The organism is Mycobacterium neglectum (assembly GCF_002591975.1).
GTDB classification, from domain to species: Bacteria; Actinomycetota; Actinomycetes; order Mycobacteriales; family Mycobacteriaceae; genus Mycobacterium; species Mycobacterium neglectum.
The window spans coordinates 1-55736 of sequence record NZ_NVQE01000029.1; the positions used below are offsets into that span (position 1 = coordinate 1).

The 55736-nt window shown below is 65.9% G+C and carries 56 protein-coding genes, 1 tRNA gene and 2 pseudogenes (1 of these 59 running past the window's edge); 30 read left to right on the forward strand and 29 right to left on the reverse strand.

Features of this window, described 5'->3' with window-relative positions:
- Window positions 1-519: 519 nt before the first annotated feature.
- Together ligD and CSQ99_RS20680 are read right to left on the reverse strand one after the other, a co-directional pair.
- Window positions 520-1566: a non-homologous end-joining DNA ligase gene (gene ligD / locus CSQ99_RS20675; protein ID WP_099040887.1), complete on the reverse strand. Its 1047-nt coding sequence runs from the start codon at window positions 1564-1566 to the stop codon at window positions 520-522.
- Window position 1567: 1 nt separating this feature from the next.
- Complete coding sequence (locus CSQ99_RS20680) at window positions 1568-2623, reverse strand: ATP-dependent DNA ligase (RefSeq protein ID WP_483869966.1); 1056 nt, start codon at window positions 2621-2623, stop codon at window positions 1568-1570.
- Here CSQ99_RS20680 and CSQ99_RS20685 point away from each other — a divergent pair.
- From CSQ99_RS20685 to CSQ99_RS20720, 8 genes are all read left to right on the forward strand, one after another.
- Window positions 2568-3734, forward strand: a complete 1167-nt coding sequence (locus CSQ99_RS20685; protein ID WP_014210462.1) for a tyrosine-type recombinase/integrase — start codon at window positions 2568-2570, stop codon at window positions 3732-3734. The genes CSQ99_RS20680 and CSQ99_RS20685 overlap by 56 nt on opposite strands.
- Window positions 3731-6244, forward strand: a complete 2514-nt coding sequence (locus CSQ99_RS20690) for a tyrosine-type recombinase/integrase (RefSeq protein ID WP_245909012.1) — start codon at window positions 3731-3733, stop codon at window positions 6242-6244. The genes CSQ99_RS20685 and CSQ99_RS20690 overlap by 4 nt, the downstream gene beginning before the upstream one ends.
- Window positions 6245-6248: 4 nt before the next feature.
- The gene (locus CSQ99_RS20695; RefSeq protein ID WP_014210460.1) at window positions 6249-7322 is read left to right on the forward strand and encodes an ATP-dependent DNA ligase; all 1074 of its coding nucleotides are present in this window, start codon (window positions 6249-6251) and stop codon (window positions 7320-7322) included.
- A 111-nt stretch (window positions 7323-7433) separates the two neighbouring features.
- Window positions 7434-7817, forward strand: coding sequence for an ArsR/SmtB family transcription factor (locus CSQ99_RS20700; protein WP_014210459.1), 384 nt, complete (start codon window positions 7434-7436; stop codon window positions 7815-7817).
- Window positions 7814-9772 carry a heavy metal translocating P-type ATPase gene (locus CSQ99_RS20705; protein WP_014210458.1) on the forward strand — a complete coding sequence of 653 codons (1959 nt, stop codon included), beginning with the start codon at window positions 7814-7816 and terminating at the stop codon, window positions 9770-9772. Before CSQ99_RS20700 ends, CSQ99_RS20705 begins: the two co-directional genes overlap by 4 nt.
- 425 nt (window positions 9773-10197) lie before the next feature.
- Window positions 10198-10479, forward strand: coding sequence for an SHOCT domain-containing protein (locus CSQ99_RS20710; RefSeq protein ID WP_014210457.1), 282 nt, complete (start codon window positions 10198-10200; stop codon window positions 10477-10479).
- 63 nt (window positions 10480-10542) lie between these two features.
- Window positions 10543-10926 (forward strand): hypothetical protein, encoded by a 384-nt coding sequence (locus tag CSQ99_RS20715; RefSeq protein ID WP_014210456.1) that lies wholly within the window; start codon window positions 10543-10545, stop codon window positions 10924-10926.
- A gap of 173 nt (window positions 10927-11099) precedes the next feature.
- Window positions 11100-11696, forward strand: a complete 597-nt coding sequence (locus tag CSQ99_RS20720) for a hypothetical protein (RefSeq protein ID WP_014210455.1) — start codon at window positions 11100-11102, stop codon at window positions 11694-11696.
- A gap of 66 nt (window positions 11697-11762) precedes the next feature.
- On the opposite strand, the pseudogene CSQ99_RS31475 reads toward CSQ99_RS20720, so the two are convergent.
- Window positions 11763-11879: pseudogene (locus CSQ99_RS31475) on the reverse strand (ATP-dependent DNA ligase); the annotation flags it as partial.
- Between the two features lie 99 nt (window positions 11880-11978).
- Here CSQ99_RS31475 and CSQ99_RS20730 point away from each other — a divergent pair.
- Window positions 11979-12920 (forward strand): DUF5996 family protein, encoded by a 942-nt coding sequence (locus CSQ99_RS20730; RefSeq protein ID WP_099040890.1) that lies wholly within the window; start codon window positions 11979-11981, stop codon window positions 12918-12920.
- Window positions 12921-12942: 22 nt separating this feature from the next.
- Here the strand turns inward: CSQ99_RS20730 and CSQ99_RS20735 are convergent, their stop codons facing one another.
- Window positions 12943-13701 (reverse strand): DUF899 domain-containing protein, encoded by a 759-nt coding sequence (locus CSQ99_RS20735; protein ID WP_245909013.1) that lies wholly within the window; start codon window positions 13699-13701, stop codon window positions 12943-12945.
- Window positions 13702-13753: 52 nt separating this feature from the next.
- Between CSQ99_RS20735 and CSQ99_RS20740 the strand changes: the two genes are divergently transcribed.
- Genes CSQ99_RS20740 through CSQ99_RS20755 form a run of 4 tightly spaced genes read left to right on the forward strand, consistent with a single transcriptional unit; the run spans window position 13754 to window position 18492 of the window.
- The gene (locus CSQ99_RS20740) at window positions 13754-14827 is read left to right on the forward strand and encodes a threonine aldolase family protein (protein WP_099040891.1); all 1074 of its coding nucleotides are present in this window, start codon (window positions 13754-13756) and stop codon (window positions 14825-14827) included.
- Window positions 14827-16989, forward strand: a complete 2163-nt coding sequence (locus CSQ99_RS20745; protein WP_099040892.1) for a glycoside hydrolase family 3 protein — start codon at window positions 14827-14829, stop codon at window positions 16987-16989. The genes CSQ99_RS20740 and CSQ99_RS20745 overlap by 1 nt, the downstream gene beginning before the upstream one ends.
- Window positions 16986-18059, forward strand: a complete 1074-nt coding sequence (locus CSQ99_RS20750; protein WP_099040947.1) for an ATP-dependent DNA ligase — start codon at window positions 16986-16988, stop codon at window positions 18057-18059. Before CSQ99_RS20745 ends, CSQ99_RS20750 begins: the two co-directional genes overlap by 4 nt.
- A gap of 7 nt (window positions 18060-18066) precedes the next feature.
- Window positions 18067-18492 (forward strand): hypothetical protein, encoded by a 426-nt coding sequence (locus tag CSQ99_RS20755; RefSeq protein ID WP_342746721.1) that lies wholly within the window; start codon window positions 18067-18069, stop codon window positions 18490-18492.
- On the opposite strand, the gene CSQ99_RS20760 is transcribed toward CSQ99_RS20755, so the two are convergent.
- Genes CSQ99_RS20760 through CSQ99_RS20775 form a run of 4 tightly spaced genes read right to left on the reverse strand, consistent with a single transcriptional unit; the run spans window position 18489 to window position 22173 of the window.
- Window positions 18489-19220: a DUF899 family protein gene (locus CSQ99_RS20760; protein WP_099040893.1), complete on the reverse strand. Its 732-nt coding sequence runs from the start codon at window positions 19218-19220 to the stop codon at window positions 18489-18491. The two genes, CSQ99_RS20755 and CSQ99_RS20760, sit on opposite strands and share 4 nt — an antisense overlap.
- A gap of 51 nt (window positions 19221-19271) precedes the next feature.
- Window positions 19272-19778 (reverse strand): DUF3830 family protein, encoded by a 507-nt coding sequence (locus tag CSQ99_RS20765; RefSeq protein ID WP_099040894.1) that lies wholly within the window; start codon window positions 19776-19778, stop codon window positions 19272-19274.
- A complete protein-coding gene (locus CSQ99_RS20770) occupies window positions 19775-21178 on the reverse strand; it encodes an amidase (protein WP_099040895.1) in 1404 nt (467 codons plus the stop codon). The genes CSQ99_RS20765 and CSQ99_RS20770 overlap by 4 nt, the downstream gene beginning before the upstream one ends.
- Window positions 21175-22173 (reverse strand): D-2-hydroxyacid dehydrogenase, encoded by a 999-nt coding sequence (locus tag CSQ99_RS20775; RefSeq protein WP_099040896.1) that lies wholly within the window; start codon window positions 22171-22173, stop codon window positions 21175-21177. The genes CSQ99_RS20770 and CSQ99_RS20775 overlap by 4 nt, the downstream gene beginning before the upstream one ends.
- 158 nt (window positions 22174-22331) lie before the next feature.
- On the opposite strand from CSQ99_RS20775, the gene CSQ99_RS20780 reads away from it, so the two are divergent.
- The 3 genes from CSQ99_RS20780 (at window position 22332) to CSQ99_RS20790 (ending at window position 24508) form a co-directional block, all read left to right on the forward strand.
- Window positions 22332-23069 carry a maleate cis-trans isomerase family protein gene (locus CSQ99_RS20780; protein WP_218014604.1) on the forward strand — a complete coding sequence of 246 codons (738 nt, stop codon included), beginning with the start codon at window positions 22332-22334 and terminating at the stop codon, window positions 23067-23069.
- 63 nt (window positions 23070-23132) lie between these two features.
- Entirely contained in the window at window positions 23133-23852 is a 720-nt protein-coding gene (locus CSQ99_RS20785) for a maleate cis-trans isomerase family protein (protein ID WP_176561126.1), read from the forward strand.
- Window positions 23849-24508: a GntR family transcriptional regulator gene (locus CSQ99_RS20790; RefSeq protein WP_099040897.1), complete on the forward strand. Its 660-nt coding sequence runs from the start codon at window positions 23849-23851 to the stop codon at window positions 24506-24508. The genes CSQ99_RS20785 and CSQ99_RS20790 overlap by 4 nt, the downstream gene beginning before the upstream one ends.
- A gap of 9 nt (window positions 24509-24517) precedes the next feature.
- Here the strand turns inward: CSQ99_RS20790 and CSQ99_RS20795 are convergent, their stop codons facing one another.
- Both CSQ99_RS20795 and CSQ99_RS20800 read right to left on the reverse strand, forming a co-directional pair.
- Window positions 24518-25978: an NAD-dependent succinate-semialdehyde dehydrogenase gene (locus CSQ99_RS20795; protein WP_099040951.1), complete on the reverse strand. Its 1461-nt coding sequence runs from the start codon at window positions 25976-25978 to the stop codon at window positions 24518-24520.
- Window positions 25979-26009: 31 nt separating this feature from the next.
- Window positions 26010-27410: an MFS transporter gene (locus tag CSQ99_RS20800; protein WP_099040898.1), complete on the reverse strand. Its 1401-nt coding sequence runs from the start codon at window positions 27408-27410 to the stop codon at window positions 26010-26012.
- Window positions 27411-27677: 267 nt separating this feature from the next.
- Between CSQ99_RS20800 and gluQRS the strand changes: the two genes are divergently transcribed.
- Window positions 27678-28547, forward strand: coding sequence for a tRNA glutamyl-Q(34) synthetase GluQRS (gene gluQRS, locus CSQ99_RS20805; RefSeq protein ID WP_099040899.1), 870 nt, complete (start codon window positions 27678-27680; stop codon window positions 28545-28547).
- A 21-nt stretch (window positions 28548-28568) separates the two neighbouring features.
- On the opposite strand, the gene CSQ99_RS20810 is transcribed toward gluQRS, so the two are convergent.
- Window positions 28569-29891 (reverse strand): acetyl-CoA hydrolase/transferase family protein, encoded by a 1323-nt coding sequence (locus CSQ99_RS20810; protein ID WP_099040900.1) that lies wholly within the window; start codon window positions 29889-29891, stop codon window positions 28569-28571.
- A 95-nt stretch (window positions 29892-29986) separates the two neighbouring features.
- Between CSQ99_RS20810 and CSQ99_RS20815 the strand changes: the two genes are divergently transcribed.
- The 3 genes from CSQ99_RS20815 to CSQ99_RS20825 all read left to right on the forward strand — a co-directional run bounded on the left by CSQ99_RS20815 (window position 29987) and on the right by CSQ99_RS20825 (window position 33667).
- Window positions 29987-31441: an ABC transporter permease subunit gene (locus tag CSQ99_RS20815; RefSeq protein ID WP_099040901.1), complete on the forward strand. Its 1455-nt coding sequence runs from the start codon at window positions 29987-29989 to the stop codon at window positions 31439-31441.
- Window positions 31438-32193 (forward strand): amino acid ABC transporter ATP-binding protein, encoded by a 756-nt coding sequence (locus CSQ99_RS20820; protein WP_099040902.1) that lies wholly within the window; start codon window positions 31438-31440, stop codon window positions 32191-32193. Before CSQ99_RS20815 ends, CSQ99_RS20820 begins: the two co-directional genes overlap by 4 nt.
- Window positions 32194-32296: 103 nt before the next feature.
- A complete protein-coding gene (locus CSQ99_RS20825; RefSeq protein WP_099040903.1) occupies window positions 32297-33667 on the forward strand; it encodes a flavin monoamine oxidase family protein in 1371 nt (456 codons plus the stop codon).
- 59 nt (window positions 33668-33726) lie between these two features.
- Here the strand turns inward: CSQ99_RS20825 and tgt are convergent, their stop codons facing one another.
- Complete coding sequence (gene tgt, locus CSQ99_RS20830; protein WP_099040904.1) at window positions 33727-34986, reverse strand: tRNA guanosine(34) transglycosylase Tgt; 1260 nt, start codon at window positions 34984-34986, stop codon at window positions 33727-33729.
- Between the two features lie 44 nt (window positions 34987-35030).
- Between tgt and CSQ99_RS20835 the strand changes: the two genes are divergently transcribed.
- The gene (locus CSQ99_RS20835) at window positions 35031-35438 is read left to right on the forward strand and encodes a lipoprotein LpqH (protein WP_099040905.1); all 408 of its coding nucleotides are present in this window, start codon (window positions 35031-35033) and stop codon (window positions 35436-35438) included.
- A 109-nt stretch (window positions 35439-35547) separates the two neighbouring features.
- Window positions 35548-36036, forward strand: coding sequence for a lipoprotein LpqH (locus CSQ99_RS20840; protein ID WP_099040906.1), 489 nt, complete (start codon window positions 35548-35550; stop codon window positions 36034-36036).
- Between the two features lie 64 nt (window positions 36037-36100).
- Here the strand turns inward: CSQ99_RS20840 and CSQ99_RS20845 are convergent, their stop codons facing one another.
- Window positions 36101-36454 carry a DUF732 domain-containing protein gene (locus CSQ99_RS20845; RefSeq protein WP_176561127.1) on the reverse strand — a complete coding sequence of 118 codons (354 nt, stop codon included), beginning with the start codon at window positions 36452-36454 and terminating at the stop codon, window positions 36101-36103.
- A gap of 49 nt (window positions 36455-36503) precedes the next feature.
- On the opposite strand from CSQ99_RS20845, the gene CSQ99_RS20850 reads away from it, so the two are divergent.
- Both CSQ99_RS20850 and CSQ99_RS20855 read left to right on the forward strand, forming a co-directional pair.
- Window positions 36504-36875 (forward strand): hypothetical protein, encoded by a 372-nt coding sequence (locus tag CSQ99_RS20850; protein WP_099040907.1) that lies wholly within the window; start codon window positions 36504-36506, stop codon window positions 36873-36875.
- A gap of 67 nt (window positions 36876-36942) precedes the next feature.
- Window positions 36943-37353, forward strand: a complete 411-nt coding sequence (locus CSQ99_RS20855) for an ATP-binding protein (protein WP_099040908.1) — start codon at window positions 36943-36945, stop codon at window positions 37351-37353.
- Here the strand turns inward: CSQ99_RS20855 and CSQ99_RS20860 are convergent.
- The 6 genes and pseudogenes from CSQ99_RS20860 to CSQ99_RS20885 form a co-directional block, all read right to left on the reverse strand.
- Window positions 37350-37790, reverse strand: a complete 441-nt coding sequence (locus CSQ99_RS20860; protein ID WP_099040909.1) for a response regulator — start codon at window positions 37788-37790, stop codon at window positions 37350-37352. The two genes, CSQ99_RS20855 and CSQ99_RS20860, sit on opposite strands and share 4 nt — an antisense overlap.
- Window positions 37787-39373: a sensor histidine kinase gene (locus tag CSQ99_RS20865; protein ID WP_176561128.1), complete on the reverse strand. Its 1587-nt coding sequence runs from the start codon at window positions 39371-39373 to the stop codon at window positions 37787-37789. Before CSQ99_RS20865 ends, CSQ99_RS20860 begins: the two co-directional genes overlap by 4 nt.
- A complete protein-coding gene (locus CSQ99_RS20870; RefSeq protein ID WP_099040910.1) occupies window positions 39370-40551 on the reverse strand; it encodes a PP2C family protein-serine/threonine phosphatase in 1182 nt (393 codons plus the stop codon). The genes CSQ99_RS20865 and CSQ99_RS20870 overlap by 4 nt, the downstream gene beginning before the upstream one ends.
- Window positions 40552-40658: 107 nt before the next feature.
- Complete coding sequence (locus tag CSQ99_RS20875) at window positions 40659-41735, reverse strand: NAD(P)H-dependent amine dehydrogenase family protein (protein ID WP_099040911.1); 1077 nt, start codon at window positions 41733-41735, stop codon at window positions 40659-40661.
- A 17-nt stretch (window positions 41736-41752) separates the two neighbouring features.
- Window positions 41753-44026 (reverse strand): annotated as a pseudogene (locus tag CSQ99_RS31780) (SpoIIE family protein phosphatase).
- 50 nt (window positions 44027-44076) lie between these two features.
- The gene (locus CSQ99_RS20885) at window positions 44077-44634 is read right to left on the reverse strand and encodes a TetR/AcrR family transcriptional regulator (protein WP_176561129.1); all 558 of its coding nucleotides are present in this window, start codon (window positions 44632-44634) and stop codon (window positions 44077-44079) included.
- A gap of 178 nt (window positions 44635-44812) precedes the next feature.
- On the opposite strand from CSQ99_RS20885, the gene CSQ99_RS31915 reads away from it, so the two are divergent.
- Entirely contained in the window at window positions 44813-45031 is a 219-nt protein-coding gene (locus CSQ99_RS31915) for an aromatic-ring hydroxylase C-terminal domain-containing protein (protein WP_425437846.1), read from the forward strand.
- A gap of 61 nt (window positions 45032-45092) precedes the next feature.
- Here the strand turns inward: CSQ99_RS31915 and CSQ99_RS20895 are convergent.
- Window positions 45093-45183, reverse strand: a tRNA-Ser gene (locus CSQ99_RS20895).
- 128 nt (window positions 45184-45311) lie between these two features.
- Between CSQ99_RS20895 and CSQ99_RS20900 the strand changes: the two genes are divergently transcribed.
- Window positions 45312-45617 (forward strand): DUF732 domain-containing protein, encoded by a 306-nt coding sequence (locus tag CSQ99_RS20900; protein WP_099040913.1) that lies wholly within the window; start codon window positions 45312-45314, stop codon window positions 45615-45617.
- Window positions 45618-45714: 97 nt separating this feature from the next.
- Here CSQ99_RS20900 and CSQ99_RS20905 read toward each other — a convergent pair whose 3' ends face one another.
- Window positions 45715-46164, reverse strand: coding sequence for a nucleoside deaminase (locus CSQ99_RS20905; RefSeq protein ID WP_099040914.1), 450 nt, complete (start codon window positions 46162-46164; stop codon window positions 45715-45717).
- On the reverse strand, window positions 46161-46682 hold the full coding sequence (locus CSQ99_RS20910; protein WP_099040915.1) for a tRNA adenosine deaminase-associated protein: 522 nt from the start codon (window positions 46680-46682) through the stop codon (window positions 46161-46163). The genes CSQ99_RS20905 and CSQ99_RS20910 overlap by 4 nt, the downstream gene beginning before the upstream one ends.
- A 93-nt stretch (window positions 46683-46775) precedes the next feature.
- On the opposite strand from CSQ99_RS20910, the gene CSQ99_RS20915 reads away from it, so the two are divergent.
- A complete protein-coding gene (locus CSQ99_RS20915) occupies window positions 46776-47735 on the forward strand; it encodes a prephenate dehydrogenase (RefSeq protein ID WP_099040916.1) in 960 nt (319 codons plus the stop codon).
- Here CSQ99_RS20915 and CSQ99_RS20920 read toward each other — a convergent pair.
- From CSQ99_RS20920 to CSQ99_RS20940, 5 genes are read right to left on the reverse strand one after another with little or no spacing between them, the layout of a single operon-like run.
- The gene (locus CSQ99_RS20920; RefSeq protein WP_099040917.1) at window positions 47698-48294 is read right to left on the reverse strand and encodes a putative glycolipid-binding domain-containing protein; all 597 of its coding nucleotides are present in this window, start codon (window positions 48292-48294) and stop codon (window positions 47698-47700) included. The genes CSQ99_RS20915 and CSQ99_RS20920 overlap by 38 nt on opposite strands.
- Entirely contained in the window at window positions 48291-49073 is a 783-nt protein-coding gene (locus CSQ99_RS20925) for an ABC transporter permease (RefSeq protein WP_099040954.1), read from the reverse strand. The genes CSQ99_RS20920 and CSQ99_RS20925 overlap by 4 nt, the downstream gene beginning before the upstream one ends.
- A gap of 5 nt (window positions 49074-49078) precedes the next feature.
- Entirely contained in the window at window positions 49079-49744 is a 666-nt protein-coding gene (locus tag CSQ99_RS20930) for an ABC transporter permease (protein WP_099040918.1), read from the reverse strand.
- 2 nt (window positions 49745-49746) lie between these two features.
- Entirely contained in the window at window positions 49747-50856 is a 1110-nt protein-coding gene (locus CSQ99_RS20935) for an ABC transporter ATP-binding protein (RefSeq protein WP_099040919.1), read from the reverse strand.
- Window positions 50853-51824, reverse strand: a complete 972-nt coding sequence (locus tag CSQ99_RS20940; RefSeq protein ID WP_099040920.1) for an ABC transporter substrate-binding protein — start codon at window positions 51822-51824, stop codon at window positions 50853-50855. The genes CSQ99_RS20935 and CSQ99_RS20940 overlap by 4 nt, the downstream gene beginning before the upstream one ends.
- Before the next feature lie 140 nt (window positions 51825-51964).
- Here CSQ99_RS20940 and CSQ99_RS20945 point away from each other — a divergent pair, with 140 nt between their 5' ends.
- Complete coding sequence (locus tag CSQ99_RS20945; RefSeq protein WP_099040921.1) at window positions 51965-52339, forward strand: LapA family protein; 375 nt, start codon at window positions 51965-51967, stop codon at window positions 52337-52339.
- 1 nt (window position 52340) lies between these two features.
- On the opposite strand, the gene CSQ99_RS20950 is transcribed toward CSQ99_RS20945, so the two are convergent.
- Window positions 52341-53369, reverse strand: a complete 1029-nt coding sequence (locus CSQ99_RS20950) for a phosphotransferase family protein (RefSeq protein WP_099040922.1) — start codon at window positions 53367-53369, stop codon at window positions 52341-52343.
- A 9-nt stretch (window positions 53370-53378) separates the two neighbouring features.
- Window positions 53379-53981, reverse strand: a complete 603-nt coding sequence (locus tag CSQ99_RS20955) for a histidine phosphatase family protein (protein WP_099040923.1) — start codon at window positions 53979-53981, stop codon at window positions 53379-53381.
- An 18-nt stretch (window positions 53982-53999) separates the two neighbouring features.
- Here CSQ99_RS20955 and CSQ99_RS20960 point away from each other — a divergent pair, with 18 nt between their 5' ends.
- Window positions 54000-55058: a zinc-binding metallopeptidase family protein gene (locus CSQ99_RS20960; protein ID WP_099040924.1), complete on the forward strand. Its 1059-nt coding sequence runs from the start codon at window positions 54000-54002 to the stop codon at window positions 55056-55058.
- A protein-coding gene (locus CSQ99_RS20965; RefSeq protein ID WP_099040925.1) for an SDR family NAD(P)-dependent oxidoreductase crosses the window boundary here: on the forward strand, window positions 55055-55736 show its 5' portion. It continues 92 nt past the right edge of the window; the window shows 682 of its 774 coding nt (coding positions 1-682); it begins with the start codon at window positions 55055-55057; its stop codon lies beyond the right edge, outside the window. The genes CSQ99_RS20960 and CSQ99_RS20965 overlap by 4 nt, the downstream gene beginning before the upstream one ends.

Consider the following 55736-nt stretch of genomic DNA (forward strand, 5'->3'; position numbering starts at 1 on the left):
TTGCACTGGAAGTGCCTTTCCGAACTGACCCGATTGTTTGTGTGAGAACTACAATCATCCCAGTTCAGAGGGCACTTTCCTCATTCCGACACCCAGAAAACACCAGGTCAGTCGGTGGATCGAGGCTAAATCCCTACTCACCCCCATTACTATTTTGTGACAAGTAAACTTTGCTAGATGCGCTAAACGGGGTTGCCGTCGCGGATAACTCAGCGGGTACGGAAGACCCCCCGAGGCCACGCTCCCAACCTCGCACGCCTGGACGAACGCTGACATCCGATGCTTTTCGCTTGCAAGCGGCTACAAACCGTTAGCGTCGTAGCAACGAGCAAAGGAGCTTGCTATGGGTGACGACCACAAGATCTCAGAGACACTCAAGAACAAGGGTTGTAGATGCCACTGCGGCAAATGTGACAGTGAAACGCACTGCCACAACGTCGCCGCCGGCTGCAACGTTCGACGCTAACCCTGGCGGGGCCTCGTAGACTGGCAGCAGCAAGCCGTCGACTCAGGCAGCCTTCACACTGGGTTGCCCTCGTCGTCCCAGTTGGCGGCGACCTTCTTGCTGGGCTGCACCCGGGGTGGTTCGCCAGGCATCTTCGGGTAGCTCGGCGGATATGGCAGATCTGCGAGGCCTCGCTCCTCCTCGTCGGCTTTCACCATCTCCAGCAGCGCTTCCAGCGACTGGGCCTTGGCGTCGATATCGGACCACGGATCCGGTCGTCCTGCAATGAAATCGGGCACCGTCAGGATGGTGTAGTCGTCGGGGTCGGCCTCGCGCAGTTCTTCCCAGCTCAGCGGAGTCGACACGGTCGCGATCGCGGTCTTGCGCGCCGAATATGCCGACGCGAACGTCCGGTCGCGGGCGTTCTGGTTGTAGTCGATGAAGATCCGCTTACCGCGCTCCTCTTTCCACCACGACGTCGTCACCGCCTTCGGGGCCCGCCGCTCCACCTCGCGCGCCAACGCGATGCCCGCGCGTCGCACCGCGACGAAATCCCAGTCCGGCTTGATCCGCAGGAAGATGTGCACGCCGCGGCCCCCGGAGGTCTTCGGGTACCCAACCAGCCCAAGCTCGTCGAGCAGCGGCTTGAGCACATCCACCGCGACCTCCCGGGCTTCCTTGAAAGCCGTACCCGGCTGCGGATCGAGGTCGATGCGCAGTTCGTCAGGGTGTTCGGCGTCGGGGCAACGCACCTGCCACGGATGCAGCGTGACAGTGCCCATCTGCGCGGCCCAGGCGATTGCCGACGGGTGAGTCACCTTGAGCGCGTCCGCCGTTCGTCCCGACGGGAACGTCACGACGCAGGTTTCCAGGTAGTCGGGATGCTTTTGCGGAACCCGCTTCTGGTAGATCTCCTCCCCCTCGATGCCGTCGGGGAAGCGCTGCAAATGCACCGGGCGGTCGCGCAGCAGCGCCACCATCCGGTCGGCAACGGACAGGTAGTAGTCGAAGAGTTTGCCTTTGGTGCCGTCCGAGCCCAGCTTGGGGAAGTACGGCTTGTCGCGGTTGGTCAACCGAACCTTGACCCCGTCGACGTCGATTTCTTCTGCGGGCGCTGCCATTTCAGGACTCCAGCACGTCGTAGAGGTCGTAGTTCATGGGCACGTCGAGCTGGTCGAAGGTGCAGCTGGCCGGCTCACGGTCGGGACGCCAGCGCACGAATTTGACCGCATGTCGGAACCGCTTGCCGTGCAACGTGTTTCCTTCCATCTGGTCATACGCGACCTCGCAGACCTTCTCGGGTTTCACGGGGATCCAGCGCTTGTCGGCCGCCGAGTTCCAGCGACTGGGGTCGCCGTCGTTGACCTGGTCCCCCTCACGCAGCGGCTCAAGATCGGCGAGCAGTTTGATGCGGTCCTTGACGCTGAATGACGCCGCACCACCGATCATCTGGAGGCCACCGTCCTCACGGTAGAGACCGAGCAGGATCGAACCGACACCTTCGCCGCTCTTGTGGACCCGGTAACCGATGGCGACACAGTCCGCGTCGCGGGCGTGCTTGACCTTCACCATCTCCCGCTTACCGGGCAGGTACGGTCCGTCCAGTCGCTTGGCGATCACCCCGTCCAGACCCGCGCCCTCGAATGTGTCGAGCCACTGCGCACCCTGCTCGGGGTCCTCGGTCGTGCGCGTGACGTGGCACCACGTCTTCTCGTTCACCGCGTCGGCCAGCGCCGTGCGGCGGACCCGGAACGGCTCTTTGAGGAGCGACGCGTCGCCCGTGGCCAACGCGTCGAACCCGATGAAGTGCGCCGGCGTCTGTTCGGACAGCAGCTCTATTCGACTGGCGGCCGGATGGATGCGCTGGGATAGCGACTCCCAGTCCAGCCGCATGCGACCCTCGATCTCCCGCGGGACGACGACCTCGCCGTCGAGCACACAACGGGGCGCCAGCTCGTCACGCAGTGCGACGAGAAGTTCGGGAAAGTACCGGCCCAGGTCCTTACCGCTGCGCGACAGCAGGACGATCTCGTCGCCGTCGCGGAACACCAGCGCCCGTCTAGTTGACTGAACTTCGGCGAGCCTTCCGATGGAGTGGCTGCGGCGGGCGGAGGATCCGGCTATGGGCGAGGTGGGTCGGGTGGAGTCGGCGCCGAGCGGGTTGCCGTGGCGGGTGATCTTCCCCGATGCCGAGCATCCCGGGGCGACGTCATACCTTCGCGAACTGGCGGCGTCTGATTGCAGTCCACTCACAGTTCGAAGTTACGCGTTCGACCTTCTGCGGTGGTTCCGTTTCCTGCATGACCGCCTGATCAGTTGGGAGCGAGCCGAGCGCGTAGATGTCCGCGCGTTCGTCGAGCACTTGCGGGCGGCGCCCAATCCGCAACGTCTTCGCCGACGACCGGATGGGCCGCCACCGGGGTCGGTGAACGCAGTGACCGGCAAGGCGGAGTTGTCCGGCAAGTACGCCCCCCGCACCATCAACCATCAGCTGTCAGTCTTATTCGGGTTTTATGACCACGCCTGTGCCGTCGATCTGGGTCCGCTGGTGAATCCCGTTCCTGCACAACGTGCTAGGCAAGGTGGCCGACCGCATGCGCACCACAACCCGATGGAAGACTTCGCTATCTTTCGGCGCGCCAACTACCGGCAGAAGACCCCACGGCCGGTGTGGCGGGCGATCCCCGATGACGCCGCCGCAGCGCTGTTTAACGCGTTGCGCAGCCACCGCGATCGAGCGTTAGTGAGTTTCTATCTGTCCTCGGGTGTGCGGGCATCGGAGCTGCTCGGTTTGCGTCACGGTGATCTGGATGCCGGCCGCTACACAATCACGGTCACCAGCAAGGGCAGCCGCATGCGGGAGACCGTTCCGGCCTCAGTGGACTCATTCGTATGGCTGGCGCTGTATTTGGCTGGACGCCCGCCGATCGAGCCGGGTGGTCCGGTGTGGTGGACCCGACGCTCTCAGCCTGCACCGCTGAACTACCACGCAATGCGCGCGGTGCTGCGCCGCGCCAACGCCAGCTTGGGCGCGAACTGGTCGTTGCACGACTTCCGCCACACCGCCGCCGCGCGGATGCTGGCCGACCCCGCGTTCACGCTGGTCGACGTGCAAACCGTCCTGCGGCATGCCAGCGTGACGACCACTCAGATCTACACCCAGCCTCGCCTGGAAGATTTGATCGGCAAGGTCCTTGAGCATCACGCCCGACCGAAGATCGAAGCATCGACGATCGAACCTGCCTACGACCCCGCAGCGGTCCGAGAACTGTTGGGGCTGCCGAATTGAGCGCTGAGGACATCCGATCACCGCAACGCCGGCAGGCCGCCGCGACGCGGCGGGCGATGAGCCCACAGGTCCAGCTGCTGTCACGGCCTGATTCACCGCATCTGCAAGCGATCCCAGCAGACAGCCGGTTCGGCCCCGCCGGCCTGGCCCGGCCCCTGTGGGGCTACGACGCCAACCACGCGCCCCCATCACCGCCAGAGGGCGCCCGCGGTGTGACGATGCAGCATCTCACCATCACTGAGTTGTGCGACGTCGTAACCGAGCGCCACCGGACGCTGCCACCCCAGCAGCTTCAGCCGATGGTTCGGGGAACGCAGGCCCTGCTGGGTGTCCTGGCTCAATATTCAGGGCAGACGTGGGAGGAGCGGTGGCTGGCCAGCGGTTACGACGCCGCTCCGCGCACCTGGATCGAGCATGATGCGTTGCCGCACTACGACCATTGGTCACCCACGCTCAAGGCCCTCAATGCGCTACTGCGCGTACGCGCACTGCGGCCGTCCTACAGTTGGCTGTTGGATTCCAAGCAGCGGGTAGCCCTCGGCAGGTTCCTCGACAGCAATGGCGGGCCGGACTTGGAACGGTTGCGTACGCTGCCCGCCTACCGGGACGCGGTGCCCAAATACCAGGACGACGCCGAAAAGGCATTGGCGCGGGTGATGATCCGCACCGGGAAGAACATCGGACAACTGTGCGGCGACGATCTGCTGTTCTACGCCGACGTGGTGCGCACCTCGGGGCGACAGCGCCGCGAACACCTCATCTGGGAGCTGTTGGTCGCCCTGGGCCCCTTGGCCGAGGAGGCGCCTACGCTGCGGGCGACGTGGTCGGCGCGAGGCAACACACGCCAACACAGCGCTGCGACGCTAGTCGATCGATACGGCATCCCCGCCTCAGGAGTGCGCGACCTCCTCGTGGGCTACCTCGAGGAGCTACAGCCCAACATGGACTACAGCTCGCTGGAGGGACTTGCCTACCGCCTGGCCCGATTGTTCTGGTGGGAGATCCTGCAGATCAATCCGGACCAAAAGGACCTGGCGATCTCGGCCGAGGTGGTGACGGCGTGGCGGGAACGGTTGGCGATGACCCTCGACGGCCGCCCGCGACGCGAAGTGCACTCGATCCTGTTCGCCATCCGCGGCATGTACCGCGACCTGGCCGAGTGGTCGCACGACGACCCCGTCCGCTGGGGTGTCTGGGTCGCGCCGTGCCCAGTACCGCGGGCGCTCAGTCGCGCGGCGGCCAAGCAGAAACGCCGCCAGAAGGCCTCCATGCAGGATCGCACCCGCATGCTTACCCCGCTGCTGCCGGCACTCCTGGCTGCGGCTACAGCGCATAAGGACCGCACCGCAACGCTTCTGCGGCGTGCCTTGACCTGCACGCACGACCAGGAATTCGTCATCGACGGCTTCACCTTCCTTCGGCACTGCCCACCCTTGCGGCGCGACGGCGACGCCCGCGCCCGGATTTGGGCGCACCTGGCACCCGGACAGCAGCGGCCGGGATGGATCCGAGGCAGTGCCGAGCGCATCGACGTAACCGCGCTCGAAGAGGAGGGCTTCTGGGGTTGGGCGCTCGTGGAGACACTGCGTCACACCGGCATTCGCATCGAGGAACTTCTTGAACTGACCCAATTATCGCTGCGGCACTACACCGCCTCCACAACGGCCACGCTGGTGCCCTTGCTCCACATCGTGCCGTCCAAGACCGATTGCGAGCGGCTGATCCCGATGACTCCGGAACTGGTCGGAGTGCTGTTGGAGGTTTTGCGCCGCGCCAAGGCCGGCAAGGATCACGTGCCGCTGTCGATCGCCTACGACACCAACGACAAGGTCCACAGCGAACCGTTCCCGCACCTGTTCGCACGCCCTCTGGGTACCCGTCACGAAGTGCTGGGACGGCACTACGTGCGCCAGATTCTGGTCCACCTCGCCACGATCGCCGGGCTCACCGATGCCGGTCGACCGGTGCACTTCACCCCGCACGACTTCCGCCGACTGTTCGCCACCGATGCCGTCAACAACGGTCTGCCGCTGCACATCGCCGCAGCGCTACTCGGACATCTCAACCTCGACACCACCCGCGGCTACACCGCCGTGTTCCCCGAGCAGATCGTCACCGCCCATCAGGCGTTCATCGAACGTCGCCGCCAACTGCGCCCATTCGAGGAGGCGACAGTCGCCGACGACGACGAATGGGCCGATTTCGAAGAGCACTTCCTACTGCGCCGCGTTGCCCTCGGCGAGTGCCACCGCCCCTACGGCACACCCTGCGTCCACGAACACGCGTGTACCCGATGCCGGTTCCTGCGCGTCGACCCCGCCCAGTTGGGCCGCATCAACGAGATGACCGAGAACGCCGAGCAGCGCCTCGTCGAAGCAAAGGACCGAGCATGGCTCGGCGAGGTCGCCGCCCTCGAAGAAAGCATCAAGCATCTGCGCGTCCGCCAATCCGAGGCCCAGCAACGACTTTCACACGGCGGCAACCCGTTCGCCGAGCAGAGACCACAATGAGACGATGAAGCTTCCCGTCATGCCGCCGGTCTCGCCAATGCTGGCCAAGTCGGTGCCGACAATCCCCTCTGGTGCCTCCTATGAACCGAAGTGGGACGGCTTCCGATCGATCTGCTTCCGCGACGGCGACGAAGTCGAACTGGGTAGCCGCAACGAGCGGCCCCTGACACGGTACTTCCCCGAACTGGTCGCCGCCGTCACCGCCGAACTGCCCGAGCGTTGCGTGATCGACGGCGAGATCATCATCGCCACCAACCACGAGCTGGATTTCGAAGCACTGCAACAACGCATCCACCCCGCCGATTCGCGAGTACGGATGCTCGCCAAGCAGACCCCTGCGTCCTTCGTAGCGTTCGATCTACTCGCCTTGGGCGACGATGACTACACCGGGAAACCGTTCACCGAGCGGCGCGCCGCACTCGTCACGGCCTTGGCCGACTCCGGGCCCTCGGTTCACCTAACTCCTGCGACGACGGATCTCACGACGGCGCATCGGTGGTTCGAAGAGTTCGAGGGGGCGGGTCTCGATGGCGTCGTCGCCAAGCCCCTGACGGCCACCTATCAACCCGACAAGCGGGTCATGTTCAAGATCAAGCACCAGCGGACCGCCGACTGCGTCATCGCCGGTTACCGGGTGCACAAGGCCAGCCAGGACGCGATCGGCTCCCTGCTGCTCGGGCTCTACACCGACGACGGCACCCTCGCCTCCGTCGGCGTGATCGGCGCGTTCCCGATGACCAAGCGCCGCCAGCTGTTCACCGAAATGCAGCCGCTGATAACCGCATTCGATGACCATCCGTGGAACTGGGCCGCCCACGAAGCCGGTGACCGCACACCCCGCAAGAACGAAAGCTCCCGCTGGAACGCCGGCAAGGATCTCTCGTTCGTCCCGCTGCGACCCGAGAGGGTCGTCGAGGTCCGCTACGACCACACGGAAGGCGACCGGTTCCGCCACACTGCGCAATTCAACCGCTGGCGGCCCGACCGCGACCCACGCTCGTGCACCTACGCCCAACTCGAACAACCAGTTGTCTTCCGGCTCGACGACATCATCCCCGGCCTCGGCTCAAGGGCCTAAGACGCCGTCGCGCCGTCGGCATGGGACTCTGCAGCGACTTTGTTTTGACATCGGACGAGTGAGCCCAGCGACCCCTGGCGATTGATAGGCGTTTGCGGCTATCATCGTTGAATGGCGATGACAAAAGGACGGGCTACTTCCCCATCGGCCGCGGATCTGGCGCCGGCGGCAGCGCTGTTTCGCGGCCTATCGGATCCCACCCGGTTGGCGATCCTGCAGCGCCTCACCGAAGGGGAGGCCCGGGTGGTGGATCTGACCAGGGTGTTGGGCACTGCGCAGTCGACTGTGTCGGCGCATCTGGCCTGCCTACGCGAGTGCGGCCTGGTCACCGGGCGCCCGGAAGGCCGGCAGATGTTCTACTCCCTGACTCGCCCCGAGCTGATGGATCTGCTCGCGTCGGCGGAATCGCTGCTGGCCGCGACCGGCAACCAGGTGGTGCTGTGCTCTATCTACGGAGCCGATGCGACGAAGAAAGCGACGGTGACCAAGAAATGAGTAACACCTGCGGTTGCGGCGGAGACGAGGCCGACGTCAGCGAGCAGTCCGAGGAGCAGGCCGAATCCCTGTGGCAGGTTCGGGAACTGCAGTTCGCGGCCGTCGCGGGCGTGTTCCTGCTGGCCGAGTTGATCGCCGGCGGGGCAGGTGCGCCGCCGACGGTCGTGCTCACGTTGGAAGCGCTCGCCTTGGTTGTCGGCGCCTATACCTTTGTGCCGTCCACGCTCAAGCGTCTGGCCAAAGGCAGAATCGGGGTGGGCACGTTGATGACCATCGCCGCTGTGGGCGCGGTGCTCCTCGGCGAAGTCGGCGAAGCCGCGATGCTGGCGTTCCTGTTCTCGATCAGCGAGGGTTTGGAAGAGTATTCGCTGGCCCGCACCCGTCGCGGACTGCGCGCCCTGCTGTCGCTGGTGCCTGACCAGGCCACCGTTCTGCGAGACGACACCGAGATGGTCGTGTCCTCAAGTGAATTGCGTGTCGGCGACCGAATGCTAGTCAAGCCCGGCGAGCGGATCGCCACCGACGGCATCATCCGGAACGGCCGCACCGCGCTGGATGTCTCGGCCATCACTGGTGAGTCGGTGCCCGTGGAAGCCGAACCGGGCCACGAGGTGTTCGCCGGCTCGATCAACGGCACCGGCGTGCTGGAGGTCGAGGTCACCACCACCTCCGAGGACAACTCGCTGGCCCGCATCGTGAAGATTGTGGAGGCCGAACAGTCTCGCAAGGGCGCCTCTCAGCGATTGGCCGACCGCATCGCCAAACCGCTGGTGCCCGGGGTGATGATCGCCGCGGCCCTGATTGCAGTGATCGGCAGCCTGCTCGGCGATCCGGCCGTGTGGATCGAACGTGCTCTGGTGGTACTGGTCGCGGCCTCGCCGTGCGCGTTGGCGATCTCGGTGCCCGTGACCGTGGTCGCCGCGATCGGTGCGGCCAGCAAGCTCGGTGCGCTGGTCAAGGGTGGGGCCGCGCTGGAGGCGCTCGGCGCGGTGCGCGGCGTCGCCCTGGACAAGACCGGCACCCTGACCGCCAATCGGCCCGCTGTCATCGAGGTGGCCACCACCCACGGCGCCACTCGCGAGCAGGTGCTCGATCTGGCCGCAGCGCTGGAAGCGCGCAGTGAACACCCGCTGGCCGCGGCGATCCTGGCCGCCGTCAACGAGGTCACCCCGGCTACTGACGTGCAGGCGGTGACCGGCGCCGGGCTCACCGGCCGCCGCGACGGCAACACGATTCGCCTGGGCCGCCCCGGGTGGCTCGATGCGGGCGCGTTGGCGGATGCCGTGGTACGGATGCAGCAGGCCGGCGCCACCGCCGTGCTCGTCGAAGACAACGGCCAAACAGTCGGCGCGATCGCCGTGCGCGACGAACTCCGTCCCGAGGCGGCCGAGGTCGTCGCCCAGCTGCGCCGCGACGGCTACCACATCGCGATGCTCACCGGCGACAATCACACCACCGCCGCCGCGCTCGCCAAAGATGTCGGTATCGACGATGTGCACGCCGAGCTACGTCCCGAGGACAAGGCGCGGCTCATCGAAGAGCTGCGTGCCCAGCGCAACACAGCCATGGTCGGCGACGGGATCAACGACGCCCCCGCCCTGGCCACCGCCGACCTCGGTATCGCGATGGGGGCGATGGGCACCGACGTAGCCATCGAGACCGCCGACGTGGCATTGATGGGCGAAGACCTGCGCCACCTGCCGCAGGCATTCAGCCACGCCCGCCGCGCCCGACGGATCATGCTGCAAAACGTCGGCCTGTCACTTGCGCTGATCATCGTGTTGATACCGCTGGCGCTGCTCGGTGTGCTCGGTCTGGCCGCCGTCGTGCTGGTCCACGAGCTGGCCGAGGTCGTCGTCATCGCCAACGGTGTGCGCGCCGGCCGCGCCAAGCCCCTGCCCCTTGCACCGGCCGACCAACCAGCAACAGCCCACACAGCAGCGGCGCCTTCATGATCGGCGGGAGTTGTCCGACAATCTCCATCAGCGCACACGCCCCGTGGCAGGGAAAGCGAACCGGGCTGAGGCCGCATGCCAACCCACACACCACCACACCGCGCACACAGGGCCGGTCAAGGGCATATCCGCGGGCGGTCGGGTCGCCGGAGCGGCACGGATCGCCACGCCGTGTTGGATCCGCCCCGAAAACCGCCCTTGCTATACCCGCAGGGGTATTGGAGAATAGGGTTCACGCTGAGAGGTAGCAGGAAAATGATCCTCGAGCCAATGCCGCCGAACTACGGAGACAGGCACTTTCTGGTTTCGGCACGGCTTGCGGGCATGTTGAGGCACATCGGCCCTACCGCCCGAGCGCCCTGCCAGTCCATCGTGGTGTCAGGTGAGACATTTCCCGGCCAGTCAGATGAAAGGGGTTCACCACCATGATGTACGGCACAGACGACTGCATGTGGGGCGGTTGGGGATGGGGCGGCTGGATCCTCATGGGCGTGGTGATGGTGCTGTTGTCGGCCGCCCTGATCACCGCGGTCGTGCTGGCCGTTCGGCATCTCGCCGGTAGCGATGCACAGCGCAACCGCACGGATTCAGGGACCTGGTCGCGGCCGGAAAATGCTCTAGCCCAACGGTTTGCGCGCGGCGACATCGATGAGGATGAGTATCTGCGGCGGATGACGCTGCTGCGCGAACACCAGGAACCGCGATGACTCACGTGCCGACAGCTCAGCGTCGGCCGATAGCGCGGTGCCAGTCGACCGAGGACCTCAAAAATGGATGCAGCGAAGGAGATTGAAAGAATGACCGATACACCTGAATCAACGAGCGAACGAATCGCCGCGGCCGGACAGCGCAGAGGGGTGAACCACGCCTTGGCGTGGAGTGGTATTGCCGCCGCTGCGGTGTTCATCGTTGCGGTGGTGTTCTTTTCCGGGTTCTTCATCGGCAGGGCCACCGACGGTTTCGGCGGCAATCGGGGGCACTGTCAAGGAACGCCCGGCATGATGGGACCCGGCATGATGGGACCCGGCATGATGGGACCCGGCATGATGGGACCGCAGGGCTCGTGGCCACCGGGGAACATGGGGCCCTCTGGCCCCTTGGGGCCCGGCCAGTCGCAGCCGCCGACAACCACTCCAACCACACCTCGGCCGTAGCGCACAAGCACAGGTTCACGCTGCGACGGCAGCAATTTCACGTTGTCTCGTCGAGTCGGCCATCGTCGGCCACGAAGCCGCCATAGCCCCAAGACGGACGCAACTCGCACCGCGCGTTCGCCCACAACGCGATTGTCACGGCACACGTCGAGCACGCGAAGGGATCATCGGAAATGACCGGAATGAGCAGGCGAGCGGCGCTGAGAATGCTCGCCACCGGTGGGGCCCTCTTCGGCCTGGGGTATGTCTTGCGCAACATTATCGACATACCAATCAGCCGTGCCCAACCCGGGATGGGTGGCGCGACCGGCATGGACATGCGCGCCTACATGAACATGTTCATGCGGCATCAGGAGCTTCGACGCAGCGTGGAAGAGATTCCCGGAGGCGTGCGCACCACCACCGAATCCGACTCCGCCGACCTCGTCACCGAACTGCAGGCCCACGTCTCATCGATGTACACCCACCTCGATCAGGGCAGTGAAGTCACCTGCATGAGCTCAAGCCTGCCCACCCTGTTCCGCCGCGCTGCCGATTATCAACGTCAGATCACGCTCACACCCAGCGGCGTGGTGGTGGTCGAAACCTCCAGCGACCCAGAACTGACCAACGCCATTCGCGAACACGCCCGCGAAGTCACCGGATTCGTCGTCGAAGGGATGCCGGCGATGATGAGCGGAATGATGGGCGGCGGGATGATGGGACCTGGCATGGGTCACGGAATGATGGGTCCCGGTATGGGTCACGGAGTGATGGGGCCAAGCCGCTGACGGAAGCAAACCACCCGCCAGATGGACTGCGGCTCCCCTTAACAACCTTTGACAAGTCCAGTGAAGGAACCCGTCCCATTTCGGCTCGTAGGACCACACCCCCGCATCGGTCGGCACCTTGGCCTGTGCCTTCGCGAGCATCGGCTCCAGCGGCGGCTGCACGGGTAAGTCCACAGTCTCCATACTCACGTAGACCTCCGACGCCCGGCAATGTCATCGGGTGATTCTCGATGCACGTACGGTTTGGGTAGACGAAATGAGGGCGAGTTAGAGGGAGGCAGGATGACCGATCCTCATACGACGGCGGCGCGCTGGCCACAATTGCGGGTCGACGACTGGACCGCGACCCGCGACACGCTGCACCTGTGGACACAGATCGTCGGCAAGATACGGCTCGCGCATGCGCCGTTGGTCAACCACTGGTGGCAGGTCACCCTCTACGTGAGCCCGCGGGGCTTGACCACCTCGGCGATCCCGTACGGAGCGGGAGTCTTCGACATCGAGTTCGACTTCGTCGACCATAGGTTGGCGCTGCGATCCAGTGACGGCGGCGCTCGTCACGTCACGCTCGAGCCCAAGCCCGTCGCCGACTTCTACGCCGAGACCATGAGCGCCCTCGACGAACTCGGTATCGCGGTGACGATCCAGGCCACGCCCAACGAGGTCGATCCGGCGATCCCGTTCGCCGACGACCGCGAGCATGGCTCCTACGACCGAGATGCCGTGAACCTCTTCTGGCGCCAGCTCGTCGCGGCTGATCGGGTGATGCACCAGTTTCGCTCAAGGTTCATCGGCAAGGTCAGTCCGGTCCACTTCTTCTGGGGCGCACTGGATCTGGCCTGCACCAGGTTCTCAGGCCGCACCGCGCCCGAACATCCTGGCGGTGCACCCAACGTCGGCGACTGGGTGATGGTGGAGGGCTACTCACACGAGTTGAGTAGCTGCGGTTTCTGGCCCGGCGGCGGCGACGAAGGTGCCTTCTACGCCTACGCCTATCCCGAACCCGACGGCTTCGCCGACTACCCCGTCGCTCCCCGGGAAGCCTTCTACAGCAAGGAGAACGGCCAGTTCCTGCTGCCCTACGAGGCCGTGCGCACGGCGGCAGACCCGGACCGAACGCTGATGGAGTTTCTACAGACCACCTATGATGCCGCCGCCGTACGCGGTGACTGGGACCGCGCCGCGCTCGAAGCCGATCCACATCGATGGAGCCACAAGCAGTAACCATCAACTCGAGTGAATGGTGTCACCTGTTGGTGTGCTCCGCCGCTACCGCGCCGTAGTTGTCGTGCAGGCGCCACCATTCATACGGAGCGCCCTGCGGCCGCCCTTCAGGAACGTCCTGCCAGTCCTCCTGCCTGCCGAGTGGCGTGATGTCGAGCAGCGACCACGCCGGGCCAATCTCCTCGATGCCGCGTCCGTTGAGGAAGTACGTTTGGTAGATGCGATCCCCGTCGCGAATGAAGACGATGACCCCGAACATCTCCTCGACGCCGAAGTCGGAAGAAAACTCATCACCAACGAGGGTGAAGAAGGGCAGTTGCTCCCATCCCATTCGTGCTTTGAGCGCAGTGATTCGCTCCTGCGGAGCCGCCGTTACGAACACCAGGCTGGTGTCGCGAGCGGCCAGGTGTGCCGGATGAGTCACCGTGTCAGCGAAGAACGCGCACCCGGAACAGGACCCATCCGGCCAGTTCTCGACGTCGGGGGCATAGAAGAACCGGTAGACGATCAGCTGGCGCCGTCCGGCGAACAAGCCGAGAAGGTCCACTTCGTCGTCGCGGCCGACGAAGCGGTAATCGCTGCGTACGGGGGTCATCGGCAGTCGCCGACGCTTCGCGGCAAGGCTGTCCCGCGCCTTCATCAACGCCTTCTCCTCGACCAGCAGGTCGTCGCGCGCCGCCTGCCATTCGTCGCGCGAACGGACTTCCGGCAGGGAGATCTGCTGCTGCATCGACGGTGACGGGATAGCGGGGCCTTCCTGCTTCGCCATGTTGTCGCCCATGCATAGGTAGACCTCCCAGCCCGGGCATAGCCATCGGGTGCAGGATCGAGGTGTGTCGATATCCCCGTTGCACGATCCCGACTGGCGCGCCTTCGCGAGTGACAACTACGCAGGTGTGCACGCCGAGGTACTCACTGCACTCACCGCCGCCAACGGCGGTCATCAGGTCGCCTATGGCGAAGACATCTACACCGAACGCCTTGCCCAGGTGATCCGCGCGCATTTCGGTGAGCGCACCGAGACGTTCCCCGTCTTCAACGGCACGGGCGCCAACGTCGTCGCACTCACCAGCGTCTTGCCGCGCTGGGGCGCGGTGGTGACGGCGACCAGCGCGCACATCCATACCGACGAGGCCGGCGCACCCGAGCGGGTGACCGGCCTGAAACTGCTCACCGTCCCCGCCGCGGACGGCAAGCTGACACCCGAGCTGATCGCCCGCGAGGCATGGGGCTGGGGCGACGAACACCGCGCTCAGCCGCTGGCCGTGAGCATCACACAGACCACAGAACTGGGCACTTTGTACACGCCGGACGAGGTCCGCGAGGTCTGCGACTTCGCCCATCAGCACGGCATGACCGTCCATATGGACGGCGCCAGGCTCTGGAATGCGGCGGCCGCACTAGGTGTGCCGTTCCGGGAGTTCACCACCGACGCGGGTGTCGACATCCTCAGCCTCGGCGGCACCAAGAACGGATTGCTCGGCGCGGAGGCGGTGCTGGTGCTCGATCCAGACCGCTCGGATGGGCTGTTGTTCCTGCGCAAGTTGACGATGCAGCTCGAGAGCAAGATGCGCTTCGCGTCCGCGCAGCTGCTCGCCCTCTTCGACGACGATCTCGGCCTGCGCAGCGCCGCTCACGCGAACGCGATGGCGCAACGCCTGCGCACCGCACTTGCGACGGGCATCGCCGACGGCACGCTGAGCGGTCTGGCCTTCACCCAGGACAGCGGAGCGAACGCGATCTTCGCGACGCTGCCGAACGAGCTTGCCGACCGGATCCGCGACCGCGCGCGCTTCTACGACTGGGACCGCGCCCGCGGCGAGGTCCGCTGGATGACGGCATGGGACACCACACCTGAAGACGTCGACCGATTCGTGGAGATCATCGTCGAGGAGTTCGCACGCTGATGACCGATACGCCGTTCGCCGAGGCAGTGGACGCGGTGCGACATGGCGACAAGTCCTCCGACGTCGCCGCCGCCGAACTGTTGGCCATGCTGACCGACCGGGAGCTGCTGTGGCTGCTCGACGGCGACAAGACGATGATCGGGTCCGTCGTCGACGGTGCGCGCGCTCGGACGAACTTCCTCGCCGTCACGGCGGGCCGCATCGACCGCATCGGCATCCCCGGGCTGCGCTTCACCGACGGCCCGCGCGGCGTCGGAATCGCCCCATCGACCAGTTTTCCAGTCGCCATCGCGCGCGCGGCAACCTGGGACGTCGACGTCGAACGGCGCGTCGCCGCTGCGATCGGAGCCGAGGCGCGGGTCCACGGTGCCAACTTCTGGGGTGGCCTCTGCATCAATGTCGCCCCCTTCCCCGGCTGGGGTCGCGCCCAGGAGTCCTACGGCGAGGATCCATTACTGCTCGGCGAAATGGGTTCGGCGGCAACCGAGGGCGCCAAGCCGTGGGTGATCACGAGCGTCAAGCACTTCGCACTCAATTCCATGGAGGAGGCCCGGTTCCAGGTCGACGTCGGGGTGCCGGAGGACATCCTGCACGAGAGATACCTTCCACACTTTCGCCGAACCGTCGAGGCGGGCGTGGACTCCGTGATGAGTTCCTACAACTCGGTCAACGGGGAATGGGCCGGACAGAACCGCCACCTGCTGACCGAGATTCTGCGGGACCAGTGGGGGTTCACCGGTTTCGTTCACACCGACTGGGTGTGGGGTCTGCGCCATCCGGTGAAATCCGTTGCGGCCGGCCAGGACGTGGAGATGCCGTTCCGTCAGCAGCGCGCCCCTGCGCTGCCGGCGGCATTGCGGTCCGGTGAGCTCGCCCGCGCCGACGTCTTGAAGGCAGGCGCCCGAATCCTGCGCACCCAGATCGAGTTCGCGGCGCGGGCCCGGCCGACCCCGGCCCGCTCAGTTGTCACCGGCGCCGAACATCGTGCGTTGGCGCGTGAGGTGGCCCACCGTGCGACGGTGCTGCTGCGCAACGAAACCACCGAGGGCACAAGGCTGTTGCCGCTTGCCGAGCAGGAACTGCAGCGCGTCTCCGTCCTCGGCCGTCTCGCCGGCCGAGCGAACCTCGGTGACACCGGCTCGTCGAACGTCAGGCCCCCGAACACGGTCTCGGTGGTGCAAGGTCTGCGGGAACGGCTCGGCAGTCACCGCGTGGTCACGGCCGACGCCGACGCGTCACCGCAACGCGCGGCCGACATTGCCCGCACCGCCGATGTCGCGGTGGTCGTGGTCGGCCTGACTCCGAAGGACGAGGGCGAGGCGTTGATCGCCATCGACGCCGACACGCTGGCGTTGTTCGGCGGGATCATGCGTCGGCCTCGTGTCGCGAAACTCGCCAGTGCGCTGTTCAATTCCTCTCAGCGCTGGTGGACCTTCGGTGGCGATCGATCCGATCTGCATCTGCACAGCGAGGACGTCGCCCTCATTCGGGCCGTCGCCGCCGCCAACTCACGCACCGTCGTGATCGTCATCGCGGGCGGCACCGTCGTCGTCGACCCGTGGGACAGTTCCGTCGCCGCGTTGCTGATGGCCTGGTACCCCGGAATGGAGGGCGGTCGCGCACTTGCCGACGTACTCCTGGGCGGTGCCGAGCCGGCAGGACGGATGCCCGTCGCCACCCCCACGCAGCAATCGCATCTGCCACAAGTAGATTGGCGCGCCCGCTCGGTCACCTACGACCGATGGTGGGGACAGCGCAAGCTCGATCACGACGGCGTAGCCGCGGCGTACCCGCTCGGATACGGCCTCGGCTACACGACATTCACCACAACCGATCTGACGCTAGGCGCCGTGAACGGCGAGCACTTCGACGCCACCGTGACGATCACCAACACAGGCGATCGCGACGGCCGCCACGTCGTACAGATATACGCAGTGCGCGCCGTCGACGGGCGACCGGTGCGCCATCTCATCGGATTCGCCTCCGCGGCGGTATCAGCCGGACACACCGACGTTGTCAGGGTCGACTGCTCGCTGCGGCCCCTGCAGCGCTGGACCGTAGATGGTTTCGTGCTCGACGAGGGCGATATCACGGTGGAAGCCGGCGCCTATTGCGGCGATCCCAAAGCATGCCGGATGCCGTCGGGACAATGGCTGCGATGAGACTGCCCGTGATGCCACCGGTCTCGCCGATGCTGGCGAAGTCGGTGGCGACGATCCCGCCCGACGCCTCGTACGAACCCAAGTGGGATGGATTCCGGTCGATCTGCTTTCGTGACGACTTCGACGTCGAACTGGGTAGCCGCAACGAGCGCCCGCTGACCAGGTACTTTCCCGAGCTCGTCGCCGCCGTCCGCACGGAGCTACCCATGCGCTGCGTGATCGACGGCGAGATCGTGATCGCCACCGACCACGGTCTGGATTTCGAAGCGCTGCAGCAGCGCATCCACCCCGCCGACTCACGCGTGCAGATGCTGGCCAGGAAGACCCCGGCGGCATTCATCGCCTTCGACCTGCTCGCACTCGACGACGAGGACTACACGGCGAGGCCGTTCAGCGAGCGCCGCGCCGCACTGGTCGACGCGTTGGCGGGTTCGGGCCCGTCGATCCACGTCACGCCCGCGACCACCGATCTGCCGACCGCGCAGCGCTGGTTCTCCGAATTCGAGGGCGCCGGCCTCGACGGCCTGGTCGCCAAGCCGCTGACCGTCACCTACCAGCCGGACAAACGCGTCATGTTCAAGATCAAGCCCGTGCGCACGGCGGACTGCGTCGTCGCCGGTTACCGGGTGCACAAGTCGGGCGATGGCGCGATCGGCTCGCTACTGCTCGGCCTGTACCGCGACGACGGCACACTCGCATCGGTGGGTGTCATCGGCGCGTTCCCGATGGCGACGCGGCGCGAGCTGTTCACCGAATTCCAGCCGCTCATAACATCATTCGATGACCATCCGTGGAACTGGGCCGCCCACGTGTCGGGTGAGCGCACACCACGCCGGAACGAGGGGTCGCGGTGGAACGCGGGCAAGGACCTCTCGTTCGTGCCGCTGCGGCCCGAGCGGGTCGTCGAGGTCCGCTACGACCACATGGAAGGCGAGCGGTTCCGCCACACCGCGCAGTTCAACCGTTGGCGCCCCGACCGCGACCCGCGATCATGCACCTACGAACAGCTCGAACAGCCGGTCACCTTCAGCCTCGGCGATATCGTCCCCGGGCTCGGCCGAACCGTGTGATGCTCGCGTGGTGATCATTCGAGCGGTGGCGGCCTCGTGCGTCCTGGCCGGGGTGGCCGCAGGGCTGGCGAGCCCCGCGTGGGCCGACGACCGGCTCGACGGCGACTTTCACTTCATCAACGGCCCTACGACGAACACGTGGAGCATCACGACACAGTGCAATGCCGAGGTCACGTGCGGAGGGACGATCTCGTCATCCACCGGGTTGCTCGAACAGATCACCCGGGTCGCAGGCGGCCCATGGACCGTCGAACGCACTGACGTCCCGAACGGCCGGATATGCCCCAACGGCAGCACCGGTCCCGCGGATCTGATGTATTCGTTCGACCCTGCGACTCTGGTCGGTGCCGTGAGCTTCCGATCGAAGCCCGGCGTCTGCGGCGACCCGGACTGGACGTCCGGCCAGAATCCGATCAGCCTGGTTCCGCTCTAGCCCGACAAGTCGTCCGATCGCCCCGCGGCGATCCGGGACCACTGGGAGGTCGGCCGTTCACCGCTGCGGAACTGGTCACCGGCTGAGGGGTCGTATGGCTGGGGCCAGCCCTCCGGCGAGTCCTCCCACTGCTCCTGCCGGCCGTACACCGTGAGATCCAGCAGGTGGTAGCTGTTGGCACCGGCCTCGGTGCCGCGACCGGTGTTCCAGTACGTCTCGAAGACCCGGTCGCCGTCGCGCAAGAAGCACGCATAGAAGCCGAAGTGGCGGCCCTGCAGAATCGCGTCGGCGTCGCGCGCCGAGTACCACGGCATCTCCCAGCCCATGAAGTCCCGATACCGCACGCTCTCGGCGTAGGTGCCCTGGCAGAACGTCGCGTACGTGACGTCTCGGCTGTGCAGATACGACAGCTCCTGCGCGTGTCCGGTAAAGAACGTGCAGCCCTCGCACTGCTCCGGCGCGGACTTACCGTCATGCCACATGTGGAAGTAGGTGAGCAGCTGCGTGCGTCCCTCGAACACGTCGAGCAGCGGAACCGAACCCGCAGCGCCGACTACTCGCGCCTGCGCGTCCACTTCTACCATCGGCAGCCGACGTCGCGCGGCCGCGAAAGCGTCGCCCTCCCGGGTGTGCGCCTTCTCGCGCACAAGCAGTTCGTCGAGCCCGGCCTGCCAGGCGGCCCGGTCGACGATCTCGGGGGCTGGATAGGTGCTGTGTTCAGTCCTCATAGGCGTATAGACCGTCGCATGGCGCCGAACTCATCGCCCACAGGCGGGCAGTCACTCCTGCGAGGCACGCGCAAAGCTCAGCGTTTCGCCGCGCACACCGCCCATCCACAGGTCCTGGCAGGCAGCGGCCATCTCGTCGAGTCCCTCGATGACAGCACCGAACACATTGCCTGGAACCCAACCTTGGTCGCCGTTGATCAGCAGGTTGTTTCGCCCGTAGAACAGCGCGAGGTCGACGATCGAGCCGGTGGTGCCGGTGCCGGTGGTGTTCTCGTAGCCGTAGGCCGGGTTACCGAGCTGATCGGAGTCGAACGAGAACCAGCACAGATCACCGGGGATCGGCGTCACCGTGGTGTTCTCCTTGCCGGGGTCGCCGGGCGCGAACACGGGCAGCAGCGTGTAGATCTCGTTGCGCGCGTACTTCCCGTGAAACACCGGCGCGGATAGTGGCAACGCATCCCACACCGCTGCACAGGTGCGCGGCGCCGCGTCGTCGAGCAGCCGGGCCACACAGCTGACGCCGCGTTTGTCGAGGGACACCTTGATCAGCCTGCTCATCGAACTCCTTGTGCCATCACGGTCGGCGTTCGCCGATGCCAGTCGGTGGCCGACTCGTATGCCCGCCCCACCTTCAACACCATCGCGTCCGCATGGCGGGGGCCGACGATCTGCAGCCCGATCGGGAGGCCGGTCGAGGTGAAACCGCACGGCAGGCTGAGCGCGGGCTGCTGAGTCATGTTGAACGGGTAGGTGTACGGGGTCCACGTGGCCCAGTCCGGTGACGGCCAACCCTCGGGAACGTCACGGCCGCCGGTGAACGCCGGCAGCGGCAGGGTCGGTGTGACGAGGACGTCGTATTGCTGATGGAACCGCCCCATCAACTGACCGAGCTGCATCCGCACCGCCATCGCGTCGAGGTAGTCCGATGCGGAGTATCCGGCCCCGACCGCGGCAATGCGCCGCAGGCCGGGATCGACGCGGTCATCGACTTCACGGCCGTACGCCTGCAACACCTTCGCCGCGCCCGAGAACCACAACACATGGAAAGCCTCGAGGGGATCGGTGAAACCGGGGTCTACTTCATCGATCCTGGCACCCGCGTCGGCCAGGACGGTCACGGCGGCCCGCACCGCGGCGTCGACCTCCGGGTCGTTGCGCACGAACCCCAGATTCGGCGAGAACGCCACCCGCAGGCCGTCGACGCCTGCGTCGAGGCCGGCCAGAAACGAGCCGGACGGCGTCGGCATCGCCGACCAGTCGCGGGCATCGAACCCGGTGATGACGTCCAACAGCGCCGCGGTGTCAGCCACAGTCGTGGTCATCGGGCCGGGGTGGGCCAGTGTGCCGAACGGGCTCGGCGGGTAGTGGGGGATCAGTCCGTAGGTCGCCTTGAGTGCGACCGTTCCGGTGAACGCCGCCGGAATGCGCACCGATCCTCCTGCATCGGTGCCGACGGACCACACCCCCATGCCGAGGCCGACCGCTGCTGCACTGCCGCCGCTCGATCCGCCTGCCGTCTTGGTCGGATCCCACGGATTGCCGGTCACCCCGTACCGCGGTGAGTCCGTGACACCCTTCCATGAGTATTCGGGTGTGGTGGTCTTGCCGATCAGAACGGCGCCCGTCTCTCGAAGCCGCGCGACGGCAGGCGCGTCCTCGTCCCACGGACCGGCCTCGCCGATGAGCCAACTGCCGCGCAGCGTCGGCCACCCCCTGGTCCACAGCGCATCCTTGATCGACGTCGGTACCCCATCACCGGGGCCCAGCGGCCGCCCGGCATGCCAGCGCGCCTCCGATGCTCTGGCCGCAGCCAACGCATTGTCGGCATCCACCAGCACGAACGCGTTGACGGCGTTGCCATGAGATTCGATGGCCGCCAGCGCTTCTCGGGTGGCCTCCACCGGAGAGATGGTGTGGGCGCGATAGCCCTGCACGAGCTCGACGGCGGTCGGGATCATCGCGAGCTGCTCGGTCCTGATGTCGCCGGCCTTCCGGCTCCGGGTACATAGCCCAGCTCTTTGTCCACCACGTTGACCAACGGCTCGCCGGCCAGCCAACGCCGCACGTTCTGCACGAATTGGTCGGACAGCGTCTCGCGCCAGCCGATGACGTCGCCGGACATGTGCGCGGTGATCGTCACATTGGGAGCTTCCCACATCGGATGATCGGACGGGAGTGGCTCGGTATCGAACACATCCAACGTCGCACCGCCAATTCGCTTGTCCCGCAACGCCGTGAGCAGCGCCGTTTCGTCAACCAATGGACCGCGACCGACGTTGACCAAATGCGCGTCCGGCTTCATCGCTGCCAGCACCGCCGCATCAACGAGACCGCGCGTCGAATCCGTAAGCGGTGCAGCGAGAATCAGGTGATCGCACCACCCGACCTCGGTGATCAGGTCCGCACTCATCGTGATCTCGCCGAAGTCCGGGTCGTCGGCTCGTCCGACGCGGCCCACCCCGCGCACCTGCATACCGGCCGCGCGCAGCAGTCGCGCGATCTCCCGCCCGATGCCCCCGGTACCGACGATCAGCGCACGGGCGCCGGCGATGCCACGCGTCTCTCGGTGGACCCATTCTCGACGCTGCTGCAACGCGAAACTGGTGCGGCTGTCCTTGGCGTGGGCGAGTACCGCGCCGAGAACATACTCGGCGATCGGGCGGTCGAAGACACCGCGCGCATTGGTCACCACGACGTCGGAGTTGCGAAGCTCAGGGAAGTCTGGGGAGAGCAAGGTGTCGACGCCGGCGGCGGTGACATGGATCCACTCGAGAGCGCGCGCGTCATCCCACACGTCGCGGACCGCGCTGGAGAAGAAGTCCCACAGCAGGAGAGCGCGGGCATCGCGAACGGCAACCGCGAGGTCCTCCGCGGTGCAATAGCGGAAGTCGACACCGAGCCCGACGAGGCCCGGCGGGCGGTCCGTGAGGCGCTCGCAAAGGACGGCGATCACCGGTCGGTCAGAACCGGCCTTGAGCTGGCCTGATACGCCGCTGCGCCGCGCGCTCCGGACGCTTTCGCGGGGGCTCGGCACGCCACGAGGCTAGGGACCCGCCGTATGATTGTCAACAATCTGTTGCCGGTTCGGCCCGCTGGCCTCACACTGTGGAAATGACGCTCGGGGACCTGGCTATACCCCCACCATTGCAGCAGGTCGGCATAGGTGTCGTGACCCCGTATGACTTCGCGCTCGACCGTGAACTTTGGCGCTGGGTGCCCGACGACGTGAGCCTCTACGTCACCAGGCTCCGATACGCCCCGTTGGCCGTGACAATCGACATGGCGGTGCACATCTCCGATCCGGAGCAGGTCCTCGCCGGCGCCGCCAACGTGCTCGCCGTCGCACCCCTCGTTACTGCATACGCCTGCACCGCGGGCAGTTTCGTCAAGGGCATGGCCGGGGAGGCCGCACTCGTCTCGGCGATGCGTGCAGCCGGCGCCCCGGCCGCGGTCACCACGAGCGGCTCCGTGCTCGCAGCGCTGCAGCATCTCGGTCTCAGCCGAGTTGCCACCGTGACCCCGTACACCACGGATCTCACGGTCGGGCTGACCAGTTACCTCATGGAAGCCGGCGTGGAGGTGGTCGCGACATCCGGCCTAGGACTCACCTCGAACATCTGGGCGGTGCCGTATGAACAGACCGCCGAACTTGTCCGCGCCACCGACGTTCCCGACGCCGAGGCCATCGTCATCAGTTGCACCAACCTGCCGACCTACGACTTGATCGCCAAGCTCGAAGCCGAACTGGAAAAGCCGGTGGTGACCGCCAACCAGGTCACGATGTGGGCTGCGCTGCGCGTCGCCGGGCGCAAGGCCGTCGGTCCGGGTCAGCGACTACTGGAGGCCTAGGCCGACCGCACCATTGTTAGCATTGTCGACAATCTGATCAACGAGCATTCAACAAGGGACCCCATGGCGACCGTAGGACTGCTCTACCCCGGGCACAGCGCCGAAGACGATTTTCCCTCGCTGGAAGCACGGCTGGCCGGAGATCTGCGCCTACCGGTGGTCATCACCTCGGTCGGTGAGGACGCTCATCGGGTAGACGCGCTGCTGGACCTCGGTAGCGTCGAGCGTCTCGCCGACGGCGTCGTGAAACTCGCCGAGGCGCAACCTGAAGCGGTGATGTGGGCCTGCACGTCGGGCAGTTTCGTCTTCGGCCCGGCGGGCGCCCGCGATCAGGCCGCGAAAGTCGCTGCGGCCGCCGGTGTTCCGGCGTCTTCCACTTCGATTGCGTTCGTCGACGCCCTGCGCCACCTGGGCATCCGGCGGGTCGCCGTGGCCGCGTCGTATCCAGAGGACGTCGCCGCGCACTTTGTGCGGTTCCTGTCCGCCGACGGCGTCGACGTCGTGGCGATGGGCAGCCACGGCATCGTCACCGCCGCGGAGGTCGGCACCCTCGAACCTGCGCAGGTGCTCGACATGGTCATCGCGGCCGACCACGCCGATGCGCAGGCGGTGTTGGTTCCCGACACCGCGATGCACACGCTGACGATCATCGACCAGCTCGAAGCCGCTGTCGGCAAACCCGTGCTCACCGCCAACCAGGTGACCGTCTGGAAAGGTCTGCAGCTCATCGGTCCGGTCCCGGCTACCCCAGGCTTGGGCCGTCTGTTCGGAGAGGACGGATGACCGACTTCATCGCGCCGGTGGAGCAGGAGTCAATGCCGAGCATCGTCGCCGACAAGCTGCGCCAAGCCATCGCGCACGGGGAGCTCGCACCTGGCACGCAGCTGGGTGAGGCCGAACTGGCCCGCAAGCTCGGAGTCAGCCGCGGCCCCCTCCGTGAAGGTATGCAACGGCTGACCCAGGAAGGGCTGCTCATCGCAATCCGCAACCGGGGCGTGTTCGTGATCGATATGACCCCGGACGTGGCCTCGGACATGTACCTTGCGCGCGAGGCGATCGAGCGTGCGGCCACGCGACGGATTCTCCAGCGCGACCACGCCGCCGCCGGTGATGAGCTGCTGGCGGTCGTGGAGGAGATGGCCTGCGCTGCCGATGTCGACGAAGGCGGCGAGGCCGACATCCGGTTCCACGAGCGCCTGGTCGAGTTGGCCGGCAGCCCGCGGCTGTCGCGGATGCACCAGACCTACCTCGTCGAGACGAGAATGTGCGTGCACGCGCTCGCCGACACATACGACAACACGAACGACCGGGTGGCCGAGCATCAAGCGATTGCCAGCGCCATCAGGTCAGGCGACGTGGACCTCGCCAACAAGCTGCTGATTGCCCACATGGAGGACGCCGTCGATCGGCTCATCTCGCGTCGTGCCCGCGGCGCCTGACGCGGGCCGTCACGCCCACGCGATACCGACGTACTTGGTCTCCAGGAATTCGTCGATCCCTGCTGCCCCGCCCTCGCGCCCGAGACCGGATTGTTTGACGCCGCCGAACGGCGCGGCCGGGTTGGAAACCACCCCCTGGTTGAGCCCCACCATGCCGGTTTCCAGTGCCTCGGCGACGCGCAGGGCCCGGCGCAGGTCGTTGGTGAAGACGTAGGCGACCAGTCCGTACTCCGTATCGTTCGCGGCGGCGATCACGTCGTCCTCCGACATGAACGGCGTGAGCGGTGCGACGGGGCCGAAGATCTCCTCGTCGGACATCCTGGCCTCTCGCGGGACGCCCGTGAGCACGGTCGGTGGGTAGAAATAGCCGTCGCCGGGCTCGGCCGATCCGCCGGTCAGTACCCGGGCCCCGTGCCCGACCGCATCGTCGACAAGGGCCTGGACCTTGTGCAGCGCTGCCTCGTCGATCAGCGGGCCGACGCTGATCCCCGCTTCGGTGCCGCGGCCCACGGTCAGCGTCGCCAGTCGTTCGGCCAGCCGGCGTCCAAATTCGTCGATCACCGAGGCGTGCACGTAGATCCGGTTGGCCGCGGTGCACGCCTCGCCCATGTTGCGCATCTTGGCGGCGACCGCGCCGTCCACCGCCTCGTCGAGATCGGCGTCGGCGAACACGATGAAGGGGGCATTGCCGCCGAGTTCCATCGAAGTCCGCAGCACCTTCTGCGCGCACTGTTCGAGCAGGATTCGGCCCACACGCGTCGACCCCGTGAAGGACAGCTTGCGCGCCAAACCGGACCGGATCAGGGGTTCGGACACCGCGTTGGCATCCATTGCAGTGATGCAGTTGACGGTCCCCGGCGGGACGCCCGCCTCTTCGAGGATGCCCATCAGTGCCAACATCGACAACGGGGTCTGGTGCGCGGGTTTGATCACGCTGGTGCAGCCGGCGGCAATGGCGGGGCCCAGTTTGCGGGTGCCCATCGCCATCGGAAAGTTCCACGGGGTGATCAGCAGGCAGGGACCGACCGGCTGGCGAGCGACCAGAAACCGCGCACCCCCGGCGGGCGCCGTCTGATATCCGCCGTCGATTCGGGTGGCCTCCTCGGCGAAGTGTCGGAAAAACTCTGCAGCGTAGGCTATTTCACCGCGTGCCTCGGCGAGCGGCTTACCCATTTCCAGCGTCATCAGCAGCGCCAGGTCCTCGACCCGTTGATGCAGCAACTCGAAGGCCGCCATCAGCATGTCGGCACGGGCCCGCGGCGCAGTCGCTGCGAACTCGCGTTGCGCGGCGACCGCAGCGTCCAGTGCGGCCCTGCCGTCGGCAGGGGTGGCATCGGCGACCGTGCACAGTTTCTGACCGGTGCCCGGGTCGACGACGTCGAAGGTTCGGCCGTCGCTGGCGTCGATCCATTTGCCGTCGATGAAGAGTCGCTTGTCGACGGTGTCGATCACTGCCTTCTCGCGGTTGATGTCCACGCTGCCGCCTTCGCCCTTCCGATCGCTAACCCCGACTCGCGGCCAGTTCGTATTCGAGCTGCGGGGGCGCTTCCGGTGTGCCCGGCGTTTCGGTGCCGTTGATTGGACAGCGCGCTGTCTCAGGCACCTTGATCAGGGCGATCACCCCGACCACGCAGGCGGCCATCATGTAGAAAGCCGGCATCAGGTTGTTGCCGGTTTCGACGACCATCCAGTCGTTCACCGCCGGTGCCGTACCGCCGAAGATCGACGTCGACACGTTGTATGCGATCGCGAACCCCGCGTAGCGGACCTGGGTGGGGAACATCGCAGGGAACGTCGCCGAGATGGTCGCCAACTGCGGCACGTACAGCAGCCCCAGCACGGCGAATCCGATGACCGCCCCGAGTGGGCCGGTCGACATCAGCATGAACATCGGCACGACAGCGACGAACAGGCCGACCAGCGAGAACCACCACATCGGTTTGCGTCCGATCCGGTCAGAGGCCAGGCCCGCGAACGGCAGGAACACCATCATCGACAGCATGCCGATGATGGGGACGATCAACGACATGTCGGTCGAGAGGCCGATCGCGGTCTCCAGGTAGGTGGGCATGTACGTCAGCAGGGTGTAGTTGACGACGTTGAGCGCGACGACGAGGCCACCGAGCTGCAGGATCGGGCTCCAATAACGGACGATCAGGTCCTTGAACTCGCCGCCGACATTCTTTTCCTGCTTGCCCTTCTGCTCGAGTTCCTTGAAGACCGGCGTTTCCTCCAGCCGCGACCGCAGATAGACGCCGATCAGCCCAAGCGGCGCGGCGATCAGGAACGGCAGTCGCCAGCCCCAGACATTCATCTGGTCTTCGGTGAGCAGCAGGGAGAAGCCCAGCATGAGCAGCGCGCCGAGGGAGAAGCCCGCCAGCGTCCCGAACTCGAGGAAGCTGCCCAACAGACCGCGACGGCGCGCCGGTGCGTATTCGGCCATGAAGGTGGCCGCGCCGCCGTACTCGCCTCCGGTGGAGAAGCCCTGGATCATCCGCAGCAGTACGAGCAGGATCGGCGCCCACATTCCGATGGTGGCGTAACTGGGCACCAGCCCGACACAGAAGGTCGCGCCTGCCATCAGCAGAATCGTGATCGCCAGCACGTGCCGGCGTCCCAAGCGGTCGCCGAGTGGACCCCAGATGAATCCGCCCAACGGACGGACCAGGAAGGACACCGCGAACGTCATCAAAGCCAGCAGCGTCGCGGTGGCCGTGTCACCGGGGAAGATCGCAGCGGAGATGTAACTGACCCCGTATGCGTAGATACCGTAGTCAAACCATTCGGTGGCGTTGCCGATGGCCGACGCCGCGATGGCCTTGCGCACGACGGCGGGCGGTTCATCCGTCTCGACGACAGCGCGTTGCGGATCGGCAGTGTTCTCGGAGTCTTGTGCGTCCATCGGTTCCTCGAGTCAGTCGACACGGGTCCGCGCACTTCACTCGGCTACGTCGTCGGTGACCTACACCGCTGGACCGGGCCGTCGGATTTCCGCCGATCGTTTGACCGGCGTTTGGGGTACTACCCATTTTTTCAAATGACACCGCCGGGCGTGACCGAATCGTAACTTTTGCGCTTGCGCAACGGTTTCAGCGATGGCGTTCACGGGCACGCCCCGAGAAGATGGGCGAGGCGCCGCCCTGGGAGCGCGGCTAGCTAGATTGCCAGGGTGAGTGCAGGCAGGTTCGCCCCGAGCCCGTCTGCCGACCTGCATATCGGCAATTTGCGCACCGCGGTGCTCGCGTGGCTGTTCGCCCGTTCGACCGGTCGCCGATTCCTGATGCGCGTCGACGACCTCGACGACCGTACGTTCACCGATATCGCCGATCGTCAGCTCGACGATCTCGCCGCCATCGGTCTTAGCTGGGACGAGCCCGCCGAATGGCAGACCCAACACTCCGATCGTTACGACGCGGCGATCGCGGGGCTTGCCGACCGCGGTCTTCTGTACGAATGCTATTGCAGCCGAAAGGATATCGCCCAGGCGCCGCGCGCCCCCCATGCACCAGAGGGGGCGTATCCGGGGATGTGCCGGGATCTCACCGACGCCGATCGTGACAGCAGGCGCGCCCAGCTGGGCCGCCCGCCGGCGTTGCGACTACGTACCGACGCGATCACGCACACGGTTCACGATCTGCTGCACGGCGACTACACCGGGATCGTCGACGACTTCGTGGTGCGTCGCGGTGACGGGGTTCCGGCCTACAACCTCGCCGTGGTGGTCGACGACGCGGCGCAGGACATCGACCAGGTGGTGCGCGGCGACGATCTGCTGCCTTCGTCACCGCGTCAGGCCTACCTCGCCAGGCTGCTCGGCCACGCCGAGCCGACGTACGCACACGTCGCCCTGGTGCTCAACGAGGACGGTGCACGATTGGCCAAACGCGACGGCGCCGTCACGCTCGCCGAGATCGGCGTCGAAAGCGTCGTCGCTCAGATCGCGGATTCCCTTGGCTACCAAGCGACGACCGTCGAGGACATGCTGCCGCAGTTCGATCCGGCGAGGCTGCCGCGCGAGCCCTGGATCTACCGCCCCTAGCCAGTTTTCCGCGAGGGTGGCTCACTCGACGGGCGAGCGGCCCTTGGCCGCCCGCTGCGCGGCGGCGAGCAGCTCGTCGCGGAACTCCGGGTGCGCAATGGCCGCCAGCGCCTCGCCGCGCTCGGCAACCGTCCTGCCCTCCAGCTCGGCGGCGCCGTACTCGGTGACGATGACATCGACGTGATGGCGTGGCGTCGTGATCACGGCACCGGGGCCGAACCACGGCACGATCCGCGACTGCAACCTGCCGTCCTTCTCGAACGTCGAGGGCAGACAGATCAACGAGCGGTCCGACAGCTCGAGCCCTGCACCGGCCACGAAGTCCTCGGCACCGCCGATGCCACTGAACTGGTCTCCGTTGATGGTGTCGGCGACGACCTGGCCGTGAATGTCGACCGCCAGCGCACCGTTGACCGAGATCATGTGATGGTTGGCGGCGATCACCTCCGGCGAGTTGACGATCTCGACCGGCAGGAACGCGACATCGCGATTGCCGTCCAGCCATGCGTAGAGCTCAGAGGAACCGAACGCGAAGGTCGTCACGCTGACACCGTCGTACATGCCTTTGCGGGCGTTGGAGATCTTGCCCGCCTGATGCAGATGCATGCAGCCGTCGGTGAACATCTCACTGTGCAGCCCGTATTCGCCGCCGTCGCCCTCGGCCAGCAGCGTGGCGATCTGATTGGGGATCGAGCCGATACCCGTCTGCAGGGTCGCACCGGACGGGACGAATTCGACAGCGTGCCTGGCGATCGCCTTGTCGGCATCGGTGGGCGGCACGTCACCGCCGGGCAGCGCGAGCGGCTCGTCGGTCGAGCGTACGAGGACGTCGATCTCGTCGATGTGCAGCGCGTGCCGATGCTGGTCGCCGAGCCCGAACGTGCGGGGATAGGCGTCGGAGACCTCGACGACGAGCAGCCGGTCCGGATCGGCGCCCGCGCGGTGCAATTCGCCGATCGTGCCACCGGCGTGCAGCGACAACGAACACCATCCGTCGGCATCGGGCGGCGCCGCGACCGTCGTCATCACGCGGGGCCGCTGTCGTTCGAGCAGTGGCGCGAAGCGGCGGAAGTCCGCAGGCGTGAACCCGATGTCGGCGCCGCTGTCGCGCAGCGCCCGCTCGAGCGGACCGAAGAAGCCCGACAGATAATGCACGCCGTTGCGCGAGAACAGTTCAGTGAGTACCGCGATCAACGCGCCGTAGACGCGCAGGTCGGTCCAGTCGTCGCGCTCGCCGAGGGCGCGCAGGAGCGCAGGCGGCTGGCCGGGACCCAGCGGGATCCCCAGCGTGTCGGCGGTCTGAAGGCGCGCGGCGGCCTGCTCGGCGGTGAGCTCCTCGGGCATGGCGCTAGCCAACCACGCCGGCTGTCGCTGAGACCACCGGCGTCAGCATGAGCCGAACTATTGGCCGGCTGCCATGTGATTGTTAACGTCCGCAGGTGCACCGTCTATCAAGATCGGTTCTCGCGGTACTGCTGCTGTCGGCATTGCTGCTGACAGCCTGCGGTTCGTCGGGTACCGATAACAGCGATCCCATCAAATCGGCAGGCGTGCTGCGAGTGGGCACCGAAGGTGTCTATCCGCCGTACTCGTTCCACGACGCGAGTCAGGGTGGACAGCTCGCCGGCTACGACGTCGACGTCGCGAAGGCCGTCGCCGACAAGCTCGGCGTCGACATCGAGTTCGTCGAGACGCCGTGGGACGCCATGTTCGCGGCGCTCGAGGCCGACCGCTTCGACATCGTCGCCAACGAGGTCACGATCAGCGAGGAACGCAAGCAGAAATACGACCTCTCCGAGCCGTATTCGATCTCCCAGGGCGTCATCGTGACCCTCGAGGACGACAACTCGATCAACACGGTGGCGGATCTGAAGGGCAAGCGGACCGCACAGAACCCCACCAGCAACTGGGCCGAGATCGCACGTAACGCCGGCGCCCAGGTCGAATCCGTCGACGGGTTCTCCCAAGCCATCACCGTGCTCAACGACGGCCGGGTGGACGCCGTGGTCAACGACAGCATCACCGTTCTCGCCTATCAGGCAGAACACCCCGAGGCTCCGCTCAAGGTGATCACCATTCCCGACGAACGTGGCGAGCAGGCTTTCGCGGCGCGCAAGGACAGCGGGCTGCTTCCGGAGCTGAACACGGCGCTCGACGAGCTGCGCGCAGACGGCACCCTCACCAAGATCTCTGAGCGCTACCTTGACGTGGATCTGTCCAAGGCCGGGCCGACCAGTACCTGGCAGCTCATTCTCGACAACCTCTGGCCGCTGGCGCGGGCCGCGATCGAGAAGACCATTCCACTGACGATCATCAGCTTCATCGTCGGCCTGGCGCTCGCGCTCGTCGTCGCGCTGGCTCGGCTGTCGTCGAACGTCGTCGTGTCGGCGCTCGCACGGTTCTACATCTCGATCATCCGCGGCACGCCACTGCTGGTGCAGCTGTTCATCGTCTTCTACGCACTACCCCAGATCGGTGTGAAGATCGAGCCGTTCATCGCCGCGGTCATCGCGTTCTCGCTCAACGTCGGTGGCTACGCCGCGGAGATCATCCGGTCGGCGATCCAGAGCATTCCGAAGGGCCAGTGGGAGGCCGCCGAGACCATCGGCCTCGACTACGTTGGATCGCTTCGGCGGATCATCTTGCCGCAGGCCACCCGCGTCGCCGTACCGCCGCTGTCGAACACGTTGATTTCATTGGTGAAGGACACGTCGCTGGCGTCGACGATCCTCGTGACCGAACTGTTCCGAACCGCGCAGAACGTCGCCGCTCCGACCTTCGAGTTCTTCGCGCTCTACGGCACGGCGGCGTTGTACTACTGGATCATCTGCCTGGTGCTCTCGTTCGGCCAGAACCGATACGAGCGCCGGCTGGAAAGGTATGTGGCCCGATGACAGAGAATTGCGTGAGAGCAGAAGGTGTGCGGAAAGCCTTCGGGGACAACAAGGTTCTCAACGGTGTCTCTTTCGAGGTCGCGCAGGGCTCGGCCACCACGATCATCGGGCCATCCGGCTCGGGGAAGACGACGCTGTTGCGCGCGCTCAACGCGCTCGATGTGCCGGATGCGGGCGTGATCCGCGTCGGGGACGTCGAGCTCGACTTCTCCAAGCCGGTGGCCAAAGATCAGCTGCGTGCCTACCGGGCGCAGAGCGGGTTCGTGTTCCAGTCCCACAACCTGTTTCCGCACAAGACGGCGTTGCAGAACGTCACCGAGGGGCCGATCGTCGTGCAGAAGCGGCCGAAGGAAGCGGCGGAGGCCGAGGCCGCTGAGTTGCTCGATCAGGTCGGACTTGCCGAAAAGAAGGACCAGTACCCGTTTCAGCTGTCCGGCGGGCAGCAGCAACGGGTGGGCATCGCGCGCGCCCTGGCACTGAAGCCAAAGGTCGTGCTGTTCGACGAGCCCACGTCGGCGCTGGATCCCGAACTGGTCGGCGAGGTGCTGTCGGTGATCAGGGACTTGGCCGTCGAGGGCTGGACTCTGGTGATCGTCACCCATGAAATCCAGTTCGCCAGGCAGGTTTCCGATCAGGTGCTGTTCACCGACCGCGGCGTCATCCTCGAGCAGGGCCCGCCGTCAGAGGTGATCGGCGACCCGAAGGAAGAGCGCACCCGCCAGTTCCTCGACCGCATCCTCAACCCGCTCTAGAACAACCGCCGAGTGTCCACTTATGGGACGGAAACGTCCGAAAAGTGATGCATAACTGGCCACTCGGCACTATCAAAGCGAAGGGCTGTGAGAAGGTGGCTCGATGGTGCAGCCATCGACCATGGAAGCGGACGTCATCGTCGTCGGAGCGGGACTCTCCGGGATGATCGCGGCACGGAAACTACTCGAGGCAGGTCTGACGCCGTTGGTCCTGGAAGCCGACGAACGTGTCGGCGGCCGGATCCTCACCCAAGAGGTCCTGCCCGGGGTTCCGGTCGAACTCGGCGCGCAATGGATCGGCGACACCCACGAACGGATGTTCCGCCTGGCCGCAGAGCTCGGCGTCGAGACCTTCGGCCAGTACGACGAGGGTGACACCTCGTATGAACTCGTCGACTCGGGGGTGCTGCGGGAGAACGAATTTCACGCCCGTTTCGGATCGGAACTGAAGGAACTCGAACTCGTACTGCGGCGGCTGGACGTGCTGGCCGCGGAGGTTCCCGTCGAAACGCCATGGACAGCCCCTCGGGCACTCGAATGGGATGCCGTGACCGCGGGCGCCTGGTATGACGCACAGGGTCTTTCGCCGGTGGCCCGCAATCTGTTGGAGATCTGCACCGTCGGAATCCTCGCGGTGCCGACTGCCGAGGTGTCCTTCCTGCACCTGCTGTTCACCATCAAGACCTGCGGTGTGACGTCGGAACTGTTCGCCGAGTCCGAGGGTGGCGCGCAGACCACCCGCTTCATCGGCGGCACCAGCGAGATCCCGAATCGGCTGGCGGCACTGATCTCCGACCGCATCGTGCTCGACGCGCCCGTCCAACTGATCGAGCACACCGCCGACAGCGTGACCGTGCACTGTCGCGGCGGATTGTCCGCGCGTGGTCGACGGGCCATCGTCGCGATCTCGCCGACGCTCGCCGGCCGCATCATGTACGACCCGCCGATGCCCGGGATACGGGACCAGCTGACCCAGCGGCTGCCCAACGGCTCGTCGATGAAGGCATTCTTCATCTACGACGAGCCGTTCTGGCGCAACGACGGTTTCAACGGTCAGCTCATCTCCGACATCGGCCCGGCCCGGATGTCCAACGACACGTGCATCCCCGGCGACGACCACGGCGTGATCCTGATGTTCCTGGAGGGCGATCAAGCCCGCACTTACGGCCGCCTCCCCGAGGCCGAGCGGCGGGAAGCACTGACCGCCGAACTCGTGCGCCACTTCGGACCCAAGGCCGCCAAGCCCGAGTTCTACGTCGACGGTGAATGGTCGGAGCGGCAGTGGACCCGCGGCTGCTACAACGCCAACCACGGCCCGCATGTCTGGACTACCTACGGTCCCGCACTGACCACCCCGATCGGCGTGATCCATTGGGCCTCAACGGATACCGCCACGTATTGGAGCGCCTACATGGAAGGTGCGGTCGACGCGGGGGAACGCGCGGCGGCGGCGGTCATCGCCGAACTTTCCTAGCGAATCCGGCGCGCCAACGCACCCTGAGGGTTGATCAGCGCGCCGAATTCGCGAGGGAACTAGGACGACGAGTAGTACCGACCCAGGACATCTGCGCGCAGTTCGTCGAACTCCTCGGCCCTGATCGCCGCGCGAATCTGGTCGACCATCCGGACCACGAAACGCTCGTTATGGATCGTGCACAGCGTCGCGGACAGAATCTCCTTGGCCTTGAACAGGTGATGCAGATACGCCCGGGTGTAATGCGCGCAGGTGTAGCAGTCGCATTCGGCATCGATCGGCGTGAAGTCGCGCCGGTAGCGCGCATTGGTGATGTTGAACCGCCCGGTGGTCGAGTAGACCGCGGCGTTGCGCGCCACCCGCGACGGCGAAACGCAGTCGAAGGTGTCGGCCCCCGCGGCCACGGCGTCGAACAGGTCGTCGGGCTCGCTGATACCCAGCAGGTGGCGCGGCTTGTCGTCGGGCAGCTCGCTGGTGACCCAGCCGACGATGGTGGCCAGGTTCTGCTTCTCCAGCGCCCCGCCGATGCCGTAGCCGTCGAACCCGACGCCGTCCTCGCCGACGATCGCCGTCAGCCCGCGCGCGGCAGCCCTGCGGAGATCCTCGTATTGCGCACCCTGCACGACACCGAACAGTGCCTGCGCGGGCCTATCGGGCGTCGCAGCGATGAGACGACGATGCTCGGCCACACACCGCACGGCCCACTCGTGGGTGCGCTGAACCGACCGTTCCTGGTAGCCACGGGTGTTCACCAGCGTGGTCAGCTCGTCGAAGGCGAAGATGATGTCGGCGCCGAGTTGGTGCTGGATCCGGATCGACCCCTCCGGGGTGAAGCGGTGGGTCGAGCCGTCCAGATGCGATCGGAAGGTCACCCCGTCGTCGTCGACGTTGGCGAGTCGTTCCTTGCCTTCGGCGATGATGTCGTCGGCCTGCACACGTTCGGTGTCCATCGCCAGCACCTTGCGGAAACCTGCGCCCAGCGAGAGCACCTGGAATCCCCCGCTGTCGGTGAATGTGGGCCCCGGCCAGTTCATGAATGTGCCCAGCCCGCCGGCCTCCGCCACGATGTCGGACCCCGGCTGCAGGTAAAGGTGGTAGGCGTTCGCCAGGATTGCCTGTGCACCAAGGCTTCTCATCGTCTCCGGCAGCACTGCCTTGACGGTCGCCTGGGTGCCCACCGGAATGAACGCCGGAGTGTGGATGTCCCCGTGCGCCGTTCGGATCACGCCTGCGCGACCGAGCCTGCCGGGCAACTGTGCGTCAATGCTGAAAAACGGCGCCGACGAGTCTTGCGGACGGACTGTATTCGGCGGTGCCACGCCGTAGATTCTGCACTGTGAGAACTCCCCTGCTCGTCGGCGCCATGACGACACTCGCGTTGGCAGGTTGCTCGTCGGGGCCGCCGGAGTACCAGCCGGGCCCCGGGATGCTGGCCGCCGGCACCGCGCAGGTGACCGTCAACGGTCAGGACGCGGGCACCACCGAGGCCGTGCAGTGTGACTCCACCGGGGCGCTCACCACCATCACGACCGGCGACGAGGCCAGCGGCGTGATCGCGATGGTCTCGAACAAAGACCAGCTCACCGCGGAATCGGTGGCCATCCGCGACCTCGGCGGCTTCACCGGCAGTTACAACGCCGGGTTCAGCGACACCGCGGAAGTCACCATGACCGGCCGCACCTACGACATCTCCGGCACCGCGGATGGCTTCGACACCGACAGCCCCAGCTTCCGAAAATCCGGGACCTTCTCCATCAAAGTGTCCTGCTGACCCTGAGCACGTTTTCGTCCAATCCGATGTCGGGGCCGAAGCCGCGCACCATACTGGCCGAGATGATCCGCCGATCTTGACGGGTCGCGTCGACACAAAGGAGAACGTGGTGAAGCGTGGATTCGTGGTCGCCGTAGGCGGCATGGCCATCCTCGTCGCCGGTCTGTCCGGATGTTCGTCAGACGACAAGGCGTCCGAGAGCGATTCGACCGCCACCTCGGCGGAAGCAACCAGTGACACCGCGACCGCCAGTTCGGGCGAGAGCGAAACCAAGGTCACCATCGACGGCCAGGACCAGCAGGTCACGGGCACCGTCGTCTGCACCGCCATGGGCGGCAACATGAACATCGCGATCGGCGACGCGGCCACCGGCATCGCCGCGGTGGTCAGCGAGGACGGCTCCACCGTGCAGTCCGTCGGCCTGGGCAACGTCAACGGTGTGACCCTTGGCTACCAGAACGGCACGGGCCAGGGTGACGCCAAGGCCGAGATGGACGGCAGCAACTGGACGATCACGGGTAACGCCACCGGTATCGACATGGCCAATCCGTTGCAGCCGGTGACCAAGCCGTTCGAAATCGCAGTCGTCTGCCCCTAGCCAGACGACACCAATCGCGTCACAGCGGCGGCGTCCCCAACGGGGGCGCCGCCGTTGTCGTTGGTCAGACTGCTGGAATGGTGTAGCCGCCGGCGGACTGCCGTAGCTGCCAGATCTGCGCGGGGCACAGCTCGTTGACGGCCTGGTTGATCAGGTAGGCGCCCTGGTAGTAGTCCGTCGTGTGGAAGTCGGCCTTCACCTGGTCGACGAGCTGGGCATAGCCCATCTTTGTCGCGACGCGGTCGCAGATGGTGTTGCCGTAGCCGATCGCGGCCTCGGCGTTGGGGAAGTTGTAGCCGGGCCGCACGTGCACGTTGACGAGGTAGGCGACAGTGTCGGCACCGGCCGGCGGTGCCAGCCCAATGGTGGTAGCGGCGGTCGCCAGGGCGGCAGCCATTGTGGTGATGGCCAGCTTCATGAACCGAAACCCTACGCGGGCCGCGCCTGAAATACCTACGCTAAGGCTCATGAAGATCCTGGCTGCAGTTGCGCTGGCGTGCGGGCTCGCGGCGGCACCCATGGTGGTCGCGGCGAACGCATCGGCATCCCCTGGATACTGCGACGGTGCGGACTGCGTGCCGTATCTCACTCGGACTGCCGTCGCCGGCGAGCACTGCACCCAGAACACCCGCTACAACTGGGGCATCGACGCCTCGGGCAACACCCTGGCCTGCAGTTCGCGCAGCATCTGGATCGCTGCGCCGCCGCTGGTGGGGATCCGCACGCTGCGGCTGCCCTGCGGGGAACAGACAGGTGTCGCGCAGTCGCCGGACGGTGTCCCGCTCAGCTGCATCGGGGGCGCCTGGACGTCGGACTACAGCTGGACCTTCTACAAGTAGGTCACAGCCTGATAACGCGCCGAACGCATGGGTGAGATATCGGGCCTCCCGGGGTACAACCTCGTGCGTGGCAATCGATGCGTGTTCGCGACCGGTTGAGTCGCTCCGCATCGAGGTCCCCGCGGTCGCCGAATGCCTGGCCGAGATCCGTCGCCGACTGACCCGCTGGCTCAAGCCGATCGGAGTGTCCGACATCGGCATCGCCGACATCGTGCTGGTGGTCAACGAAGCCTGCACCAACTGCATCGAGCATGCGTACCGCGACATCGACGCTGGGCAGATCCTCGTCGATGCGAATCACGACCACGGACAGATCCTCGTGGACGTCGCCGATAACGGTGTCTGGCAGACTCCGCCGACCCAGCCGAGCACCCGCGGCCGGGGACTGCCGATCATGCGCGCAGTCAGCACAGATGTGGACGTCAAGTCCTCGCCCGAGGGCACCACCGTGCGGATGAAGTTCGACGCGGCCTGCTAGGGCTGCGGCAGCCGGACGACCTGAACGAAGAACTCGTCGATCTGACGCACGGCGTTCATGAACTGGTCGAGGTCGACCGGCTTGGTGACGTAGGCATTCGCGTGCAGCCGGTAGCTGCGCAGGATGTCCTCCTCTGCCGAGGACGTCGTCAGCACCACCACCGGAATGTGGTTGAGGTTCGGGTCGGACTTGATCTGCTCGAGCAGCTGACGGCCGTCGTACTTCGGCAGGTTCAGATCGAGCAGCACCAGGTCGGGCCGCGGCGCCTCCTTGTACGCACCGCGCTGGTAGAGGAAGTCCAGGCCTTCCTCGCCGTCGTGTGCCACATGAAGGTTGTTCTTGATCTTGTTGTGCTCGAAGGCTTCCCGGGTGATCAGTTCGTCCCCGGGATCGTCCTCGATGAGCAGGACGTCGATTGCGCGGCCGGCGGGTGTCATGAAGGTGTTCCTTCCATATTGGCCAAATCGGCTGCGACATGGGTGTCGACAGCGAAGGGAATCGTGAAGCGAAATCTGGTTCCCCCGGTATAGGAGGTGTCGATCCAGATGCTGCCGCCGTGGTGTTCGACGATCTTCTTGCACAGCGCAAGACCGATGCCGGTGCCGGTGTAGACGTCGCGTCCGTGCAGGCGCTGGAAGATCACGAACACCTTGTCGGCGAATTCCTGAGGAATGCCGATGCCGTTGTCCGTCACCGTCAGCACCCATGGACCATCGGGATCATTCACACTCTGCTCACAGTGGATGACTATGCGTGGGGCGACGCCGTCGCGCATGAACTTCATCGCATTGCCGATGAGGTTCTGCCACACCATCGTCAACAGAGTGGGATCGCCGGTGATCCGCGGAAGCGGCCGCCCTTCGCGAATTATCTCGGCTCCGGACTGAGCGATCGCGGTGTCGAGGTTCTCGATTGCCTCGTCCAGCGTCACGCCGAGGTCGACGTCGGCACGCGTCTCATCGAGCCGACCCACCCGAGAAAACGTGAGCAGATCGTTGATCAGCACCTGCATCCGCTTGGCGCCGTCGACGGCGAACGCGATGTACTCCGTACCGCGTTCGTCGAGCTTGTCGCCGTATCGTTTCTCGATGAGCTGGCAGAACGAGGTCACCTTGCGCAGCGGTTCCTGAAGATCGTGCGATGCGACGTAGGCGAACTGCTCGAGTTCGGCGTTCGATCGCTGCAGTTCGAGCGCCTGACCGGCCAACTGGCTTCGCGCCGAGCGGGTGGCTTCCAGTTCATCGACGATCTTCTGACGCATGTCCTCGACATCGGCGGCGATGGCGCGGATGTCTTTGGGCCCCTGCGGCACGATCCGTTCGCTGAAGTCGCCTTCGGTGATTCGCCGACACGAGGCGGCCAGTGCGGCGAGGGGGCGCGTGACCGCGGTTCTGATCACCAGCGCGGACAGGATGGCGGCGACGACGAGTGCGACGGCGATCGCGGTCAGAACGGCATCCCGCCAGGTCTGCATCGTCTCGAGCTCCGCATCTGCGGTGTCGCGCTCTTGTTGCAGGTGTTGGAGCTGTGTGTCGAAGTCTTGCCGGAGAGAATCGAACAGGGTCTTGCCGCGTTCGGCCGTTTCGCCATCGATCACCGCCGGCACACCGGGTTTCACATCGGCGATGAGCGGCTCGGCATAGTCGCTTCGCCATGCCGCGGCCGTGCGCTCGATGGTGTCCAGGTCGTCGAGCACCTTGGTGCGATCTCCAGCGTGGTCCCGAATCACCTGCGCCGCGGATGCTTCGGCCTTCTGCCCGGCGACGTACGGCTCGAGGAACTGCGGATCGGCCGAGATCGCATATCCGCGTACCGACGTCTCCTGGTCACGCAAGGCGGCCTGCAGCTGGTATGCCGCGATCCGCATCGGCCCGATCTCGCCGGTGATCTCGTTCGACACTGCGTCGTTCCGATTCAGCAGCACTGCCCCGGCGATGGCTCCGGCCAGCACAACGGCGCCCATCACCGCCAGCACCAGGTTCTGCCAACCCTGGACCGTCGGCTGCCACTTCACCTTCATTGGGTCGCCGTCCGCTCGACCCGCACGACAGCGATGTCGTCGCTGATCCCACCGACGGACTGCGCGCGGCGCTCGACGTCGTCGATCAGCGCGCTCACGAATTGGGGACCGGGAAGGTGGGCATAGGACCGCGCCACGTCCAGCAGACCGGACTCCATCAGGCGCTCGGCACCCTGCCCGGAACGGCCCTCGAACAAGCCGTCGGTCAACAGCACCAGTCCATATCCGGTCGGCAGTTCGTGGATGTTCAGCGGCCACTCATGACCGTTGAGGCCAAGCGCGGGGCCGACTGAGGGCTCCAGCCATTCCACCGAGTCCGGCCCGTGCAGAAGCATGCCTGGATGGCCGGCGGACACGGCGTTGAAGCTCAGGTCGTCCGGCGAGATCGCCACCGACAGCACCGTCGCGAAGATGCTCGTGCCGGGGCGCTCTGCGCTCAGGATCCGTTCCAGCTGCCGCATGCGGTCATTGCCGCGTAGGCCCGCGAAGGTCAGTGCGCGCCAGCCGATGCGCAGTGCCACACCAAGGGCCGCTTCATTGGGACCGTGTCCGGCCACATCGCCGACCATGACGTGCACGGTGCGGTCTGGCGTTTGGACGAAGTCGTAGAAGTCGCCGCCGAGCAGGGCGAACTGGCGGCTGGGCCGATACTGCGCCACGATGTCCACGCCCGGCTGGTCGAGCAACAGCGGTGACGGCAGCAGCCCCCGTTCGAGGCGGGCATTCTCCTTGGCGCGCATTTCACTGGCGTGCAACTCGACCGCGGTCAGTTCGGCGCGTTTGCGTTCGACGGCGTACAGCAGCGCGCGGTGCAGCGTTTCGGGCTCGACCCGACCTTTGACCAGGTAATCCTGGGCCCCCGCAGCCACCGCGGAAACCCCGAAGTGTTCGTCGTTGAGACCGGTGAGCACGACGATCGGCATGGTCGCGTCGTGTTTGGCGACCTGATCGAGCGCCGTGATTCCCTTCGCATCGGGCAGGTTGAGGTCGAGCAGCATGCAGTCGGGACGGGCGATCGCCAACTGGCGCTCGGCTTCCTGCATCGACGGAGCCCACACCACTTCGATGTCGGCGCCCGAGTCGGCGATCAATTCCTCGACCAGAACGGCATCGCCACGGTCGTCCTCGACAAGCAGTACCGAGAACGGGCGCGCCGGGGCGGCCTGATCGGCGGACATGCTCACCACAGGGTTATATACCGAAGGCACTCGCTACCACGACTTTCACGCGCCAGTCACCGTGGCCGCCGTGGCCGCTGCTTTAGTGACATCCCCGACAATAGCGGCTAACCCGTCGGGGTTCGGCGCCTGAACCCGGTATGGCTGGGAATCAGGGGCAGCGTCGCCGAAGTGGCGAAGCCCGGCGGGGCACCGCAGACGGCGGGCACGGCATTGAGGACCTGCATCCCGGTCGCGACGCTGGCCGACCGGACGTGCTCGTCCATGCTGGCGGAGCGGGTGAAGCTGGCCAGCGACATGAAGTGGGTGCGCATCGACGGATCGCCTTCGATGGTCAACGTCCAGCCGTGCTGCGGTTTGGGCCAGTGGCCGGGGTACTCGCCGCCCACCGTCCACAGCGTTTCGATCTCGATGAGCGTTTCGCCGTCGCGATGTCCGGTCCAGTTCCAGCGCTGTCCCGCAGTTGTACCCGCGGCCAGTAGATGGTCGAAGATCTGGTGATCCTGTTCGGCGGCGACGGCCTCGACCGTGGCGGAGACGTCGTCGATGTCGGCGTTGAGCGCATCGGCGAGAAGCCAGACCTGCTCGGTGAAGATCGAGCTGTTGAATGCCAGGAAGTCGGTCGCGGTCGGGCTGATGGACTCGACCGGCTGTCCAAATGCCATGTTGTCGAACGTGATTCCGGTGCTTTCGTAGACCGACCAGTCGGCGCGCTCCTGCAGCGTGATCTTGTCGATCGTTCGACTCATGCCCGAAAGCGCCAATGGCAGGACACCCGAGAGGTTGCCGGGGTTGAGGCCGCAACCGTGGACCGAACTGGCGCCCTTCTCACAGGCCGCGAGTAGGCGGTCGCGATCCGGGGCGTCGAGCCGCGCCGGGTGGAACAGAAATGCCGTCGTAACAACGTTTTTCCCGCTTTCCAGCAGTCGGCAAACGTCATCCAGGTGCGCGGTGCGAGGGGTGTAGAGGACGCAGTCGGCGTCCAGCTTCAAGACCTGCTCGACGTCGGTGGTCGCGGTGACGCCGATCGGTTCGCGGCCGACGAGTGCGCCGATGTCGGCCCCGTCCTTCGACTCGGAGTAGACCAGCGCGCCGACAAGGGCGAGATCGTCTCGGTGGTCGAGGATGGCGGTGATGATTTCGCTTCCCACCGTGCCGGTACCCCACTGAATGACTCGATGCACGTCCGGACGGTAGCAGCCTAGGGACGCCGGAGGGTGACGATCGTGACATCGTCGTCGGTTTCACCCGATGCCATTGCCGTCGCGATTCGCGTGGCCGTCGAATCAGTTGCACGGCTGAGTGTTTCGGCGAGTCGCTCGATGCCGTCATCGATCGGCTCATTGCGTCGTTCCACGAGACCGTCGGAGAACATCACCAATCCCTGGCCGGCCGCGACGGCGAAGGCGCTCGGCTCATACGTCATGCCGACGGCCCCGATCGGCGGCGAAAGCCGTATCGGCGCGGGTACGGCCACATCCCCCTGTTGGGTGACATACGGGATCAGGTGACCCGCACACGCAGCTTCGACCTCCCCGGAGCCCAAATCGACACGCGCGACGATCACCGTGGCGAACGCGCGAGACACCATGTGCACACAGAAGTCATTGAGCTGATTGAGCGCTTCAGCGGGAGCCGCACCCCTGAAGAGATATGCGCGCAGAGTATTTCGCATCTGCGCCATGGTTCCCGCCGCGGTCATGCCGTGACCGGCGACGTCGCCGATCAGCACGATCAGCCGTCCGTCGCGCAACTCGAACGCGTCGTACCAGTCGCCGCCGACGCGCCCTCCGACGGCGGGTTCATAGTGTGCCGACAGCTGCCAGCCTCCGAGAGTGGGAATGGTTGACGGCAGCAGGCTGCGCTGCAGCGTCTCGGCGACACGGAGCGCGCCACGCGTGCGCCGGTACAGCGATTCGACGAGGTGTCGCCGCAGTGCCTCGGCAGACTCGGTTTCCGTCAGCCCCCACGGTTCGCAGCATCGGTCCACGATCTCTCGCCACCGATCGAAACGACTTGCGTGGGCTCAGCCGGACTCTGTCTCCTTCGCTGATCGCGATTGCCTTGTTGTGCGGGTCGCCACCCCAATCGACGGATCGCAGCACCTCACTTCGGAACCAGATGGCGTACTGCCCGTCCGGCAGGTTGATCGCGAGCGCACCGGAGACGACCCGCGGATCGAGGTCGAGATCCAACAGCTCTCGGGACAACGACTCGCTGCTCGCGATCTCGTCACCCGCCTCCAGCGCCCACCTGGCGACGGCGGCCACGACATCCGGCGAGGGAACCGAACCCATCACCCGGTACTGCCCACCGATATTGACGACGACGCCGTCGGCAGGCACGAGGTCGAGCAGACTCGGTGTCCCGAGCAGCACCGCGGTCAGCGCATCGCCGTCGTCCAGAGTGGCGGCGGTGAGCTTGCCAAGGACGGCCTGCGCCGCCAACCGCCTGTGCAACTGTTCGTCTTCGAACTGGTCGACGAGTCGCAGTGAGAGGGTCGAGCCAAGAAACTCGGCTGCCGCCCTGGTCCCGAATGGCGGCAGATGGGGACCGGCGTAGTGATGGCAGGCGATCAACCCCCACAGCCGCCCATGCCGCAGCAGAGAAATCGACATCGACGCCTGCACGCCCATGTTCTGCAGGTATTCGATGTGGATAGGCGAAACGCTGCGCAGCGTCGCATGCGTCAGGTCGGTCGGCACGTCCCGTTTCGGGTCGATGGCCGGCACCAGGGGTGAGGGTGTGTAGCCGACGTCGGAGATGAGCCGCAGCCAGTTCTTCTCATACAGCGCCCGCGCTTGCGCCGGAATGTCGGTGGACGGATAGTGCAGGCCGAGGAACGAGTTCAGCTCGTCGCGTTTGGCTTCGGCGACAACCTCGCCGTTGTAGTCCTCGTCGTAGCGGTAGACCATCACGCGGTCGAACCCGGTGAGCTCGCGAACTGCGCACGCAGTGGCGTCGTAAAGCTCGGTCAATGTGGCTGCACGGTTGAGTTCGTCCACCGAACTGCGCACCGCCAGGTAGGTGTTCGGGAAGGAGAACGGCCTTTCGCCGTAGGCGATCTCGACCTCGACCAGCAGGACGCCACCGGGTTCGCGGTGCACGATCGCGTCGAACGCGCGTGACTCGCCGGCAACGTCGATCATGCACTCGATCGGGTTGCGTTGGCGCAGATCGCCGGGAGTCGACGCCGCCTGCTCGACGCGAGCGGCATCGTCGGCACCGATCAGGAAAGACAGGTGCCGCCCGAGGACCTCTTCGGTGGAGCGACCGAGCAAGTCCGCGACGTTGGCACTGACCTGGCGCACCTCGAAGTCGGGCTCACGCAACACCGCAAGCACACCGCGCGGCTGAACGCTGCCGGGAATATGGATCGGCTCCCGCGCGCAGTTGTCGAGATCGACGCGTGTGCCGACCGGCACGTAATGCTCGTTCGGTTCAGCGTCAGACAACGCGCGGGCCTCCAAAAGATCGGCGGATGAGCCCGCTGCTGGACCACGTGATTGCCAGTATGCAGGCTTCTTAGGGCGCCGGATCAGTCAGGTAGTGCGTCAGAACAGGTTTGAGCCAGCGCGCCAACGTTTGATCATCCATCGCGACCAGCGGCGGGATACCAATGATGTAGCGCCCGACCGCGATGCCCAGCAGTTGGGACCCGATCAGTGCGGCACGCTCCATCGGCCTGTCGATCGCTACAGCGGCCAGCGCCGGCGCGACCTGCCGGGCGAAGACGTCGAGGAGTGCGTCCGCCGCCGCCTGGCTCGACGCTGCGGCGCGGAGCAGCGGCAAGAAGGGGCCTTCGGGTCCCCACACCTCGACGAACAGCGGCAACATCACGTCGGCCACGTCCTCGGGCGCCACACCGGACAGGTCCGGGGGTGAGATGTCCAGACGCGACACCTCGCGGAAAAGATTGTCCTTGTTGACGAAGTAATGCATCACCAGCGCCGGATCAACGCCCGCCGCCTTCGCCACCGACCGGATAGTCGTCCTCTCGAATCCGTTTTGTCCGAACTGTGCCCTCGCGGCAGCCATGATCGCAGCCTTCGTCGCCGCCGCATCCCGTGTCCGTGCAGCCATTCCCAGAGTGTATTCAACGACTGTTGACAGCATGGCTGCACAGTCCTACCTTCAGTGACCGTCACTGCGATCCAAATCGGTCCTCTCGGGCGCCGACGACGACGTGCTCGACACCTACCACGACGAACGTCACCCCATCGGCAAGCGGGTACTGATCCAGTCCGGTCAGCACCCGCTCGTGGGCACGCGTGCCTCCGAAATCCAGTTGACGCAGCGCAAGTTGACGGAGCTTCAGCGCTGCGCGGGGTTCGTGCACATCCGGGAACGGGGGACGCGGCCGATCGACGTCACAGGCCTTGCCGAAGTCGAGCGATCCGACACCGGTCCTGCTGTGCTGGTCCGGCCCGATGGCTACATCGCGTGGGTGGGGACTCATCTGACCGCCAGGGGTGGATGACGGCGCTGCGTCGGTGGCTGGGTGAGGAGTTGGGCACGTCCTCGGTATCGGCCGGAATATATGGCGGTGGCGGAGGGATTTGAACCCTCGGACGGGGGTTACCCGTCACACGCTTTCGAGGCGTGCTCCTTAGGCCGCTCGGACACGCCACCGTGTCGCAGCTTACCGGGAGCCAGCCGCGTCACTGAAATCGCTGTCCGAGCTTTCGAGACCGAATCGACGCGCGGCGGCAACGCGTGGCCGGCCGCGCAACCGGGTATCAAGCGCTAGAAAGGTGGCGATGAAGACCATTGCGCTCGCAGCCCTGGTGATTTCCGGGGCAATCGCGTCACTCGTTTGCGCGCCGAGCGCCATCGCGGTCCCTGAATCCGACTACTGCCGAAGCCTGGCCAGTGCGGGATATCCGGGCGATTGCGCGACCTTGACCAGCCTCGCCAAGGATGTGTGCGCCCAATACGATCGCGGCCTTGATATGGCCACCATCGTGCAACGCCTGGATGCCACGACCAAGAACGAAGGCCTGTCGAACTACATCATGGCCGGCGCTCCGCTGTACTTCTGCCCGGAGTACGCCAGCACGAACTGAGGCAAAGACCTCACCGCTGAACTCGTTATTGCGTTGAGGGTCGTGAGATCGCGCCCGATCACAGCCCTGGACGCAATCTTCGTGAGGCGCTTGCCCCTCACCGCTGGTTGGCGAAGAACGCTTCCAGCGGTGCCGCGCAGTCGGCGGCCAGCACGCCGCCGCGAACGTCCGGACGGTGCGTCAGGCGCCGGTCGCGCACCACGTCCCACAGCGAGCCGACCGCCCCGGTCTTGGGTTCCCACGCACCGAACACCAGTCGCGCGACCCTCGCCATCACCAGCGCGCCTGCGCACATCGTGCAGGGTTCGACGGTCACCGCCAGCGTGGTCCCCTCGAGGCGCCAGCCGTCGCCGAGCACCGCCGCGGCGGCGCGCATAGCCAGGATCTCCGCGTGCGCGGTCGGATCACCGGTTTCCTCGCGCGCGTTGGCCGCCCTCGCCAACTCGGTGCCATCGGCGGCCAGGATGACCGCACCGATGGGGACGTCCCGGGGTCCGGCGGCGACCGCGGCCTCCAGCGCGGCGCGGACCAGGTCTTCGTCCGTCACCTATCGAGACGGTCGAGAACCGCCGACAGTTCGTCGGCGAAGCCCATCTCCCGCGCAATCCGGCCGAGTTGTTCGTCGGCATACAGGTCCGACTCGTCGAGGATGACCGCCAACACGGCCTCGGGCAGGCCGATATCGGCGAGCAGCCCGAGGTCGCCCTCCTCGAACGGCTCCTCGGGGTCGAGATCGTCCTCGCTGATGTCGTTGTCGAGCTTCTCCAGCACCTCTGCGGCAATGTCGTAGTCCAGCGCCGCGGTGGCATCCGACAGCAGCATGCGCGTACCGGCAGGCGCAGGCCGCAGGATCACGAAGAACTCGTCATCGACGTCAAGGAGCCCGAAAATCGCTCCTGCACTGCGGATTTCGCAAAGCTCGGTTTCTGCGGCGGACAGGCTGTTGAGCGCTGCCGAGCGCATTGCGGCACAACGCCATTTGCCTTCCTCCCGGATCACGGCCACTCCGAAGCCGTCCGGGCGGTCGGCGGCCTGCTTCTGCGTGGCGGCACGCTGCGCTCCCATGGGGGCCAACGGTAGTCCCCGACCAGGGACTTGACCAGGAATGCTGCGCTATGCCACCGCCCAGCGTCACCAGGAATATGCCAGGCTGGAGGGGTGACGCATACGCCGGTTTGTGTGGTTGGCCTCGGCCTGATCGGCGGCTCCCTGATGCGCGCAGCCGCGGCGGCCGGACGCGAGGTTTTCGGCTACAACCGGTCGATCGAGGCAGTTCAGGCCGCGACGGCGGACGGTTTCGACGCGACCGAAGACCTTGACGAGGCCTTGACCCGGGCCACCGAGAGTAACGCGCTCGTCGTGCTCGCCGTGCCCGTGCCTGCCCTGCCACAGCTGCTGAGCCGTGTCCGGGATTTGGCGCCCGGATGCCCGCTCACGGACGTCACCAGCGTCAAATCGTGCGTCCTGGACGAGGTCCGATCGGTGGGACTGCTGGACCGTTTCGTCGGCGGGCATCCGATGGCGGGCACCGCGCAGTCCGGTTGGGCCGCCGGCGATACCCGCCTGTTCGTCGGGGCGCCCTGGGTCGTCAGCGTGGACGACCACGTCGACCCCGACGTCTGGACGGTGGTGATGAACCTGGCCCTGGATTGCGGCGCCGTGGTGGTGCCCGCCCGATCCGACGAGCACGACGCCGCCGCCGCCGCGATTTCGCACCTGCCGCACCTGTTGGCCGAGGCGCTGGCGACGACGGCGGGTGAGGTGCCGCTGGCGTTCGCGCTGGCCGCCGGGTCGTTTCGCGACGGGACGCGGGTCGCGGCGACCGCACCGGACCTTGTCCGCGCTATGTGCGAGGCCAACGCCGACCAGGTGCTCCCGGTCCTGGACCGCACCATCGAGCAGCTCAACCAGGCCCGCGATGCGCTGTCCGCGGGAAAGCCGCTGACTGAGCTCGTGGAGGCGGGTCATGCCGCCCGGGTGCGCTACGACAACTTCGGCCGCCCCGAGATCGTGACCGTGGCGATCGGCGAGGCACGGTGGCGCGAGGAGCTCGCCGCCGCGGGCCGTGCCGGCGGGGTGATCAGATCCGCTCTGCCAGGCCCGGGTAATCGAGGATGAAACCTTCGGCGTCGACGCTGACCGTGGTCTCGGCGACCGGCGAGTGCAGCTTGATGCCGTCGTCCGAACTGCTGTAGCTGATGGCCGCGGCCTCGACCAACAGCTCCGGCAGCTTGACGTACACCACGGGTATCGTCACCGACTCGCTTCGCTGATACAGCCCGGTTCGCCGGATGGGCAGGGCATTGAAGAACGGGCTGAAGATCACGTCGACGTCCAGCGCGCCTTCATAGGCGGCGCGGCTAGTCTCGCCGGTGTGCTGCTGGACGAGCCACATGTTCTCCTCGTCGCGCGCAATGGAAAGCTGCCGCTCCCGCTCGGCGAGCGTCACGGTCAACGACAGCCGTTTGGTGGCGCCGGACTCGTCGGTCACCAGGTCATAGGACGCGGAGAACGCCGGGTGCGACGGGGTCGCGGCGGCGACGATCCGGCCGTAGGCCTTGATGCGGTTGCCCGAAAGCTGCACCCGCACCGACTCCATCCGCGGAACGTCATGCGCGCGCCAGGTCAGAATCGCCGGCCAACCATCGTGCTGCTCTGAGCGGGCTACTTCACTCACTCATCTACCGTAATTGACGAAGACGCCCGCCCGACACCGGTTGAGCGTTTGGTCGGTGACCGTGACTCCAGCGCCACCTCGTCGCTGAGCAACGGTTGCGGCATGCTCCGAAACTTGAGCAGTCGGCCCGAGCCCGGCACCGACAGCCACACCGAGAACGCCAGCGCGGCGTCGAGGATCAGAGCCAGCGCCGTCACCAGCAACGCGCCCACCAGCGCGAGGTAGAACTCGCGCACCTTGATGCCGTCGATCAGGTAGCGCCCCAAACCGCCAAGGCTTGCGTACGCCGCCACCGTCGCGGTCGCGACGATCTGCAATGTCGCCGTCCGCAGCCCACTGAGAATCAGCGGCATCGCGATGGGTGTTTCCACCCGCAACAGGATTCGCTTTTCGGTCATGCCCATCGATCGGGCGGCGTCCACCACCTGGGGATCGACGTTGGCGATGCCCGAGTAGGTGCCGGCGAGCAGTGGCGGGATGCCGAGCAGCATCAGCGCGACAGTGGGGGGAATCAGCCCGAGTCCCCAGAGCAGGACTCCCAGCAGGAGTACGCCGAGTGTCGGGAGCGCGCGCAGGGCGTTGACCCCCGTGACGACCAGGAACGTGCCGCGGCCGGTATGTCCGATCAGCATCCCGAGAGGAACCGCGATGATCGCCGAGAAGACGACGGCGACGACCGTGTACTGCAGGTGTTCGAGAATGCGCGCCGTCAGCCCGGCAGGCCCGCCCCAGTTGGCCGCGGTGAAGATGTAGGCCAGCGCCTCGGTGAGGAAGCTCATCGGGCTCATCCGGTCGCCGCCTTGAGCCGGCTCGGACGCCCCGCGCGTGTCCAAGGAGTCAGCACCTTCCCGGCCAACATGATCAACGTGTCGATGACGACCGCAAGAACGAAGATCGCGATGATGCCCGCGACGATCTGGTCGCTCTTGTTGGCCTGGTAACCCTCTGTGAACCAGGTGCCAAGACCGCCGATGCCGATCACCGAACCGACCGACACCATCGAGATGTTGGTGACGGCGACGACACGCAGGCTGGCGATGAGCACCGGAACCGCCAGTGGCAGCTCAACTTTCAGCATCCGGACCAACGGCTTGTAGCCGACGGCGGTGGCGGCGTCGAGCACCGCCGGTGATACCGCGTCCAACGCCTCGGGTACCGCGCGCACCAACAGGGCGACGGTGTAGAGAGTCAGCGCGACGATGACGTTCGCCTCGTCCAGGATGCGCGTTGGGATGATCAGCGGCAGTACGACGAACAGCGCCAGTGACGGGATGGTGAAGATGATGCTTGCGGTCAGCGTCGTAATCCGTCGCAATGCGGTGGTCCGCTGAATGAATGCGCCGAGCGGCACCGCGATGATCAACCCGAGCAGGATCGGGATCAGGGACAGGCGCAGGTGGATCACCGTCAGTGCCCACAGGTCGTCCAGGTGGGTGAACAGATACCGCATGGCTAGCCCAACTCCGGAATCCGGCGCTGCTCCTTGAGCGCGTCGAGCACGTCGTCGGCGCGCACTCCACCGATCAGGTGGCCTTCGTCGTCGACCGCGACCCCCAGCCCGCTCGGTGAGGACAGCGCGGCGTCGAGCGCCTGCCGCAAGGTGTTGTCCGGCCGGAAGAAGGACCCGCCACCGACGGTGCTGTCGTAAAGGTCTTTGCCTTTGCGATGCAGTTCGACACCGTCGCCGTTGATCCACGCGTACGGGGTGCCGTCGGCCTTGGTGACCAGCGACCACTCTCCCGGGTTCAGGTTCAGCCCGTCGACGTCGGTCTCGGTGACGTGCCGGATCTCATGCAGCGGCAGCCCCGTCGCGTGGAAGAACTGCAGACCCCGATAGCCACGATCGGCGCCGACGAATGCCGAGACGTCCTCGTTGGCGGGATTCGACAACACGAACGCGGGGTCCGCGTACTGCAGCAGCACGCCGCCGCGCCCGAACACCGCGACTTTGTCGCCGAGCTTGACCGCCTCGTCGATATCGTGGGTGACGAACACGATCGTCTTACGCAATTCGGCTTGCAGCCGCAGGATTTCGGTTTGCAGATCGTCGCGCACCACCGGATCCACGGCGCTGAACGGTTCGTCCATCAGCAGGATCGGCGGGTCGGCGGCCAGCGCCCTGGCGACCCCGACGCGCTGCTGCTGGCCACCCGAGAGCTGTGCCGGATACCGGTCGGCGAGCTTGGGATCCAGCCCGACGCGTTCCATCACCGCCAACGCGGACTTGCGTGCGCTGCGCCGTGATTCGCCACGAAGCACAGGCACCGTGGCGACGTTGTCGACAACGCGCATGTGTGGCATCAACCCAGCACTTTGGATGACGTAGCCGATGCCGAGCCTCAGCTGAACGGGATCGACCTTGGTGACGTCCTTGCCGTCGACGGTCAAAGTGCCCGAGGTCGGGTCGATCATCCGGTTGATCATCCGCATCGACGTGGTCTTGCCACAGCCCGACGGCCCGACGAAGACCGTGAGCGTACCTTCGGGCACCTCCAGCGTCAGATCGTCGACCGCGACGGTGCCGTCGGGATACTTCTTGGTGACGTTGGTGAATGTGATCATTTGGCCGGCTTCTGCACCGGCTGGTCGAAGCCGTTGTCCGTGATCCACTTCGCCGCGGCCTCGTCGGGGTCGACGCCCTGGTTGCCCTCGACCGAGGTGTTGAGCTCGATCAGCGCTTCGGTGGTCAGCTTGGCGCTGACCGCGTCCAGCACGGTCTTGAGTTCGTTCGACATCTTCTGCGACGCAACCAAGGGAACGACGTTCGCGGCGAGAAACACATTTTCCGGGTCTTCCAGAACCACCAGCTTGTTCTGCTCGATCGACGGGGAGGTGCTGAAGATGTTGGCCGCGGTGATGGTGCCACCCGTCAGGGCATTCACTGTCGCCGGACCACCTCCGTCACTGATCGAGACGAAGTTGGCCGGCGTGATCTCCAAACCGTATTTGTCCTTCAGCCCCACCAGGCCGGTCACCCGGGTCTGAAACTCCGACGGTGCGCCGACTTTGACCTCCGGCGAGTGCGTGGCGAGGTCGGCGATGGTCTTGAGATTCCACTTCTGGGCGGTGGCCTCGGTGACCGCGAGCGTGTCCTTGTCCTCCGCGGGTGACGGATAGAGGATCGACAGGTCGCCGGGCAGCGCCTTGAGCAGCGCCAGCAGCACCGCATCCGGCGTCGTCGCGGTGGTTTCCGCGTCGAAATACTGCAAGAGGTTGCCGGTGTACTCCGGAATCAGATCGATGGAATGGTCTTGTACCGCAGGGATATAGGTCTCACGGCTGCCGATGCCGAACTGGCGGCGGATGTTGAAGCCGTTGGCCTCCAACGCCTGAGCGTAGATCTCGGCGATGATCTTGCTTTCGGTGAAGTCGGCCGACCCGACGGCGATCGATTTGAGGTCCCCCGATATCTCCCCGCCGCCGAGCGGATTGGAACTGCCGCATGCCGAGGAGATCGATGCGATCAGTGCCAGCAGTGCCGCCAGAATCGCCAGATTCCATCTCCGCGTGCTCGACGTCCGCAGTGACATATTCGCTGCCATACCCAAGCCCTTTCGGCCTCCAGACATCTGAAGGACACTATCGACACGCACGCAGGCACGCCGCGCTTTAGCTCAGCGTGAGTACCCATACTGGTTTGATTCGACTCCGGAAAGGGCAAGATGGAGCCATGACCACCGATCCGTCCGTCCCATCCGACCTTCCACCGTCGGCGCCCGGGAAGGGACTGCCGCCGGATCCGGTCGCCACGCCTGGTGAACACCTGACCAAGCCGGAATCGGCGGTGAAGTTCACTCGCGCCGCCGCGCTGTGGTCGGCACTGATCACCGGTTTCGTGATTCTGATCGTGCTGCTGGTGTTCATCATGCAGAACACCAACTCCACGACCATCAACTTCTTCGGCTGGGAGTGGAATCTTCCTGTGGGCGTGGCGATTCTGTTGGCCGCGGTATGCGGTGGCCTGCTGACGGTTGCCGTCGGCACCGCCAGAATCGTTCAGCTGCGCCGCGCCGCGAAAAAGAACCTCAAGTCGCAACCGTTCTGACTCAGCGCGTCAGCGTCTCCAGCCCTGCGCTGATCAGCGGGCCGACGGCCTCTGCCACCTGGTCGGTGTCGTCGGCGACGCCGCCACCCTCACGGCCGCGATAGGCGATACCTGCGGAGATGATCGCCAGCTTGAAGTACGCCAACGCCATGTAGAACTCCCAGTGATCCAGCCCGACCCCGGCCGCCACGGAGTAGCGCTGCGCAAGTTCGTCGGCCGCCGGGATCAACGGCGATGACCATGCCGCATCCGCGTGCACCAGGTTGAACATCGGATGGCGGTACACGCACATCAGCGCGGCATCACTGATCGGGTCGCCAAGAGTCGACATCTCCCAATCGAGCACGGCGAGCACCTTGGTGGCGTCCTGCGCATCCAGCATCGTGTTGTCGATGCGGTAGTCGCCGTGCACGATCGCGCTGCGGCTCTGCGATGGAATCGCCTCTGCCAGAGCGGAATGCAATCGCTTGACGTCGGCATCGCATGGGTCGTCCTCGGTTCGCACCAGATCCCACTGCCCGCCCCAGCGCCGCACTTGACGTTCGAGATAGCCGGTGGGTTTGCCGAAGTCGCCGAGGCCGACCGCTTCGGGGTCGACCGCGTGCAGATCGGCGAGGACCTTGATCAGCGCGTCGACGCAGTCGTTGATCGTGTTCTTGTCACCGAGCGCCTCGAGTTGTTTGGTGTGCCGAACAACGCGGCCTTCGACGTACTCGACCATCTGGAACGGGGCACCCAGCACCGTGTCGTCGTTGCGCATCGTGACGGCGCCGGCCACCGGAACCGGGGTGCCCGCCAATGCGGCCACCACCCGGTATTCACGCGCCATGTCGTGCGCCGAGGGGGTCAGCCCGTGCAGCGGGGGCCGGCGCAGCACCCACTTGGACGCGTCGTCGTACACCAGGAACGTCAGGTTGGACCGGCCGCCCGAGATGAACTCTCCGCGCAGTTGCCCGGAGCGGGGAATGTCGACGGAGCGCAGGTGACGGTCCAGGGCGTCGAGGTCGAGCCCCTCAAGCGATTGGGTCACCGGACTTGTCTACCACTGCTGGTTTCGGGGCAGCAGGTCCCACACGTGCTCAGTCGCGTTGATACCCGCGACGAAGAACGCCTTCTGCCGCGACGACCAGAGCAGCCGGGTGACGCCCGCGTAGTCGACCTGTACGCACAGCAAGCGGTCGGTTTTCATGACCGTGTGGGCCAGCGCGTTGATGACGCCGCCGTGGGTGAAGACCGCGACGGTGTCCTCGTGGTCGGCGGCGGCGAGGACGTCGTCGACGCCCGCTTTGACCCGCGCGATGAATGCAGGCTGGTCCACCCCACTGGGCAGGTCGCCGCTGGCGAGCCGCTTCATGTCCGCAGCGGAGATCTGCTCGACCGGTGTGTAATGCGAGAGGTCACGGTCGTACTCGGCGAGCCGATCGTCGATGTCGACCGTGAGCCCCAGGGCATCGGCGACGGGCGCAGCGGTCTGCCTGGCCCTGATCTGCGGGCTGCTGACGATGCGGCTTATCGGGAAGCGGGCCAGCGCGTCGGGAAGCCTCTTGGCCTGCTCCAGGCCCTCTTCGGAAAGTTCGGGATCGGAGCCTTGTCCTGGCTCGCTGCGGTGCGGCAACGCATGCCGGATGAGTAGCAACTGCACCGTGACACCATAGGACGCGTGCGCGCATTCGCCTGTCCCGTGTGCAACAACTTCGCGCCGTTCGAGGCGCACCGCTGCCACAACTGCCATGCCGCCCTGGGGCTGCACCCGCCGACGATGTCGATGCTCGCGGTCACCGACGACACGGTCAGCATCGACGGACGGCGGTGGACCCGGTGCACCCAAAGCGCGACACTGGGCTGCAATTGGCTTGTCCCCGAGGAGGACCGGGACGCCTACCAGCGGGGCCGCTGCCAGGCCGACGCCCTGATCCGCCGCGAGCCCGACGCCTCGGACACCATCGCGAGGGAGAAGCTGGTGCCGACGGCCGCGGCCCTGCGACGGCTGGTCTATCAGTTGCTCGACATCGGCCTGCCCGTCGATCCGTTCTGGCGCCGCGACGGCGGTTTGGCCTTCGACCTGGTTTCCAGCTACAGCGAGGGCGAGCGCGTGGTGATCGGCCACGCGAACGGAGTCATCACCATCGACCTCGTCGAGTCGCTCGACGCGTACCGCGAAAAGCTGCGGGTGCGTCTCGGCGAGCCGTATCGCACGATGCTCGGCCACTTCCGCCACGAGGTCGGCCACTACTACCAGAACGTGTTGGTCGAGACCGGCGCCGGCGCTGACAAATACCTGGCTGAATGCCGGGGGCTGTTCGGAGACGAACGCATCAGCTATTCCGGCGCCCTGGATCGTCACTACAAGTTCGGTGCACCCGAGGGCTGGCGGGAGACGTTCATCTCGGAGTACGCGACCATGCATCCCTGGGAGGACTTCGCGGAGTGCTTCGCGCACTATCTGCACATCACCGATTCCATTGAAACCAGTCGTGAGGCAGGCATGGTGTTACACGCCGACCGGCTGCGCTTCTCGGCGCCACGTGACGTGGTGCCGCTCGAGTCCTATGCGGACGTACCCGTCGAGCGGATGCTGTACGACTGGAAATGGATGTCGCTGTTCTTCAACCGGGTCAACACGGCGATGGGTAAGAATCCGTTGTACCCGTTCGAGATTCCACCACCCGTGGCGGCCAAGCTGGGGTTCGTGCAGAAAGTGATCCGGGAGGTGACGTGAGCCAAGGACGAGGGTTCGCCGACGAACTGTTCGACCTCACCGATCGGGTGGTGCTGGTCACCGGCGGCAGCCGCGGGCTGGGCCGGGAGATGGCCTTCGCCGCCGCACACTGCGGCGCCGACGTCGTCATCGCGAGCCGCAAGTACGACGCGTGCGCCGCCACCGCGGAGGAGATCACCGCCGCGACGGGCCGTGCCGCGCTGCCGTATGCGGTGCATGTCGGGCGCTGGGACGAGCTCGACGGGCTGGTCGCCGCGGCATACGAGCGCTTCGGCAAAGTCGATGTCCTCATCAACAATGCGGGCATGTCGCCGCTGTACGAGTCGTTGGGCTCGGTGACCGAGAAGTTGTTCGATGCGGTCGTCAACCTGAACTTGAAGGGCCCGTTCCGGCTGTCGGCGCTCGTTGCTGAACGCATGGTCGCCGACGGCGGTGGATCGATCATCAACGTCAGCTCGACGGGATCGCTGCGTCCCGGGCCGCACGAACTGCCCTACGCAGCGGCCAAGGCCGGACTCAACGCATTGACCGAGGGGCTGGCGCTCGCCTACGGCCCGACCGTGCGGGTCAACACGCTGATGCCCGGTCCGTTCCTCACCGATGTCAGCAAGGCGTGGGACATCGAGGCGACGACGGCCGGTGCGCAGCGGTTTGCGCTGAAGCGACTCGGCAAACCCG

What these genes read in the sequence shown, in the direction of transcription:
- ligD (WP_099040887.1), bottom strand. Translation starts at nt 1,566, where the DNA reads ATGGCAGCGCCCGCAGAAGAAATCGACGTCGACGGGGTCAAGGTTCGG.
- CSQ99_RS20685 (WP_014210462.1), top strand. Translation starts at nt 2,568, where the DNA reads ATGGGCGAGGTGGGTCGGGTGGAGTCGGCGCCGAGCGGGTTGCCGTGG.
- CSQ99_RS20695 (WP_014210460.1), top strand. Translation starts at nt 6,249, where the DNA reads ATGAAGCTTCCCGTCATGCCGCCGGTCTCGCCAATGCTGGCCAAGTCG.
- CSQ99_RS20700 (WP_014210459.1), top strand. Translation starts at nt 7,434, where the DNA reads ATGGCGATGACAAAAGGACGGGCTACTTCCCCATCGGCCGCGGATCTG.
- CSQ99_RS20705 (WP_014210458.1), top strand. Translation starts at nt 7,814, where the DNA reads ATGAGTAACACCTGCGGTTGCGGCGGAGACGAGGCCGACGTCAGCGAG.
- CSQ99_RS20710 (WP_014210457.1), top strand. Translation starts at nt 10,198, where the DNA reads ATGATGTACGGCACAGACGACTGCATGTGGGGCGGTTGGGGATGGGGC.
- CSQ99_RS20715 (WP_014210456.1), top strand. Translation starts at nt 10,543, where the DNA reads ATGGATGCAGCGAAGGAGATTGAAAGAATGACCGATACACCTGAATCA.
- CSQ99_RS20720 (WP_014210455.1), top strand. Translation starts at nt 11,100, where the DNA reads ATGACCGGAATGAGCAGGCGAGCGGCGCTGAGAATGCTCGCCACCGGT.
- CSQ99_RS20730 (WP_099040890.1), top strand. Translation starts at nt 11,979, where the DNA reads ATGACCGATCCTCATACGACGGCGGCGCGCTGGCCACAATTGCGGGTC.
- CSQ99_RS20735 (WP_245909013.1), bottom strand. Translation starts at nt 13,701, where the DNA reads ATGGGCGACAACATGGCGAAGCAGGAAGGCCCCGCTATCCCGTCACCG.
- CSQ99_RS20745 (WP_099040892.1), top strand. Translation starts at nt 14,827, where the DNA reads ATGACCGATACGCCGTTCGCCGAGGCAGTGGACGCGGTGCGACATGGC.
- CSQ99_RS20750 (WP_099040947.1), top strand. Translation starts at nt 16,986, where the DNA reads ATGAGACTGCCCGTGATGCCACCGGTCTCGCCGATGCTGGCGAAGTCG.
- CSQ99_RS20760 (WP_099040893.1), bottom strand. Translation starts at nt 19,220, where the DNA reads ATGAGGACTGAACACAGCACCTATCCAGCCCCCGAGATCGTCGACCGG.
- CSQ99_RS20765 (WP_099040894.1), bottom strand. Translation starts at nt 19,778, where the DNA reads ATGAGCAGGCTGATCAAGGTGTCCCTCGACAAACGCGGCGTCAGCTGT.
- CSQ99_RS20770 (WP_099040895.1), bottom strand. Translation starts at nt 21,178, where the DNA reads ATGATCCCGACCGCCGTCGAGCTCGTGCAGGGCTATCGCGCCCACACC.
- CSQ99_RS20780 (WP_218014604.1), top strand. Translation starts at nt 22,332, where the DNA reads ATGACGCTCGGGGACCTGGCTATACCCCCACCATTGCAGCAGGTCGGC.
- CSQ99_RS20785 (WP_176561126.1), top strand. Translation starts at nt 23,133, where the DNA reads ATGGCGACCGTAGGACTGCTCTACCCCGGGCACAGCGCCGAAGACGAT.
- CSQ99_RS20790 (WP_099040897.1), top strand. Translation starts at nt 23,849, where the DNA reads ATGACCGACTTCATCGCGCCGGTGGAGCAGGAGTCAATGCCGAGCATC.
- CSQ99_RS20800 (WP_099040898.1), bottom strand. Translation starts at nt 27,410, where the DNA reads ATGGACGCACAAGACTCCGAGAACACTGCCGATCCGCAACGCGCTGTC.
- CSQ99_RS20810 (WP_099040900.1), bottom strand. Translation starts at nt 29,891, where the DNA reads ATGCCCGAGGAGCTCACCGCCGAGCAGGCCGCCGCGCGCCTTCAGACC.
- CSQ99_RS20820 (WP_099040902.1), top strand. Translation starts at nt 31,438, where the DNA reads ATGACAGAGAATTGCGTGAGAGCAGAAGGTGTGCGGAAAGCCTTCGGG.
- CSQ99_RS20825 (WP_099040903.1), top strand. Translation starts at nt 32,297, where the DNA reads ATGGTGCAGCCATCGACCATGGAAGCGGACGTCATCGTCGTCGGAGCG.
- CSQ99_RS20835 (WP_099040905.1), top strand. Translation starts at nt 35,031, where the DNA reads ATGACGACACTCGCGTTGGCAGGTTGCTCGTCGGGGCCGCCGGAGTAC.
- CSQ99_RS20845 (WP_176561127.1), bottom strand. Translation starts at nt 36,454, where the DNA reads ATGAAGCTGGCCATCACCACAATGGCTGCCGCCCTGGCGACCGCCGCT.
- CSQ99_RS20850 (WP_099040907.1), top strand. Translation starts at nt 36,504, where the DNA reads ATGAAGATCCTGGCTGCAGTTGCGCTGGCGTGCGGGCTCGCGGCGGCA.
- CSQ99_RS20860 (WP_099040909.1), bottom strand. Translation starts at nt 37,790, where the DNA reads ATGACACCCGCCGGCCGCGCAATCGACGTCCTGCTCATCGAGGACGAT.
- CSQ99_RS20865 (WP_176561128.1), bottom strand. Translation starts at nt 39,373, where the DNA reads ATGAAGGTGAAGTGGCAGCCGACGGTCCAGGGTTGGCAGAACCTGGTG.
- CSQ99_RS20870 (WP_099040910.1), bottom strand. Translation starts at nt 40,551, where the DNA reads ATGTCCGCCGATCAGGCCGCCCCGGCGCGCCCGTTCTCGGTACTGCTT.
- CSQ99_RS20885 (WP_176561129.1), bottom strand. Translation starts at nt 44,634, where the DNA reads ATGGCTGCACGGACACGGGATGCGGCGGCGACGAAGGCTGCGATCATG.
- CSQ99_RS20900 (WP_099040913.1), top strand. Translation starts at nt 45,312, where the DNA reads ATGAAGACCATTGCGCTCGCAGCCCTGGTGATTTCCGGGGCAATCGCG.
- CSQ99_RS20910 (WP_099040915.1), bottom strand. Translation starts at nt 46,682, where the DNA reads ATGGGAGCGCAGCGTGCCGCCACGCAGAAGCAGGCCGCCGACCGCCCG.
- CSQ99_RS20925 (WP_099040954.1), bottom strand. Translation starts at nt 49,073, where the DNA reads ATGAGCTTCCTCACCGAGGCGCTGGCCTACATCTTCACCGCGGCCAAC.
- CSQ99_RS20930 (WP_099040918.1), bottom strand. Translation starts at nt 49,744, where the DNA reads ATGCGGTATCTGTTCACCCACCTGGACGACCTGTGGGCACTGACGGTG.
- CSQ99_RS20935 (WP_099040919.1), bottom strand. Translation starts at nt 50,856, where the DNA reads ATGATCACATTCACCAACGTCACCAAGAAGTATCCCGACGGCACCGTC.
- CSQ99_RS20940 (WP_099040920.1), bottom strand. Translation starts at nt 51,824, where the DNA reads ATGTCACTGCGGACGTCGAGCACGCGGAGATGGAATCTGGCGATTCTG.
- CSQ99_RS20945 (WP_099040921.1), top strand. Translation starts at nt 51,965, where the DNA reads ATGACCACCGATCCGTCCGTCCCATCCGACCTTCCACCGTCGGCGCCC.